This is a genomic window from Muribaculum sp. An289 (assembly GCF_002159555.1).
Lineage (GTDB): Bacteria > Bacteroidota > Bacteroidia > Bacteroidales > UBA932 > Merdivivens > Merdivivens faecigallinarum.
In genome coordinates this window covers 1-57,671 of record NZ_NFIV01000010.1, presented here as the reverse complement: position 1 = coordinate 57,671, position 57,671 = coordinate 1, and the positions used below count along the sequence as shown (strand labels likewise).

The window sequence follows — 57,671 nt, the reverse complement described above, 5'->3', positions numbered from 1 at the left end:
CCAGGCCTCCGCTATGCTCCGGCATGTCGTAGCGCTGTCGGTCCGATATTCCAGTGTGTCGCTGTGGAAAACGTTGTCTTCCATGATTTTCAGTTACCCCTTTTCGCTTTGTAACCCGCTGCGGTCAGCAATTCTGTCACCTTGTCCCGGAAGTCTCCCTGGATGAGGATTTCCCCGTCTTTGACGCTTCCCCCGACGCCGCACTTGGTCTTCAGCATTTTCCCGAGGGCGGCAAGGTCTTCCTCCCTGCCGACAAAACCCGTTATCAGCGTGACCTGTTTTCCTGAACGGTTTCTGCGGTCTATGCCCACGGTCAGTTTCTGTTTTCCCGGTTCGAGGGTTTCCGGCTCCTCCTCCGCGTATTCGGTATATTTGAAATCAGGGTCGGTCGAATAGACAACCCCTGTCCTTTTTTTCCAACTGTTGTCTGACATCGCTTCGTATCTTTCTTGCAAAATTAAGAAAAATCCGTCAAGTTTTCCGGAAAATCGGAAACAGTTGTTATATTTGCATATTTGTGGAATATTGGAATAAACAAAATACGCATCAGTACATGGATAATAAGAGATTTACTCTTGTCAACAGGATTATCGCCGCTGTCGTTCTTGCGGCTTCCTCATTGGTATACTTGCTGACGATAGAGCCGACGGCCAGTTTCTGGGATTGCGGCGAGTTCATAGCCTCATCATACAAACTCGAAGTCGGGCACCCGCCGGGAAACCCTGTCTTCCAGCTTTTTGCGAGATTCTTTACCATGTTCGCCTCTCCGGAGAACGCCGCCATGGCGGTGAATGCGATGAGCGCGATTTGCTCCGGACTTACGATATTTTTCCTCTATCTTACGATTGTACACCTTGCGAGGAGGATTATCGTCCGTGAACAGAACGGCACCTATTCGGTGGCATCGGCCATAGCTGTATTCGGTGCCGGTGTCGTGGGTGCGATGGCCTACTGTTTTTCGGATACTTTCTGGTTTTCGGCGGTGGAGGCCGAGGTCTATGCGATGTCGTCCCTCCTTACCGCGATGGTCTTCTGGGCGATGTTTGCCTGGTACGACCAGGCGGACGAGCCTTATGCCAACAGGTGGATCGTGCTGATTTCGCTTCTGATGGGACTTTCGATAGGGGTGCATCTGCTGAACCTGCTTACCATCCCGGCCCTTGTTTTCATTTATATTTACAGGAAAAGGGACAGAATCACTTTCTGGCAGGGAGTGAAATATTTCGTCGTTTCCGTAATCCTGCTCGCGGTAATACTATACGGTGTCATACCGTTGCTGCCTAAGCTGGCGGCCTATGTCGACTTGCTGTTTGTCAACTCCTTCTCTCTTCCGTTCAATACCGGGGCCGTTTTCTTCATGGTCGTGCTGCTCGCCCTCTGTTTCTGGGGACTTTTCAGGACGATGAGAAGCGGAAAGGCGATGGCGAACCTGGTGCTTCTCTGTTTTACCGCCATCACCATAGGCTTTTCCCTGTTTTCGATAGTAATCATAAGGTCTTCTGCAAATACCCCTACGAACGAGTACCAGCCTGACAATCCGTTTACTCTGATAAGGTATCTCGCGCGTGAGCAATACGGGAGCCAGCCGTTGGTTTACGGGCAGTATTTCGGGGCACCTTCGGATGAATACAAGGTGAAGAAGTACTACACTCCTCTGGACGGCAAGTATGTCAAGACAGATGCTCCGGCCGAGCCGGTATACACTTCGTCCGGCAAGATGCTTTTCCCGAGGATGTGGAGTTGGGAAGACCGTCATGTGAACGTGTATCTGGCATATATGGGAGACAGGGGCAAGACCGTTCCCGGTGCAAAATACAAGAAGCCTACGTTCATGGACAATCTGAGTTTCTTCTTCGATTACCAGATGAACTGGATGTACTGGAGATATTTCATGTGGAACTTTGCCGGAAGGCAGAACGACCTGCACGGAGAGATGTCGGGAGACCCGTTTGCCGGCAACTGGGAATCGGGCATAGGCTTCATCGACAGGCTCAGGCTCGGCGACCAGAGCGAGGGCCCGGATTACATAGTGGACAGCAAGGCGAAGAACCACTATTTCATGCTTCCTCTGATTCTCGGAATAGCCGGATTGCTTTACCAGTTCTACCGCGACAGGAGGGGCTGCTGGGTTACTTTCCTCCTGTTCATAATGACGGGAATCGCGATAGTGATTTACCTCAACCAGCCTCCTTTGCAGGTAAGGGAGAGGGACTATGCATACGCGGGCTCGTTCTATGCCTTTTCGATATGGATAGGTCTCGGAGTACTCGCCCTGTATGCCCTTTTCAATAGATGGCTCAAGAAACGCAGGGAGATTTCGGCAGGGGCGGCCGTGGCGCTTTCGCTTTCGGTGCCGATTATCATGGGATGCGAGAACTGGGACGACCATGACCGCAGCAACCGCAGGACGGCGGTGGAGATGGCGGCCAACCTGCTTGAGTCGGTCGGGGAGAACGGCATCCTCATAACCCACGGGGACAATGATACCTTCCCTCTCTGGTATGCCCAGGAGGTAGAGGAAATAAGGAACGATGTGCGCATAGTCAATACGTCCCTGCTCGGTACGGACTGGTACATAGACCAGATGCGTTCCAAGATAAACAACTCGGATGCAATCAAGCTGACGACTCCGCGTAAGGAGTATCTGTACGGTACGAACGATGTCGTGTATGTCGAGGACATGGCCGGAGGCCCGGTTTCCGCAAAAGACGTCATGCGGCTTTTCAATCATCCGGACATGAAGATAAAGCTGACGAGCGGCAAGCCTGTGAGCTGTATCGTGGCGAAAGAGATAGTCGTGCCTGTCAATAAGGAAAACGCGCTGAAATACGGAATTGTGGATGAAAAATACGCGGATCTGATAGAGGACTCAATCGTATTGAAAATCCCTGAAAACGATGTGTTCATAACGAAACAGGACTTCATCATCATCGATTTGCTTTCCAATTATGAATGGGACAGGCCGATTCACATGCTGAATCTCGGCGGAACTCTGAAACTGGGACTCCGTTCATATCTGGAATACAACGGCTTTACCCACAAGCTCGTACCTATAAAATCCTCTACCACCTATTCTTCGGACGGCTTCTACGATCCGGACAATCTGTATCATCTGGTAAAGGACGTTTACAGGTGGGATGCGCTGAAGGACGACTATTTCGTGGATTACATGAATCTTTCGACTTTCTCGGGCATGCTTCCTCAGCGCCAGATGTTTGTCAAGGTGGCCGACGCCCTGATCGAGGCCCGAGAGGATGAAAAGGCGGAAGAAGTACTCGATATGAGTTTCGAATGTGTTCCTGTGGACAAATATCCGCTCGACCTGACTTATCTCAGGACGGCGAACGAATTGTCGGTTTTAGATATGATTTCCGCGTACCTGAAGATAGGGGCGGATGAAAAGGCGGACAGGCTCGCTTCCGCATTCTGTACGGAACTTCTCGAATCGGTGAAGCTTTTCGGCAAAAACATAGCCAATTATTCGGCTTCGGAAAACCTCGGTTTCGTAAGGGATTACTATTTTTCCGTGCTCGACCTGCTCTATACGGCCGGGCATGATGAATTGGCTGACAATCTCCAGAATGAGTTCAAGGCGATTCTGGAAGTCCTTATAGGCTCTCCGCAATAAGAAGCCTCCTAAGAAACTGCCGCAGACGGTTATAGACTCTTATAGACTCTTTTTATAGAACCTTTCTATGAAAGAGTCTATATTTTTTTCGCCTTTGAGCAGGAGGTTGAGTTCTTTCTCGGAAACATTGTCCGTGTCCAGAAGGATGAGCCCGTCCACACAGTAGTTGAAAAGAGGGTCTACGTTGAAATCGATGACCTTTACACCTATTTTCAGATATCTCTTTATCAGGGAAGGAATCCTCATCTTGCCGTTGCTCAGGGCCATGATATACCGGTCCGTATGCTCGATGGAGTCGCATTTGTCCAGAAGAAGGTCGTCGATGTTTACCTTTTCGACACGGTTCTTGAAGCGGTGTTCCGGGTCGATGAGTTTCCTCATGGACGGAAGCCCGAAGTTTTCCGAAAGGTATTTTACGAAAATGCTCTTATAAAGGTCGGGATACCAGCTGCTTATGCTTACGGGCCCTATCACGTACCTTACTTCGGGATAGCGCATGGTCGAAAAGAGTATGCCTTTGATGAGGAGCATCAGCGGAAAGATTTCCTTCTGATATTCGGAAACGACGAAGGACCTGCCGAGTTCTATGGACTGTTTCAGCGTTTCCTCCATCCCTTTCCTGTAGTGGAACAGCGTATCCACGTAGAAGCCCGAAAGTCCGAAGTCCCGGACTATCTCGGAGCCTATGCCGATACGGTAAGCACCGGCTATCTTCCTTTTCGCCACATCCCAAAGCACGAGATGCTTGTAATAGACATCGTATTCGTCGGTGTCGCAAGACTTTCCGGTTCCTTCGCCGATTTCCCTGAAGGTGATTTCGCGTAACCGGGCAAGTTCATACATGATTGTATGGTATTCCCTGTATGTGAGCAGGAAGACTTCGTATCCGGCGGTCTCGAAGAGCCTGTTTCCGTTGGCCCTGGCCTTGTCTATGTCCCATTCGATTTCCGCCTGGCTTTTCCCCTTTACTATCGGTTTGAGCGGCCCGTCGTCCAGGAACTCGTTGGTCGCCGGGATATTGGCCTCCAGGGCGTAGCACCGTGCATACAGGTGTCTGGACAGCATCTTCCTGTCGGCGAGCGCGGCTACATCGGCGGCGCTGACGGCTTTCCCTATCTTCAGGACGGCCGTGCGTTTTCTCGCTTTGAGGAATTCCCTCGGCAGGAGGGCCGTGCGGAGATACGGGTTCAGGCGGCCTGCGAGATGGAAGAGCCGGCTGTTCTGCCCGTGGAAGTATACGGGAATTACCGGACATCCGCTTCTTGCAATCAGCTTCATTGAAGAATTTTCCCAAGGGATATCCCTTGCCATGACCCTTCTGGAAAACAGCTTTTTATAAAAATCCTTTTTCGGTATCGTCGATACTTCCCCCGCCGGGAAAATAATCAGCAGCCCTCCGTTTTCAAGATGCCTTATGGCCTGTTTCATTCCCGACGAGCTCCCCGGGGCCCATTTCGCCCCCCTGAACGGATTGACCGGAAGGAAATCGTCAGAAAGCGGACCTATCATCGACAGTATGAAGTTGGTCATGACCTTCACATCGCTTCTGACATGGTGGACGGCTTCGTAAAGCAGCAGGCCGTCGGCTCCCCCGAAAGGATGGTTCGACACTATCACGGCGGCCCCTTCGGCCGGAATATTCTTTATATCGTCTTCGGATATCGTGCATTTCAGCTTGAAACGCTCTATGGCGGCACGCACGAATTCGATTCCTTTCAGTTCGGATATCGGGCGGTAATCCCGGTTGATTTTGGCAAAGCCCATTGCATAGTACAGTATGTTTGATGCAAGGCCTCTTAATGGATTCTTCTGCCCGATAACTTTTCTGATATCGGATTTATTGATTACATTTGTTTCCATTTATGCCCGTAGGTAGGTTTTAGTATTACCTGCAAAGATAATAAAAAAGTGGATATAAGAGAGAGGATAAAACTGTTGCCTAACGCTCCCGGGGTCTACCGTTTCTACGATTCGGCAGGCGAGGTGATATATGTCGGAAAGGCGAAGTCCTTGAAAAACAGGGTGGCCCAATATTTTGTGCCTCCCGACAGGCTTACTCGCAAGACAGCACTGATGGTGTCGAAAATAGCGGATTTGCAGCATACCGTGGTGGACAGCGAGTCCGATGCCCTGCTTTTGGAAAACAATCTGATAAAGCAGTACAAGCCCAAGTACAACATCCTTCTCAAGGATTCCAAGACCTATCCGTGGATTTGCGTGACAGACGAGGATTTTCCGAGGATTTTCCTTACGCGCAGGTTCATAAAGTCCAACGGTACGTATTTCGGGCCGTACAGTTCGGTGCGCCACGCCCGCAGCCTGATAGAGCTGTTCGAAAACCTTTTTCCTCTGCGGGACTGCCGGAACAGGTTCACCCAGGAAAGCGTAAGGTCCAAGCCTTTGCGCCCGTGCCTCAATTACCATACTGGAAAATGCAAGGCCCCGTGTGCGGGCTTGATTTCCAAAGAGGAATATAACGAAGGCATATCCGAATCCGTGCGGCTTCTCAAGGGTGGAGGAAGGGAGATGATAAGGCGTTATACCGAAAGGATGCAGGAGGCTGCCGGGCGGCTGGCCTTCGAGGAAGCAGAAGATTACCGCAAGAAAACGGAACTGCTGAAAAAACACTATGACCGCTCGCTGATAGTGAGTGCGGACATAACGGATTTGGACGTGTTTTCTATGATTTTCGACGGCTATACCGGATACGGGAACTATCTCAGGGTAAGGCAGGGCTGTATCATCCAGTCCATGAATCTTGCGTTAAAAATGAATATCGAGGAAGAACAGGAGGCCATGCTCGAATCTTTCATAGCCGAGATTTCTTTCAAATTCGGAGACTTGTCACGTGAAATACTCGTGTCACAGCCGATAGGCATGGAGATGCCGGGCAAGGAAATCCATGTGCCCCAGCGCGGCGAAAAAGCCGGCCTTGTCGAATTGAGCCGCAAGAATGCGGCCGCTTTCAAGTTCGACCTGATGAAACAGGAGGAGCATGTCAATCCGGACGAATATCATGAGAAGGTAATGGAGCAGCTGCGGAATGCCCTTGGAATGGAGAAGCTCCCGCGCCATATAGAATGTTTCGATAACTCCAATATCCAGGGGACGAATCCCGTGGCATCCTGCGTGGTTTTCAGGGACGGGAAGCCGAGCAAGTCCGATTACCGCCATTTCAATATCAAGACAGTCGTCGGGGCCAACGATTTCGCTTCGATGAAAGAAGTCCTCACCCGCCGTTATTCGAGGATGCTCCGTGAAGGGGAGGAACTGCCGGACCTGATTGTGATAGACGGGGGGAAGGGGCAGCTGTCCTTTGCCTGCGAGGCCCTTGCCGAACTCGGGATTCTGGAAGACGTTACGGTGGTCGGGCTTGCCAAGAGGCTTGAAGAAGTGATAATCCCCGGCGACCCCTATCCGCTCTTTCTTGACAAGAATTCTTCCGCGTTGAAGCTGATGATGCAGATTCGCGATGAAGCCCACCGTTTCGGCATCACCCATCATCGAAACCGCAGGAGCAAGTCCCAGATAGAATCACGTCTGAGGGACATTCCCGGAGTCGGGGAGAAGACCGAGGAGACGTTGTTGAGGCGTTTCGGAAGCGCGTCCCGGGTGGCTAACGCAACGTATGAAGACCTCACGGCCGCCGTAGGCAAAAATCTGGCAACGAAAATTCTTAAATTTTATAATAAGGAAATCCAATAACGGGAATAATGGGAAGATTGGGAAAATTTTTCAAAAGCGGTGTTCTCGCCCCATTCGATTATTTTTTGATAATCGGCATAATTGCGGCGAATCTCATTCACTCGATTGCGGCCGGCCAGGTCGATTTGCTCGGCTCGGTAGCCGGGATTGCCGGGGTAGTCTGTGTTGTACTTGTCGCCAAGGGCAATATATGGAATTATTTTTTCGGGGTGATAAATGTTTCGCTGTATGCCTGGATATCCTTCAAGTCGGATTTGTACGGAGATGCCGCCCTGAATGCCCTGTACTATTTTCCGATGCAGTTCATCGGCCTGTGGCAGTGGCGCAGGCGGGGTGCGACGGATGACGTAAAGGCGGTAAGGGCCAGGAGGATGACTACGGTGCAGAGGGTGTTGCTTGCCATCGGCTGCATAGTTCTGACGGCCGTTGTCGGGCTTATCCTTGACAAGGTAGGGGACCCTCAGCCGTACAAGGATGCCGCGACTACCGTTCTCTCGGTAATAGCCCAGGCCCTTATGGTGGCGGCCTTTGCCGAGCAGTGGGCGCTTTGGATTATAAACAATGTCATAAGCATAGCCATGTGGGTGGTCTGCACGGTCGAAGGCGACAGCCATGCTTCGCTGATGGTGCTGATGTGGGTGTTCTATCTGATGAACTCCGTAAACGGCTGCCGGGTATGGCTCAAATCCGCGCGTGAAGCGGAATCAGTCGAATGATGCGCTGAACAGGAAGCCGGCATAGAACCTGTCCGTCCCGGGAAGCCGGGCAAGCAGGCTCCCCCCGTTGTATGCGAGCCTTGTCCCTACTGAAAAACTGTAAGGGAGATTTAATATGTGTACTTCGAAGGTTATGTCGCCTCCTGCGGAAAAACATTCCCCGCTATTTCCTCTGTCGTGGCTGAAGGCGATATCAAAAAACGGGGTCAGTACCGCACGTTTGAAATAAAGTATTCCCGGAATGGAGATGTCCCCGAGATAAACCGGGACTGCATAATCGGCCGTTGCCAGGGTTCCGCATGACGGATTGAACAGGTCCTGTGCGTTCCCGGAAAGTCCCCGCGGTGCGAGTGAAATATTCCTCGTTGCAAGAGGCTTTTTCTGCAAGTCCCTTACGTGCAGCACGCTCAGTTTTATGCCCTGGTTCGCGATTCCCGGCAGATAGCCGTAAACATATCCGTAAACCCTGTCCCCTATATAACGTCTCATGTTTCCGGTCCCTGCCAGTCCGGCCTCGATTCCGAATCCGTATTCCGGATAGACGGCCGCCACCGGTGTCTGTCTCATCTGGTAATATCTCAGCGATGCCGTAAAATTTACGGCATACCGGTAGCGCTCGTACATTTTCCCGCCGTCTATGGCGGTGATTATTTCATATCTGTCATTGCTGAACCCCGCCGAAACCTGCGGTATGAGCCCCCTTGACCATCCCCCGTAGTTGAAAGCGAAGGGAACGTATGCGCTGAGGCTTATCTGTAGCGAAGGGTCCCTGTAAGGGGATTCGCTCATTGTCGACGACGTTTCTTTCTCGATTAAATCCACAGTGTTGCGGATGAAGGCGCGGGGGTTGAATTTCGCATTGAGCTCTATCACCGGGTACAGCCCCGAGTAAGTAAACCGGAAGGCTCCCCCGTGCCTTTTGTTTTTATAAAAATATCCCAACATGGCCTGTGCGGTTCCGAGGTGGTTTTGCGACCATACGGCGGCTCCTATCGATGCGGTCTCGTTGAGGGCGTCGAAACTCAAGGTACGGAGATTGTCGGTGTCGAAATAGAACGGGGCCCAGGAATGGATGTTGAAAATATGTCCGGCCTTGCCGTATCTTTTCTTTACGAATGAGGAAGTGTCGGGCTCCCTTGCGAAAAGGCTGTCCGGAATCTGTGAACGAGCTGTCCGGGTTATTTCTTCCGTTATCGGGTTGCGCCAGATGCTGTCCGTTACCGGCAGGGTTTTCCCGTCCCCGAGGCTTACGTGCGGCAGATAACCTTTCGTTCCCAATTTTGAAAAATACAGTTTCCCGCCGGCGGTGTCGAATACATACGATTCCATTCCGTAAGGGGTGGAGAGGAACCTCCTCGTTTCCCCGGTCGCGATATCCGTTCCATACAGGTCGTTCACCCCGTCGCGGTCGGAGACATACATGATATTGTTTTCGTATTTTCCTATTTCTGAAAAATTTACATACTCTTCCGCCAGGAATCCCCGGGTTTCCCCGAGCACGATAATCTCCGCTTTGCACGAGTCTGTCCTGTATACGGGCGTTTCCCATATTCCCATCCCCCTGTCGGTAATTCCGAGCGAATAGATGCCATCCTCCGCCCATACGCTTTCCGTGAACCTTATTCCCCGAGGCAACCGGAGACGGCAGGCGGTTTTCCCGTCATCGGCATTTAAGACAACGAGAAAATATTTTCCGTCCGCGGCATATTCCGTCGTCGCGAGATATTTTCCGTCGTCCGAAACCGCGACATTCCAGAACCTTTCCCCTCTTGTCAGGCGGTGTTTGCGTTTTTCCTTCAAATCATAGGAAAATATGTCCGAACTTTCCTTCAGGCTCCATCTTTCGTCGCTCACCGCCTCTGTCCAATAGAGCGTTGTCCCGTCCGGCGCGGATGAAAGCCAGCTTGCATTGTATGAAAACGGGATGATTTTCCGTTCTTTCCCGCAGCTGTCTACCGATACGAGGACGTATGGCTGGTGCAGCGAATGCTTGACATAATATATTTTACCGTCATATCCTTGGGTACCCCCGGAATATTCCGTATATCTCCGCGGTTCTTTGACTGCCATCCTGCTTGCGGTGGCTTCGGGACGTCCGGCGGCGGCTTCCTTCCAGATTTTCGTATAAAGTGCGACGGCTTCCCGGTGGAGTTCCCTCTTGGTTTTCCCCGTGACCTTTTTATAGGCGTAATTGTTTACCCACGGGATATAGGGGCGGCGGCGTATGGTTTCAAGGATTTTTCCGTAATAACCGTAATCCCCTGTAAGATAGATGATATAACTGTTCAGCAGGTAGCCGTAGGCATAGTTGTCCGGTGTGTAATGCCTGTAAGAGCCGACTATCCATCTGTCCCTGTTGCGGAAATCCCCGTTGTCGAAAGCGGCCATGTAGTAGCTCATGAACCGGGCCTCGCGCCCTCTGCCTCCTTCGGACAGCACGGTCTCGGTCACTACTGCATCCCCTTCATACATGAATGTGTTCTGGTAGAGTCCGAAAAACAGCCCTGCCGCCTGTTGGCCGAACAGCCAGTTGAACGGTTTGAAAACGCTTCCCGTAAAATTGTTGATGTGCCCTATGTGCCGGCTTTCGTGCATGGCGAGATGCCTGCTCCACGGCACTGCCGATGGGGAGTATCCGTCCGGGGTCGTGAGCATTTCGATTCTTTTTGGGGCCCACATCACCATTCCGTTGGGAGTCGCGTTGTACGGATGGAGTATTACCGGCATGCGTTTTCCTACAGCGGACATTCCCCAGAGCGAGAGAGGACGGTATTTTTCGAGATTGAAGGCATAGTCGTATGCGAGGGAATCCATTCCGCGCGGGTATATCACATCATAGTAGGGAGTGCTGAGCTGCTGCCATCTTGTTCCTCCAGGGTCGTCTCCGAGGGAAAAATACTGGGCGGCTGCCGTTCCGGCCGACAGCGCGAGCCAGGCCGCTACGGCAATAATTGCGCGGAAGTATTTCAGAAACGTGCCCATACCGGTGCAAAGCTAACAAAATAATGGTATATTTGCACTCGCAAAGCAATAATACCACTGGCTAATGGCTATAGTTTTACAAATCCTGACACTGTTCGGAGCTCTGGGAATGTTCCTTTACGGAATGACCCTCATGAGCGAAGGCCTCCAGAAGGCTGCCGGAGACAAGATGCGCTCCATACTCGCATCCATGACATCCAACCCTTTCAAAAGCGTACTTACCGGACTTCTGATTACATCTCTGATCCAATCTTCGAGTGCGACTACCGTAATGGTGGTGAGTTTCGTGAATGCCGGGCTCCTTTCGCTTGCGCAGGCCGTGGGGGTCATAATGGGAGCCAACATAGGAACGACGGTGACCGCATGGCTCATATCACTTCTCGGGTTCAAGGCCGACATATCGGTACTGTCCATTCCGCTCATGGCAGTGGGCTTCATCCTGTCGGTTTCCAAAAAAAGTTCGAGGAAGAATTACGGCGAATTCGTGGTGGGCTTTGCGCTGCTCTTCCTCGGCCTGACTTTCCTGAAGGATTCGGTTCCGGATTTGAGCGGGAGTCCGCAGGCCTTGGAGTTCCTTAAACAATGGACAGGTTACGGGTTCTGGTCAGTCCTGCTCTTCCTCGGCATCGGTACTGTCCTGACGATATTGCTGCAATCGTCTTCGGCCACCATGGCCCTGACCCTTGTCATGGTCAATTTCGGCTGGATACCTTTCCCTATGGCCGCCGCCCTGGTGCTCGGAGAGAACATAGGGACTACAATTACCGCCAATATAGCGGCGGCAGTGGCAAATGTTTCGGCAAAGAGGGCCGCACGTGCGCATACCGTATTCAATGTGTTCGGTGTCATCTGGGCGATAGCCCTTTTCAATCCTTTCCTGTCGATTATCTCCTCGATAGTGACCGCCTTGGGATTGCCTGATCCGCTTTCCGTAGATATGGTTTCGTTGCAGAACTCGTCGGATGCGGCAGCAATAGCGGCCGGCAGCACTTCCGTGCTTTACGGCGTGTCTTTCGTGCATACCTTGTTCAATGTCATCAATACGGCGCTCCTGATATGGTTCATCCCTCTGATTGTCAAGTTCGTGACATGGTTGGTGAAGGACAAGGAGACTGTTCCGGAGGACAATATGAAGTTGAAATACATACATGCAGGCCCTTGGGGAGCTCCTGAGCTTTCCCTCGAAGAGGCCAAGCAGGAGATAGTCCATTTCTCCCAGATATGCAAGGAGGATTTCATGAATGTCCGTGAAGCCATACATGAAACCGACCCGGTAAAACTGGACGAGCTTCTGAAAAAACTCGGAAAATACGAGGAGACTACCGACAGGCTCGAATACGAGATAGCCGCCTATCTGAACAAGGTGGCCGAGACCGGGGAAATGAGCGAGGAAAGCAGCCGCCGGATAAGGGCCATGTATAAGATAATAGGTGAACTGGAGAGCCTCGGGGATTCCGCGGAAGCGATCGGGCGCATCCTCAAAAGGAAGCAGACCCACAAAAAGGAATTCGATTCCGTCATGCTCGCGGATATCGACGAGATGCTTACGCTTGTGGACAATGCGATTGACAGCATGACCGAGAACATCCAGGCCGGCTATATGGTAATCAAGAATATCGAGAATGCCTTCTATGCAGAGCAGGCGATTAACGAGTGCCGCAACAAGCTGCGCGAAAAGCATATTGCCAGCATAGAGACAAGCGGTTACGATTATCTGTGCGGTACATATTTCATGGACATAATTTCCGAACTCGAAAGGGTCGGTGATTTCATCATAAACGTCTCCGAAGCGATACTGGAGATAAGGCGTAAATAAAATCCAACCGGATACGGAGGAAAAATGGCCCCGAAAAAAATACAGGTTTTTGCCGTTTTGCTGTCGGCCGCAGTCCTGCTTTCATTCCTGCCCTCCTGCTCATGCGGCAGCGGAAGCACTACGGAGTCTGTCAGTCCGGCTGTTGCGGATCAGCCTGTCCCTTTCCCTTTTCCCGAGGCTCCGCTTCTGGTCCGGAACCAGGGGACGGTGGCCATGGCCGGGTACCTTTGCGAACATTTCTGGAACGGTTTTCTCGATACTTCGAGGGTATTTCCCCTGTCCGATACGCTTCTGCTCGGGGTGACCGAAGGGGATTTCAAAAAGGCCGTCGAGAATTATGCTTATCTCGTGGATGTGCTTTCGAGCGACCCGGAGGCTTTCATTCTACAGTCGGGCGCACTGTTTTCCGGACTCGACAGGTTGCTGGAACGGGCTTCCGCACTGCGTGCGGCTGATTCTTCTTCGGTAATGCTCGACCGGCTCGCCGAATACATGTCACTGTATTTTTATGACCCAAATTCTCCTTTCAGGAACGAGAACATATACGGCCATCTGGCTTCGGCCCTGGCTTCTTCGCCCTTTGTCGACGAGGTCATAAGGGGCCGTTACCGTTTCGAGGCGGGACTGTGCGCATTGAATCCGGTGGGAAGTACGGCTTCGGATTTCGCTTTTTCCGACAGGGCCGGCAGGGTGTCGAATCTGCACGGCATGGATGCCGACTATGTGATAATGTTTTTCTCCAACCCGGGTTGCGAGGCCTGCCGCCAGATTATGGACCGGCTCGTCTCATCTCCGATGGATGCTTCCGGGCACAGTCTCACGGAACTCATCGCCGCCGGACGTATAGCCGTCCTCAACATCTATATCGATTCCGATATCGAGGCCTGGAAGGATTACAGCAGTTCTTATCCGTCCGACTGGCACAACGGTTACGACCCGTATGGCATACTCCGCGACAATTCCCTGTATGCTGTCAGGGCAATACCTTCCCTTTATCTTCTCGATTCGGAAAAACGTGTCCTTTTCAAGGATGCCGTTCCCGAAAAAGTAATCGCATACTTGCAGGGAGTGCTGTAAGAAGCTGTTTAAAATTTTTTCAAAAGTTCTTTGTGGCACCATTCCGGCATCTTCCTGCCATTTTTATCGTAAAATAGCGCGGCTTTTTCAGAACGTCAGTCCGTCTTAAAACGTCAGTCCCAAAACGACACCGATTCCGCTCTCCCAGCTGCCTTTTTCAACTGTTATTCCAGGAATAATCAGGGTCCGGATACTTATTTCGAAGGTGACTTTCTTGAAACAATTTGCAATACCAACGGATGGAACGGCATAGAAATATGCTTTCCGCTCTTCGGCATAGGCATCCTGCCGCTGTTCTTTCAGCGCTGAAAACTCGGAGAACCCTCCTATCTCGACCCCTATGAATGGCCTGGCAATTTTCTTCGACTTGAAGTAATATTTGGTGTGCGACGCATATCCTATCCCGTAGTTGAAGTTTATCAGCTCCAGACTGATTCCGGTGTAAACGCCTGCTTCCCGAAAATAAATGCCGTGCGATGTGAAGACCGATACTGCCGTAGGCCCGAAGTATGGTCCCAGAAAAGGGATTGCAAGCCAACCGTATGTTCCGACTGATACTGAACCCATGTATTCCGGAGCCGGCTTGGCATGTCCATCATCCGGCATTTCATGCGTACTGCCGGTCTGCGGGTACAGCAGCATCGCGGCAAAACACAGTGTTGCAAACAGTTTTTTCATGGCATTTTGTTGAGATACCAGGATTCGAACCTGGACAGACAGAACCAAAATCTGTAGTGCTACCGTTACACCATATCTCAATCACAGTGAATTGGCCGCAAATGTACATCATTTTTGCGAAACCGTCAAATTATCTTTTCCCCTTGAAGAAATCGCTCATAAGGCGGGCGCATTCTTCGGCAAGTACTCCGGAAACGACCGAGGTTTTGGGATGGAGCAGCGACGGAGAGTAGAGCGTGAAGCCTTTTTTAGGATCCGGGGCCCCGTAGACGACCTTGCGGATTTGTGCCCATCCGAGGGCGGCGGCGCACATCGGACAAGGTTCCACGGTCACGTATAACTCGCATTCCGTCAGGTATTTTCCTCCCAAATGTTCCGTGGCCATGGTGATTGCCTGCATTTCCGCATGGGCGGTAGGGTCCTTGAGCCGTTCTGTCATATTGTAGGCACGCGCGATTATCCTTCCGTTACAGACGATTACCGCCCCGACCGGGACCTCGTCGTCTTCGTATGCCAGCGCGGCCTGCCCGAGTGCCGCCCGCATGTATTTTTCTTCCGTATTTTCCATCATTTTCCCGAATTTTCCCGAAATCTCCCGATTTTCCAAGGCATGGGCCTTTCCGTGCCTTGCCGCCTGCAAAACACGGCAAATATAGCAAATAAAGGTGACAAATTGTCAGCAAAGGCGGCATGGCATCCAATTTGCCCGAAGAATGCCGTCCTGTCAGAAATGCCGGGGCGGATTCCGGAAGGAAAAGAGACTCGAAAACAAGTAAATGTTAAATATTTAAAAATTTTTGATTATGAATATCAAACCATTAGCAGACAGAGTTCTGGTTGAACCGAAAGAAGCGGAAATGAAAACCGCCGGCGGACTTTATATTCCTGATACTGCAAAGGAAAAACCTTCACAGGGTACGGTAGTGGCAGTAGGCCCGGGCAAGCAAGACGAGCCGATGGAAGTAAAATGCGGAGATACTGTCCTCTTCGGCAAATATGCCGGCAACGAGGTACACTTGGATGACAAGAAATATCTCATAATGAAGCAGTCGGACATAATGGCTATCATAGGTTAATTCTATTATTAGGTTAATTATCATAGGTTAATTAAATATTCAGGAGGAATAAAATATGGCAAAAGATATAAAATTCAACATCGAGGCACGCAACAAGATGAAGGAAGGTGCCGACGCACTTGCTAACGCAGTTAAGGTAACTCTCGGCCCTAAAGGACGTAATGTGGTCATCGACAAGAAATTCGGTGCTCCTCACGTGACAAAGGACGGCGTTACGGTAGCAAAGGAAATAGAGCTTGAAGACCGTATTGCCAACATGGGTGCGCAGATGGTCAAGGAAGTCGCTTCCAAGACCAATGAGCAGGCCGGCGACGGTACTACTACGGCTACCGTCCTTGCACAGGCAATCATCAATGTGGGCCTGAAGAACGTTACCGCAGGTGCCAACCCGATGGACTTGAAGCGCGGTATCGACAAGGCGGTTGCCAAGGTTGTCGAGGATTTGAAGGCGCAGAGCCGCGAAGTGGGTGACGATTATTCGAAAATCGAGCAGGTGGGTACCGTATCTGCCAACAATGACAATTATATAGGAAAACTAATCGCGGATGCGATGTCGAAGGTCAAGAAGGACGGCGTGATAACCGTCGAGGAAGCGAAAGGTACCGAGACCGAGGTGAAGGTAGTCGAAGGAATGCAGTTCGACCGCGGTTACATCTCTCCTTACTTCATGACCAACGGAGACAAGATGGAAGCCGTTCTCGACGCCCCTCAGGTGCTTATCACAGATAAGAAGATTTCTACGATGAAAGACCTTCTTCCTATCCTCGAGCCTATTGCAAGGGAAGGAAAATCACTGCTCATCATCGCAGAGGATGTCGATGGGGAAGCCCTCACCACATTGGTAGTGAACAGGCTCCGCGGTACATTGAAGATTGCTGCCGTAAAGGCTCCGGGCTTCGGTGACCGTCGTAAGGAAATGCTTCAGGATATAGCTACCCTTACCGGTGCTGTCGTGGTTTCCGAGGAAAGAGGCTTTACTCTTGAGAACACTACTCCTGACATGCTCGGAAGTGCCGAGAAGATTGTCATCACCAAGGAAAATACGACTATCGTGAACGGTGCGGGCGACAAGAAAGCCATCGAGGAAAGGGCGGATCTCATCCGCAAGCAGATTGCTTCCACTACTTCCGACTATGACAGGGAGAAACTCCAGGAGCGTCTCGGCAAACTCGCCGGCGGTGTGGCAGTCCTTTATGTAGGTGCGGCTTCCGAGGTCGAGATGAAAGAGAAGAAAGACAGGGTAGAGGATGCATTGAACGCAACCCGTGCAGCAGTCGAGGAAGGTATCATCCCTGGTGGCGGCGTGGCTTACATCCGTGCTGCCGAGGCATTGAAAGACCTCAAAGGCGATAACGAAGACGAGCTTACAGGTATCCACATCGTTGCACGCGCAATCGAGGAACCTCTCCGTCAGATTGCGGCAAATGCCGGTGTCGAAGGCAGCGTTATTATACAGAAAATCCGCGAAAGCAAGGGCGACTTCGGTTATGATGCACGTACCGAGCAGTTCGTACACATGTTTGACGCAGGCGTAATCGACCCGACCAAGGTAGTGCGTATCGCATTGGAAAATGCAGCTTCCGTAGCAGGAATGTTCCTTACGACCGAATGCGTGCTTGCCGACATACCTGAAAAAGAACCGGCTCCTGCAATGCCTGCCGGCGGAATGGGCGGCATGATGTAATAACTCCAACCAGGAGGATTGTCGATTGAGAGGCGGTCTCGCAGGAGATCGTCTCTTTTTTGTGTTTGCAGGATGATGCGATTTGAAAAATTTTCCTATCTTTGACTTCGTTGCAAAAAAACACAACGAGTTGAATTAAAAACCATTTATTAACTATTATTGCTGTATTAAATTTATGAAAAAAACATTTTTATTTTTTGCATGCCTGTGCGTGTTGCCTTTTTCCATGGTTCTTTCCTGCGACCCGGTGGAACCCGATCCGAATGACGGAGAGGACCCTGTGGCACTGGCCAAACCTGAAGGACTAAGGGGGGAGAGTACTGACAATTCGATTGTTTTCATGTGGAGTGCCGTGGAAAACGCAAAATGCTATTCATATATTTTCGAAGACGGCGATGAAGTATATGTAAACGAGCCGACCGTCACGATGGAAAATCTTCAGTCAGAAACGACATATACGTTCAAGGTGAAGGCGGTATCCGGCGACCTCGAAAAATGGCTCGATTCGCAGTGGGCGGAGGTTACCGTGACTACGGGGGAAGAGCCGGTGAGGCCGTTTGCCATAGATATAACCGGTGTCACTTTCCATAGTGTAGAAATGAAGATAAGCCCGCTCGATGCGGAAATGACGTATTTTACCAATCCGTGGAAACTTGCGGACTTCGAGAGCTACGCTTCTACTGAAGAATTTGCCAAGGCCAGAGTCGATGGTTTTAAGGAGGCCGCGGAGCTCAGCAACTTGACTATGGAGCAGTATCTCAATGCGATTGGTCTTTCAGTCGGCGAGGAAATATACATATATCTAAATCTTGAAAGCGATACGGACTACGTGGTCTATGTTTTCGGTCTGGATTATCAGGGCAATATCACTTCGGAAGTGGTTTACGAGCCGTTCAGGACCGAGCCGGAGCCTCAGGTGCAGCCTTCTTCCATGACTTTCGAGTTGAGCGTTACGGATATTACGGACATCAGTGCGAAGATGACCATGAAACCTTCCGTCGATGACGAGTATTATTACGCATTTTTCGTGAATAAGGAAAACTATGATTATTTGGGCGACGAGTATATCATCCAGACATGTATAGACGATTTGAACGAATACATTTCGAGTTCCGACTGGGCAGAAACGGTGGCAGAGCAGTGCTTCATGGGAGAGGATACGTTCTCATACGCTGAATTGGACGCCAATACTGAATATGTGGGCTTTACCTTCGGCGTGGGACAGCAGGGCCTTTATGCCGCTGCATCGACTGATCTTTTCGTCTCCGATGTCTTTATGACCAAGTCCCCGTCCGGGAGCGACGGCCCTATCCGCATCGAAGTAATAAATTTTGAGATAGATGACGTCCAGATCAAATTCATACCTTCTCCGGAGGTCGAATCCTACAGGTGCGAACTCCTTCCGCTTTCCGATTTCGGCGATGTGGGCGATGCGGAAATCATTGCCAAGGACATGGAGAATTTGTGGAACGATTATGCGGATTATTATGTGATGCTGCTTCTGTATGAGGAATATACCTATACCAGAGTAAATCCTCTTGAGCCGGACACTGAGTACATAGCATTTGCATACGGGTTGAGCGACAGCGAATTCGTCGCTACTACCGATCTGTGCAAGGTCGTATTGAGGACTCCTTCTGAAAATTAGATTTTCCGGAGCGGTTTTCGAACGGTTTCATGATGTCCGGTAGCGGTCCTGATGATTGTCTCTGTATATCAATGATATTTTAAACGACAGCTTCTAAAAAACATTTGTGGCCCGGGTGCGTTTTATAGCCTCGGGCCACATTGTGACATTATGCCTATCGCGCATTTATTTCGTCAGTGGCGCGATATGAGATGTAAAATTTCCGGATAATATGTAACGGGAGCGGTGAATGTTACTTTTTTGCCCGTGCTCTTTGTTCCTGTGTCCGTCGTCTTTGCCCCTTTCAGATATTCTTCGGGGATTTCCAAATCAAAAAAGTTATGATTAACAATCACAAATATATGAAAATTTGCGTAAGTTTGTAATCGGATTCAAATTTTGAAATTATGAAAAAGGCTTTTGTTTTTCTTGCCGACGGTTTTGAAATCGTCGAAGCGATGGCTACCGTGGACATGCTTGTAAGGGGAGGGGCGGATTTGAAGCTCGTTTCGGTTTCCGGTGACAATGTGGTGGACAGTGCACAGGGCATCCCTGTCATAGCCGAATATCTTCTGAAAGAAGTCCCTGTCGAGGATAAGCTGTTTGCCGGGGATGAATTCGTTTCGGTGTCGGATATCGGCAAGGAGGATATCATGATATTCCCGGGAGGAATGCCCGGAACGAAGAACCTTGCGGAGTGCAAGCCTCTTATGGACAAGATGAAATCGCATTATGCGGAAGGCGGTTGCGTGGCAGCCATCTGTGCCGCTCCCGGCCTCGTGCTTTCGCAGCTCCCTCTCGATGAGACGGTACGCCGGAACGGTTCTTTGAAGATGACCTGCTATGAGGGTTTCGAACCGGCCCTGGAGGCCAAAGGAGTTACCGTCATAGACCAGAGGCAGGGAGTTGTCGTGGATGGGAATATCGTTACGGCCAGCGGTCCGGGGCATGCCGTGGATTTCGGTCTGGAGATTTTAAGGTTGATTAAAGGCGAAACCGTGGCCCAAGAGACGAGAAGGCAGTTGATGCTTTAGGCGCATATAAGTATTGATTGTCTTTGAAATGCGAAGATTTTTAGTTTTCATAAAGGATTGGACATTGCCTATCGCCATGATAGTCGGTGTCCTTTCTTATTTTGCCTTCAGGGACATACGGGCGCTGGAACCTCTGCTGCCGGAAGCCCGTTGGGTATCTTCGCATTTTCCGCCCTGGCTGATTTTCCTGATGCTCCTCTTTACTTTTACCAAGGTGCATCCGAAAGACCTGTGGCCACGCAGGGCGCATTTGTGGCTGTTGCTCATACAGGTTTTCGGCTCGGTGGGCGTATACCTGCTTCTGCATCCTTTCAATGAGGTGGTGGCACAGTCGGCCATGATATGTATCATTTGCCCTACGGCTACCGCCGCCGCTATCATTACCGAAAAATTGGGAGGGAAGGTGGATGCGCTTATTACGTATGTGATTGAAATCAACCTCGTGGTATCGGTCTTCGTCCCTGCTGTCTTCCCTTTGATTGAGCCGCATGAAGGACTTACTTTCTTCCAGGCTTTCCTGACGATACTGAAGAGGGTGGTGCCTTTGCTGGTTTTTCCTTTGGTTACCGCATGGTTTCTGCGTTTTTGCATCCCTAAGCTGCACAAGTGGCTGTATGACAACCGTGGCGCGGCCTTTTATCTTTGGGCCCTGTCGTTGGTGCTCGTCATGGCACAGACAACCAAGTCGTTGGTGGAGAGCGAATACTCTCTCGGCGTGGAACTTTCGATAGCTCTGGTCGGGCTTGTCACCTGTGTGCTCCAGTTTGTCATAGGGAAGAAAATCGGCAGCCGCTACGGAGACCGTGTAAGCTGCGGTCAGGGGCTCGGACAGAAAAATACCGTGCTCGCCATCTGGATGGCCTATACTTATCTCAATCCGGTAACGGCGGTCGCTCCCGGCTGCTATGTGGTATGGCAGAACATCATAAACAGCTGGCAGCTTTACCGTAAACGCAAGAGGGAAGGCAAGCGATGAACGGGGTCGTCGATATATTTTAAGGTATGTGCGGCCTGCCTTGCACTTGCGATGTGCGCGGCGCTCCTTTCCTGTTCGGGAGGAGCAGGTTCGGCCTATGAAAAATATAGCATAAGTACCGATGCCGGTCTGGATTCGGCCCTGCTTTCCCTGAAGACGAATCCTTCCGATTACCTTCTCGGTGACGCGATTCTCAGATATTGTACGGAGAAAGGCAATTTCGATGTCATCATAGACGGTTTTCCTTCGGTTTTCCGTCATGCAGAGGCTGAAGGTGATGGCAGGATGGCCCTCAATTGCGGTCTGTATCTTTCGCAGGCTTACCTGTTCAAGGACAGGCTGGATTCATGCTACTACTATCTCGACCGCGTTTCCCCTCTGGTCGACAGCACGGGTTTCCAGGCTGCCATGATGCACAATATATCGGCAATCTATGCCGTCAAGGCGTATACCGGCTATGCGGATGCTCTCGACCATTTCCGTAAAGCTTACGAGATTTCGCAGGGGGACACCCTCAACATGGGGGTGATGCTGATGAACATTACCACAATCTACCTGACACGCAGGGACACTTCGGGGCTGCCCATTGTGCGGCTGCCCCGTGTTTTTTCCGTTTCTCAGACTGCCATCGTGACGGCGAGCGTAGCGAGGGAAATGATTATCCACAGCGATATTCCGAGGGCGAACGGCCTGATTCCGGTGTTCCGGATGCTTTGTACGGATATTCCGCAGCCGATAAGGAAGAGGGTCGCGCTCAGGGCGTGTTTGGAGCAGGTGACTATGCCGGACGAAACCGCTGCCGGAATGTCGAGCCAGGTGTTGGCGAGCATCGCGAGGATGAAGAACAGGATGAACCACGGAATGGAGATTTTCTTTCCCTTCTTTCTGAAAATAAAGGTGGTGGCTATGGCCATCGGGATTATCCAGAGTGCCCGGGTGAGTTTTACCGTAGTGGCGACTTTAAGGGCTTCTTCGCCGTATGCGGCTCCGGCCCCTACGACCGAGCTTGTATCATGGATTGCGATGGCCGCCCAGGTTCCGAATTGCTCCTGGCTCATTCCGAGCCAATGTCCTATTGCCGGGAAAATCAGAAGCGCGGCGGCGTTCAGCGTGAAAACCGTAGCCATGGAGAGCGTGGTTTCGTCATCCTCGGCATCTATGATAGGGGCTATTGCCGCGATTGCGCTTCCTCCGCAGATTGCCGTGCCGGAAGATATGAGGTATGAGTTGTTGCGGGAAAGCCTGAAAGCCTTGCCGAGCAGGACCCCGAGGCACATCACTCCGATTACGGATACTATCGTAAACAGCATGCCGTCCTTTCCGGCTTCGATTGCCGAATGCAGGTTCATCCCGAAACCGAGACCTATTACTGAAAGTTGGAGCATGTACTTGGAGGCTTTTTTTGTGAATTTTTTGAACGGTGCGCCCAAAGTTATCGCCAGCAGTATCCCGGCGAGGAGCGACAAGGCTGTCGGAAGGAAGAATGATGCTGCAAACAGCCCGATAAAAAGGATTTTTGTGATATTGTCTTTCATTTGCCCTGTTGGATTTATGCGGCAAAATTAAAGACAGTTTTCCTGCTTGTCCCAACGATAATTTTTATAACCTATAACCGCCGGTTATTTCTGTGCCGGTATTTTAAACAGATTTTAATCTCTGGCGAAATGTTTTGCGAACAAATGGAATTTTTCACGCAGTCCGGTCATTTCACCCGGTCTGAAAACGCTTGCGAATTCCCTTTCCATTTCCATGTCCCCGATATCGACGATTTTCAGTTTCCCGTCACGGATTTCGTCGCGGATGGCGATTACCGACACGATGGCCGCGCAGTCGCTTTCCATTATGAACGATTTTATCGCTTCGGTACTGTCCAGTTCGATGATTACGTCCAGGTCCTGGATGCCGATGCCTTGCCCGGAGAGGTATGCCGCGATTATTTCCCTCGTCCCTGAACCGCTCTCTCTCAACGCCATAGGCAGCTCTTTCAGTCGTTCCGCGGTGATGCTTTCGAGGTTTCTGAATCTTCCGTCCGGTTTTACGGTCAATACGAGTTCGTCCGACAGCAGATGCTCATAATGGAGGCCTGCCTTGCGGGTGGTGTTTTCGACAATGCCGAGGTCGATCGCCCCGTCCGACAGCCATTTTTCTATGTTTTCGCTGTTTCCCGATTTCATCGATACGGCGACACCGTCGAAACGTCCGATAAATCCTGCAAGGATGCGTGGCATAAGGTATTGCGCGGCTGTCGTGCTTGCCCCGATGCGCAGGTTCCCCTTGACGGCATTGGCCATGAGCCCCATCTCGTATTCCAGTTCACGGTAGCCCTGGAGCAGCCTTTCCGCATGCGTAAGCAGAATTTCCCCGGCCTTCGTGAGGCTCACGCCGTTGTAGCTCCTGTTGAAGAGCGATACTCCGAAACCGTTTTCGAGTTCGTTGATGTGTTTGCTTACGGCCGGTTGGGATATGTTCATCTCTTCGGCGCATTTTGAAAAATTCAGGTTTTTTGCGGCCGATACGAAAACCTTTAGTCTGAAATCGTCCATCGGAACTTTCTTTTTGTCGGATAAAGATAGTAATTTTGTATGGGTTTTAGCATGAAAATATGGATAGGAAAAATTTTAAAATAGAAATCTGTGCCAATTCGGCCGAAAGTTGCGTTGCCGCCCAGGCTGGCGGGGCGGACCGTGTTGAACTCTGTGCTTCCATACCCGAGGGCGGGACGACCCCTTCATACGGGGAGATTGTGATGGCGCGTGAGGCGATTACGATAGGTCTGAATGTGATTATCAGACCGCGCGGAGGTGATTTCCTGTATTCGCCCCGTGAGATAGGGGCGATGCTCAAGGATATAGAGATGTGCCGCAAGGTCGGGGCGGACGGCCTTGTTTTCGGTGTGCTCAGTCCGGACGGGACTGTGGACAAGGCGGCGATGCGGGAGTTGATGCAGGCTGCCGGAGGGCTTCCTGTGACCTTCCACCGGGCTTTCGACCATACGGCGGACCCTTTTGCCGCCCTTGAGGATATCATCTCCCTCGGATGTGCCCGCATACTTACTTCGGGCCAGCAGCCTTCCGCCGAAAAAGGCATCCCGTTGCTTGCGGAGCTTGTGCGGCGGGCGGCCGGGCGCATCATCATAATGCCCGGTTGCGGGATTCGTGAAAACAACATAGCCGGCATAGCTGTACGGACCGGTGCGCACGAGTTCCATTTTTCCGCCCGCGAACAGGTCATAAGCGGCATGGTTTACAGGAACGGGGATGTCTGCATGGGAGCCGACTGCGATGAATTCGTCCGGGATGTGACGACCGCTTCCAAAGTACGCCGCACCATCGGGCAATTGACTGGAAAATGATTTTTGAGAAACATTCTGAAACATACTGTTATGAAAGGAGATGTCAGTGATTCCGTTGCCGTAAAGAAACGGTACTGGTTCAAGACGGTGATATCCGTTCTTGTCGTGCTTTGTTTTATGCCTCTGGGGCATGCAATGATGATTATGATGGAGCATTTGCTCCCGCCGTCCGCCCTGCACTATTGTGCCTTTGCGTTGGGCGCCGTGGGCCTTGCCATCGTGATTGCCGGGGTTTTCGTGAAAGGCGACACCAGGCAGACCCTTCTGGGGCTCATCGGAGGCCTGCTTTTCTGGACGGGCTGGGTAGAATTCCTTTTCCAGTATTATGCAAACCGTTACGGTGTCCAGCCCGAAATAGTCAACGGGGAGATTGTCACAAAACCCGAGTATCTCATTCTGCCGGCTACTTTCGGTATGTGGATGCTGATAATGACGGTTTATGTTTTCAGTGTGAAGACCGGATGCTATTGCATAAACTGGCTTCAGAAGCTGTTTTTCGGGAGACGCAAGGATGAGATTGTCACCCGTCCGCTTTCACGGCACACTTCCATAACCACTTTCATGGAACTGAACATGATGATGTGGGCATGCTACCTGTTGCTGATGTTCTGCTACGATTCCCGGTTCCTCGGCGACAGCCACCCAGTGACCTTCCTTGTCGGGATAGGCTGTCTTGTCGGAGCCGTGTTCATGTTCATAAAGGAGTTGAAGCTCGGCTCGTGGGGAGCCAATATCCGCATGGCGATTGCTACCGTAATAGTGTTCTGGACTCCTGTGGAAATCATGGGCAGGAACGACCTGTTCAACGAGATATGGGTGGCCCCTCAGGAGCACGTTGCCGAAATGGTTATCATACTTGCCGTCTTCATCATTCTCGCGGCCGTCCTTGTCTGGAATGCCCTGAAGAAGAAAAAATGACCTGTGCCGGTGTTGGTGGATTGATGTTGGCGGGTTGATGTCGGAGGACCGGTATTGGTGTATCGGTGTTGGCGGATTGATGTCGGCGAACCGGTGTTGGTGTATCAGTGTTGGTGTATCGATGCCGGCGAACCGATGTTGGTGTATCGGTGTTGGTTGGTTTGAAGCGAGTTGATTTTTAATAAAATACTGATTTTTAATGATTTAGCAAAATTCAACTCGCTCCGAACTTTCGTTTTCTGAGGCCTGAGAAATAATGTCCTAATAATGTCCTAACAATGTCCTGACGAAGGATTGATGGGCGAGGTAACAAAGGAATGAAAATTTGATTTTGCCTGCCGATTTTTCACCGCATTCCCGTTTTCGTGACCGAAAAGCAATTTCCCGACAAATTTTCCACCCCATAGCCATCGCTCTATTTTGGAGCGCTTGATAATCAATAAGTTGCAAAAATGGGACTGTCTTTGGGTACTTTCTGAGGTACCCAAGCGCAGGGTGTGTTTTGGTAGTTTGTTGATTATCAATAATTTGCAAAATATCTGGCTGGACGTGGGATGCGTTTCTGGCGGCCTAAGAGCCAGTAAGAGCCTGTATCTTCGCGCCAGAAAGACCTGCATCTCCGGTGAAGGAACAGGGGCGTGGTGTACATTCTGGGTCATTCTGGGCAGCACCTTCGGGGAAAGTGCCCGGGATTCGCGGGAATTTGGTGCACTTTCCCGCTGGAAATGTTGATTTTACCGTCATTTTCGCCATTTTCCCCCGGAAAGTGAACCGTATTTCAACAAATTCACGGCACTTTCCCGGGCACAAGCAACGCAGCAGTTCTTCTTCGACTTCAAGACAAAGGTTCAGGTGGCGGAATGTGCAATAATTGGCGGAATGTGCAATAATGAATAATAGATGAATAGAATAAGGGCAGCCCCGAAGTCAATGACTTGAAGGACTGCCCTTGATTGTTTTGTGCCTTTGCAGGGTTGCAATGGATCCTATGATTGCAATGAATCGCATGGCTACGATGAGCCCCACAGTTGCAATGAATCCTCGATTGCAAGGAGGCAACAATGCAAGGAGGCAACAATGCAAGGAGGCAACAATGCAAGGACGCAAGGATTCAATGGAACTCCTGCCGTTGCTGCCGTTATTCCTGGATACCCTTGACGACTTTCATGAGCTGGTCGCCGAGCCCGATTGTGTAGCCCTGGGAGAAGAATACGACTCTGTTGAAGGTATCGGCAAGGACGAACATCGGAAGCCTTCCGCCGTTTTCGGCCTTCATGTTTTCAGCCATCATGGCCCTTACGGAGCCATCGGCATCGATTCCGAAATGTACTGTCGAAGGAAGTCCTTTGAAGTTTTCCTTGTTGAACCTTTCGTAATCGCTCTGCGAAGCGAAGAGCAGGACTATCGGCCGGCCCCATTCTTCAAGGCCTTCGGCTGCCGCTATGATGTCCTTGAGAGCATGGTTGGTAGGCTCATGTCCGTAATCTATCACACCGACAATGAAATAGCCCCTTCCGGTAGTCAGCAGTACCGATGTCTCTTCACCTTCAAGTGTCTTGTATTTTGCTTCCGAATTGAAACTTCCTATGACCCTGAACTGATTCGGGTCTTCGCGTACCTTGAGTTCGGTTTCGGTCGTTTCGCCTTCATTTATAGTGAAAAATTCGACATCCGTAAGAACATTGCCCTGGGCCATTCTTGAGCCGCTTACCAACATGTAATAACCGCATTCCAGTTCAGCTCCGTCCTTGAAGTCCGCCCATGTCGCGCTTTCCGGGTAGCTGAGCAGTCTGAATGAGCCATTGTCATATTTTGAAATGGTAAAATGCGTATAGTATTTAGGGTTGTCGAGCATCGGGATAGGGGAGAAATCAAGTTTCAGGGTTCCCGTAGGCAGAACGGTCTGTTCCTGAGCATCGAAATCCACATCCATTACGGTGCTGTCGGAAAGCATGTATTTTACTCCCCCGGTCACTTCATCCACCCAGGCCGGAATGCCGAGGCTTCTTGCCGCCGAAACGAAAAATACCTTTCTCGATTCTTTGTCGGCTATCCTGTAGTCCCAAACCCTTTCAGGATTTACCTGTACATAACGCATCGATATGGTATCGAGCAGTTTGAGACTGTCGCGGCACCATTCGACGAGTTTTGACGGATCTTTCCTGAAGATAGAAGCGTCCGAAACCGAAATATTGTCCTGCAAATATTCGCGGTAAGGGTAGAGGAGTTCCGTAGTGACCCTCGGATTGAGCACCGTACGGGCATCGGCATTCTTGTCCGTATTGTAAAGATGGTCGGCCAGAACTTCGTAAGGAGTGTCCCTGAGGTCCTTTTCCGCTATGACTTCGAGAAGTTCCAGCGCCCTTGTTCCGAGTCCGTTCTTGGTGGCATCACCGAGGAAACGTGAAACGGCTTCGAAATTGCCCCTTGCCCCGATAAGCAGCGGAACGGTCCTTTCCGGGGAGAGCACGTATTTTGCCGCGAAGTCCTCGGCGCTCTTCTTTGTAAAGAAAGTTGCCGTATAAGCGTTCCTGATGGAGTCTTCGTATGCCATCCTCCTGTCGTTTTCGGCCCTTTGTTCCGGAGTGACTTCAGGGATGTTGGCATTCTCTGCCGGAGGCACTATTTCGAAAGACATGTGTTCAATCCTGTCCCCTTCGGCCTTGTCGAGTGTGATTGTCACCGTAGAGTCTTTCCCGAATGACACTTTCGTAAGCCCGAACCTTCCGTCCTTGGAGGCGAGCACCATCAGGTCCCCTCTTCCGGCCGTAAGTGATGAGTGTCCCTCGTCGTCGGCGGTCTTGGACGCTACCGTGTAGAACTCGGCATAGTTGTACAGTTTGTATTCAACCCTGGCTCCTGAAGCAGGTGTCCCGTCCGTTTCCACTACGTTTACTTTAACTTCGGCAGGTGCCGGGGCATAATTCTCTATGACATTGATTTCCGTATACATAGGAGTGCGCCTCATCACGTCTTCCGGTCCGTCATAACGTCCGAAAACATTGGTGTGCATGAGCATTCCGCGGCTTGCAGGGGCGTTGAACCATCCGAGGTCGAGAACCGGCTCCGGTTCGCATGCTCCGAGGAAGTACCATTCTCCGTCGACCCATGCTTCCACCCATGCGTGGTTGTCATCGGTATGCGCCCATCTTGGAGTGTATACCTGCCTTGCCGGTATGGCAACGGATCTCAGAGCGGCTACAAGCAGGGTGGATTCTTCCCCGCAACGGCCGTAAGCCGTCATTACTGTTGCTAAAGGAGAACTTGTGCGCGAGTCGGAAGGCATGTATATCGCCTTCTCGTGGCACCAGTGGTTGACTTCGAGTACGGCATCATACATCGACATGCCTTTCACTCTGTCTTTCAATTCGTTGAAGAAGACGGCCCTGGATGTGTCGAGATTCTCGTTGTTCACGCGCACCGGAAGTATGAAGTGCCTTATTTCCCTTTCCGGAATCGTTTTTCCCCACGGCATCTCGGCGAGGGCTTCCTTTGTGAGCCTGTAGTTTTCAAGATAATATTTTCCGTCATGGTTGAGGATGTCTCCTATAGGCATGTACGCATAAAGGAATTTGAGGGCTTCGCGTTCGTCCGTTGCGAGCGGAGTCCTGAAGATACCGAAGGCCTCCTGACAGTCGAGGGCCTCCCTCTTTGCTGTAAAATCCTTTTCGACTTGTTTTCGATAATCCGTGTCGTTTATAAAATGGTCCCCGCATGAAACCATTGCGGTCAGAGACACGAAAATCATTGCCGATACTAAAAAATTTTTCATATTATTTTATTGTTGTCTGTTTCAAAACAAGTTCCACGATAAAATCCGTTTCGTCCGGAACGGTCCCGAGTTTCAGCAGTACCCCGTCCTTGTCCTGGATGAATTTGAGACGTTTTCCGTCATTTACGCACTGCGCCGCCGTTATCTTGCAATCCTTGAGGGGAAGGAAGAGCGAATCGTCCTGAAGGTCGAGGATGTGTATGTAAAGTCTGTTCCCTTTCCTCGTCGTCGCTCCCCAATCGCGGGGCGGGATGTCTCCGCGCTGTGTCCTGTATATGGTGAAACCGAATTCGTCCATCCATTTTCCTATGCTTTCGAGCCTGTCCACGGCCTGCTCCGGCAGTTTCCCGTCGGGCCCCGGGCCTATGTTCAGCAGCAGATTTCCTCCGCGCCCGGCCGCATTCACAAGGTAATGTATCAGTTCTTCGGCGGATTTGTATTCATCATCGTGAATGTCGTACCCCCAGCTCGCACCCATTGTCTGGCAGGTTTCGAGAGGCAGGCTGGTGCTTACGTCCTGTGCTCCGGAATAGCCCGCAAGGTTTTCCCCAGGGAGGTCCCTTTCGAAAATCTGGATGTCTTCGCCTTCGATTGGGTTCCTGTGGTGGTTGTTCCCTATGAGGCAGCCCGGCTGTAAGCCGTGTATCAGAGGATAAAGTTCGTCGTACCTCCAGTCGTACCCTTCCGGCATGTCCCAGTCCCCGTCGAACCAGATTGCGCCTATTTCCCCGTAATTGCCGAGCAATTCGGTCAGCTGCCCTTTCATGAACTTGAAGTAGGCCGTCGTGTCCGTGCTTCCTTCAGGCCTTCCCGTACCCCTTCCGGTCCGTCCTCTCGGGGCGTCCTCCCGGCCCCAGTCGATGAGCGAGTAGTAAAGGTGCAGTCTGAGACCTTCTTTATGGCAGGCTTCGGCAAGTTCTTTTACGATGTCCCTTCCGAAAGGAGCCGCATCCGTAATATCATAATCTGTATACTCCGAGCCGAACATGGAGAATCCGTCATGGTGCCTTGCGGTGAAGCAGATATACTTTGCGCCAGAGCCTTTTATGGCCTTCACCCATTCTTCCGCATCGAATCCTGCCGGGCAGAACCCTCCCGCTAATTTTGCATACTCCTTATAATCGATATCCTGATTGTTGAGCACCCATTCCCCGTCTCCGAGCATCGAATAAACACCCCAGTGGATGAAAATGCCGAGCCCTGCTTCCCGGAACTCCTGCCTTGAAGCGAGATTGGCCTCCGTGGGAACATAACGGGCCTCTTCATGGCCGGAATATGCCTGTCCTGCCGCATTCCCTGCCGTAAGAGCTGAAAAAATCAGCAAAATGTTTATCGCGAAAAATATTTTTCCCATTAAAAACAGCCCGTTTGCTCAAATTATCGCAAAATTAAGAAAATATGCCGGAAATCCACCCAAGAAGCCGTTTAAAATTTTTCACGGATACCCGATACTGTCCGGGCTTGCGTTCGGTTACGGCAAGAATGGTGTTAGACCGGGAACGCCTTGACTTAATCATATTGTTTGTAAACTGCTGCATATCAGTGTATTGTCAAAGGTTTTCCAAAAAATCCTTGTTCCCGGCGAAGTCCACGTGGATGTCGTCAAAAGTATAGGGACGGGAGATGTCATAATGGTCGGGACGGATTATGCTGCTGCCGCCGCTTCACAGGTGTGGGTCGGTGGCGGCATGCTGGATGGCGTGTCTGAGTGTATGTCCGATGGCGTGCTTGGTGGTGTGCTTGATGGCGTGTCTGGCGCACGCCTTGTTTTGGGCTTGTATTTTATAATACATTATTAATCAATGTATTATAGGATATCTCCTTAAAAATGGCTGTGGATTCCGAGGGGTTTGAAACATGCTGGAATCCACAGTTGAAAAATTTTATCGTTGTGCTAATTGGTTGTATATCAATTGTTAATGTGGTGATAGGGCTGGGCCTGGGTGTGCTTTGCGATACAGCCCCGACAGACATGAATCCGTCTGCAATCCTGTCAAAGCCAAATCATCACCGCTACAACAAACAGCCCCTCCATACACGAAAAAAGTACCTGCATCCGTCCTGCAAGTGCTTCATCTCCAATGTTTTCAATCAGTAGCGGGGCCCAGGATTGAACTGGGGACCTCATGATTATGAATCGAATTTAACAGCTTCTAAGGTGTTCCCATCCAGTTTCCGCCCTTCGATGGCTTGTCATAAGTGCTTATATTACAAGGTCGAAGATAATAATTCCTTTTCAATCCGTATTATTATCACCCGTTTCTCTGCGTTTTGTGTAATTTTCGTGCAAATGCCCGCTTTGTCTGCCGTGAAATCATACGCCTAAGACGATGCTTGCATCAATATTGAGCTTGCGACTGATGTCACGGGCCACCTTCAATGTCGGTTCACTCCTTCCGGTCAGATAATCGCTGACACGCGACGGGCTTACCCCGAGAAGTTCGGACAATTTAGCCTGATTCAGTCCCATTTCATACATACGGAGCTTGATTGCATCCACAAGCGAGGGGGATTTTATCGGGTAGTGCTCATCTTCATAATCAGCCACAAGAGCCGACAACAAATCCAGTTCCACCAGATTTTTGTCATCCATAGGCGTATTGTCGTCCACCAACGGCAGAAGTTCCTCTATCCGTTCCATTGCCATCTTATAAGTTGTTTCGTTCTGTATCTTTACCATCTGTCTATATGTTTTTTGCATCTATTAAATCATATTCCGCATGAGTGCCGATAAAACGGACAAGCACCAGTTTTATGGTAAACTTGACTACCACTATCAATCTGTGATTGTTCCCCCTTATGTTGAACACATAATGCTGGTTTCCTATACTGTCAACACTGCCGAATATCTGTTTCATGTCAGCAAAGCAAGTCCACTCTGCCTTTTTCACTTTCTGGTACCAGTCTTCAAGGGCAGTTTCCGCATCTGGATGCCGCGTATAATATTCAATAATTTTATTCCTTGCTATGATTCTCATGTCAGCCTTGTCTGTCAGTGCAAAGATAATAATTTATATTGAAATGCAAAAGAATGTTTTGAAATACAATATAATATTTAATATTTTTAGCCGTCCCGCTATGTAGTCTCTTGAAGTGGATTCTATTTTCCTTTGAAGTATCTGCAGGGGTACTTTGGATAGATATTATGGGTGCGTACTTGACCTCTGCTAAATCCATATACAAGAAACCCTCCGACATTGCTGCAAGAGGGCGTATCTGTAAGTATGTATGCTGTCACTGTTCCTTGAATACTGGAGTAAAGTCGCTCCAGTCTTCGACCTTGAAAGCACGGATGTCTCTGACCGAATCTCGAAACCATGTCGTTTTCTTCAGGGCTTCTATCGCTCTGTAAAGATTCGCCATATCGTTCCTCTCGGTAAGATAGACACTACCTTGGGTATTGTAGAAATCGTATTTACGCAAGATTACACCTATCTCGAAATAGGCGTTGTTGTATGGCTCTCCATAATTCTTTTTAAGGTCCGACACGACCATGTCAAATGCTATCGCAAACATATCTTCCCCTACAGTTTAACTGGCTGGAAATATCTCTCCTCGCCAAAGAATATCCTCCCCACTTTGTCCTTAATGGCAATAACAATACCCTTGAACGGATTCTGTTCAATGTCTATAACCTCTCCCTCCACCCAGTCGGATTCTCCAGTGAGTTGAGGGGACACTTTCGCTTTATCTCCTACTTTCATGGCTTCCCGTGTTTATGTTATTCGCAAATATAGTCTTTTTATCTGGATTTTGAATAGGTGTAGTTAAAAGGTGTAGAATAAATCACAACTGAAATTTTATTCGGGGATTTAAAGCCACATCATCACCGCTCCAACAACCACATCCATACACGAAAAAAAGCACCTGCATCCGTCCTGCAAGTGCTTCATCTCCAATGTCTTCAATCAGTAGCGGGACCCAGGATTGAACTGGGGACCTCATGATTATGAATCATGCGCTCTAACCAGCTGAGCTATCCCGCCATCATGTTCCGTCAGGTTTCGGAGAGCCGCGACCGTGTTGCCGGCTGCTCAGGCTGCTTAATAATGAAACCTTATCTTGTTGAGATAGAAGGACTCGAACCCTCACTGACAGAGCCAGAATCTGTAGTGCTACCATTACACCATATCTCAATTTTCCCGTTTTGGGACTGCAAAGGTAAGAAGGTTTTTTAAAATAGCAATGAGTTTTTCAAAAAAATGCTCCTATCTTTGTCTTTTCATGAAAAACGTTTGGCAAATGAAGACCTTGATAACTTGCATGCTTGCGGCCTCTCTGGCCTTACTGTCCGGCGGACTTTCCGCCCAGACAATCAATCCGACACCTCATTATGTGGTTTTCGACCCGGAAGGAATGGCACTCGACATATCTTCCGGAATCCGTCTTGATGACGTCAAGGGAAAATTTTCCGAAGATCTCGGTTTCCTTGAAGCCGCCGGTATAAATCTGTGCGCGGAATCCGAGGGCGGTAAGAGGGGCCGGACAAAAGTCGCCGTGAATATGTATGTCGATTACGGAAAAAAATTTTCTTCCTCATCCGGATCGGGCCGTGCCTCGGTAAAACCGGTTTCGGGGGCATATTCCCTGACAATCGGGGGTGACGGGATTTCGATAACCGGCCATGATGAACGCGGGGCGTTTTACGGGATACAGACCCTCAGGCAGTTGGTTGAAAATGCCGAAGAGCCGGGAAAACTGCCGTATCTGACAATCGCGGACTGGCCCGACCTGCCGAACAGGGGAGTGGTGGAAGGTTTTTACGGAACCCCATGGTCGCATGAGACAAGGCTTTCATTGATAGATTTTTATGGAAAATTCAAAATGAACGTATATGTTTACGGACCGAAGGACGACCCTTATCACAGCAGCCCGAACTGGAGGCTTCCGTATCCGGAGGACGAGGCGGAGGACATATCCGAGCTTATCGATGCGTGCCGGCGGAACAGGATTGATTTCGTGTGGGCGATTCATCCGGGCCAGGACATAAAATGGAACGAAGAGGATTATGCCAACCTCCTCAATAAATTCGAAATGATGTATGCGCTCGGGGTCAGGAATTTCGCGATTTTCTTCGATGACATTTCCGGCGAAGGAACGAATCCGGTAAAACAGGCCGGGCTCCTGAACCGTCTGACCGCGGATTTTGTCGAGGTGAAAGGCGATGTCTCCCCGCTGACCGTATGCCCTACCGATTATTCGAAACTGTGGGCCAATCCCGGACCTGACGGCAATCTCGCGATTTACGGGAATGAACTCAATGAAAGGATAAAGGTTTTCTGGACAGGGGATTATGTTTGCAGCGACCTGACGAGGGAGACCCTCGACTGGGTGAACTCGAGAATCAAACGTCCTGCCTATTATTGGTGGAATTATCCGGTTACCGACTATGTGCGCAATATCATATTGCAGGGCCCCGTATATGGCCTTGACACTACATTGACCGACAAGGAACTTTGCGGGATGCTCAGCAATCCGATGGAGCATGGGGAGGCCTCGAAGCTGGCCCTTTACGGGGTGGCGGATTATACATGGAACATATCCGCTTACAGGCCACAGGAAAATTGGGAGCGGGCCCTGAAAGAGCTTGTCCCTGATGCTGCCGAGGCGTACCGTACCTTCGCCATACATTCCTGCGACACGGAAACCGGATACCGCCGTTATGAATCCTGGGAGACAGAAACCTTCAGGCTCGACCAGTGGACACAGGCTGCCGCAGATGCCTTGTGGGCGGAATTCGACAGGGTGGAAAAAGCTCCCGGAGAGTTGGAGGCCGCCTGTGCCAACCGTGCGCTCCTTGACGAGTTGCGCCCGTGGCTGACGGAATCCGCAAAACTCGGGACACGAGGAAAACGTGCCGTGGAATTGATGGGAATCTATCGCTCGGGAATGCCGGATACCGCCCTTTTCTGGGAAAAATATTCGCAGAACATCATGTCGGCCGAAGACAGAAAGTCATACGAAGCGCACAAGTCCGGCACCATGAAACTGCAACCTTTTTATGAAAATGCAATGTCCGACATGGGATTCGGTTTTCTTGCCTCGTTGTCTGGAAAAACTCCTAAGGAATACAGTGGAATAGGTTCGTTTTCCAACAGCGGCGGCATGACGGCCTCCCTTATGTTCGACGGCGATTCGACGACATATTACACTTCCGGGGTGTCTCAGAAAGACGGCTCATGGGTAGGTGTCGACCTTAGAACGGTCCGTGACATCCGCGGCGTTTCCATACTTCAGGGCCGCAATTCGACCGACGATGTGGATTATTTCGACCATGCCGTAGTGGAATATTCCGTAGACGGCAAGGACTGGAAGCCTTTGACCGGAGAGCTTGAAGGGCAGTATGTCATAAACTGGAGCGGGGAAGGTGTCGAGGCCCGTTATGTAAGACTGAAAAGACTCGCCTCTGACAGGAAAAATTATATCGCCATACGTTCTTTCGATATAATTACAGGCGATGAAAATACCATGAGCGGCGAAACGGCTGCCGCACCGGCTTTCGACGGCCGTATTTCCACATCCTACAGTCCCGACGGGGAGATTTCCTGGAAGGTCCCGGAGGGAATATCCGAATACGTAATATTGTCCCGTTTTCCGGATGATTGCGGAGCACGCCTTAAACTTATCCAATATGCCTCCGACGGCAGTGTGATAAGTGAGACCGATATTGATAAAGCATATTTTAAAGTACAGCCCGTACGGAGGACGGCAGCATTCGGCTTGTCTGGCAATGCCGTGATAGTGGAAATCGTAGGAAGATAAGGGTTGGAGTATTTGACTTTACTCCCTTGCCACTAACACGACGGCGTATGCCTCGCAGCCTTCGCCCCTGCCGACGAAGCCCAGGTGCTCCGTAGTCGTGGCCTTGACGGAAACATCTTCCACGCCGATTCCCATGACGGAAGCAAGCGTTTCGCGCATTTTCCCTATGTGTGGGGCGAGTTTCGGGGCCTGCATGGCTATGGTTATGTCGGCATTGACCACTCCGTAGCCTTTCCCGCGCAAGATGCCTACAGTGCGTGAGAGCAGTATTTTGCTGTCGATTCCTTTGAATTCCGGGGAAGAGTCCGGAAAATGTTTTCCTATGTCCCCTGCTGCGATTGCTCCGAGCAGCGCATCGCACAAGGCATGTATCGCGACATCGCCGTCAGAGTGGGCCACGCACCCGAACGGCGATTCGATTCTTACTCCTCCGAGCACAAGCGGCAGCCCCTGGGCAAGGGCATGCACGTCGTATCCGTTACCAATCCTGAAATTTGCCATTCATTTTTCTGTTTGAATGCAAATATAGTGTTTTCCCGTCATTTAAGGAAAATCCGGTTATCCGGTTACAGCCGGATTGTTGCACTTTCTCCCCATCTGATTCCCGGGCGTTTTTCTGCATTCCAGAAGCATTCCCTCGCTGTAAGCAGGCGTTTCCCGGTATCTATGGTAACGATGATGAACGAGAGCAGGGTCTCGTCGGTCGCGGAATATTCGCCTTTCATCGGGGAATCCACCCTGAATACCGGAAGCGAAATCTTCCCTTCGGGCCCTTGCCAGACGTAAAATTCATTGTAATTGCAGTCGCCGTGGAAATATGCTTTGATTTCGGGGTGCGAGAGGAAAAATTTTTCGAGTTCCCCCCAGTTGCCTTTCGGCTTGCGGTCCGTATATTTTACAGCGCAAATGTCCGTCAGCAGATTCTGGAATCCGTCCCGGACATTGATATTATGGGGCTTCCATGGATTGGTAAAATGTTTTGCTTCCGCTTCGGGAGGGTCATGGGTGAAAATAATCGTCGGAATGTCTTCGGTGACGTTGTCTTTGGTGATGTTTTCTTCGTACCATCCCCTCATGGACGAATCGGGCCACATTCCCATGAAAACGAACCTGATGCTGTCCGTAGTGAACGAATAATGTGTCCTGTCTGTCCGGTAGTCGAAGGTCCCGGCAGTCAGAAGCGTGTCGGGTTTCATCATCAGGTTGTATATTCCTGCCGCACTTGCCGCATCGCGTGCGGGAAACAGAGGTTTGGTATACCCGATTGCGTTGGAAATATCGTGGTTCCCCGGTACTATATAAAGCGGGCAGCGATATTCACCGATTGCCATAGTGGCATCGTTGTTCCCGTCCGGAGCGAGTACTGACCAGTCCCGGCAGAACTGTTCCCACGAGGCGGTCGCGGACTGTACCCCGTCCTCCATCCTGTTGGCTATGTCTCCGGTACAGATTACGAAGTCCGGTTTTCCGAAAACCTCGCCTCCGCTTGTCCCGCCGTCTTCCGGAAGGAGTGTGCTGTCGAGCATGCGGAAAGCGGCCATCATCGCCCTGCTGACGGAATCCGCCGTAACCGTATCCCCGCGGAACTCCCGCTCAAGGCCGTAATGGACGTCCGAGCAATAGATAAAATGAATTTTCCTGTCTTCGGCCTTCGACAGGCACAAGGACAGGAAAACACAAAGTATAACTGAACTGAATTTTCTTACCATTCTATTTTTTCACTTAAAACTTCGGAGCCTGCATTCGTTTTGCCTTCGGTCGGTACCATTATGTACCAATCTCCGGTGCCGTCTGTGTTACGGGCAAACGAGCCGAGGTCTTTGCTGTCGTATTTGCCGTCATCCTCGCCCCAGGTCTCTCCGAGTGCCGTGCTGAGGTTCTTGAAAACATCCAAGGCCTTTCCGTCAGGGGCGAAAAGCTCTATTTTCACGGATTTGTCGGCTGAAAGTCCGAAATCGAAGATGAGTTCATGGTCGCCGTCCGCTTTCTCGGACCATACCGTAAGGAAGCCTTTGGCAGGAATTACAGTGCCTTCGGGAGCCGTGAAAGTGTCTTCGTCATCTTTGGTAAAATAAACGCCTGTGATGTCCACGTCTTCGTCGGAGATGTTGTAAAGTTCTATGAACTTGTCGTTTCCGTTGAGTTCATTGAGCCTGATTGCCGCATGGCCGGACGGAGTTTCAGGGTCTTCGGAACCACCGCCCTGTCCGTTGCTTTCACCGGGAGTAGGCTCGGTAACTACCTGCCAATTGTCAGAGCCGTCAGGGATACGTGCGTATGAAGAGCCGTCTTCCATTGCCGGATATTCGATGGTATCCACTATTTTGCCCTCTGCATCAAGCACGGTAACCACGTCTCCGTCGCCGCCAAGTCCGAATGTAAATGTTTCATCCTTGTAGAAGGCCATGATTTCTCCGGCTTCTATCGTGGTGCCTTCCGGAATGACATATTCTTCTTCTGCGCCCTTGTCGTCCTGAAGCCTGTAACCGCTGATGTCCACGGATGAGGATGAAGGATTGTAAAGTTCTATGAAGTCTGTCTGTTCACCGTCGATAGTGGCTCCCTGTACCTCATTGACCAATATAGGAGATTCCGATTCGCCGGGATTCACCGGTTCGTCAGGATTGTCATCAGGGTTGTCATCGGGAGTGCCGCTGTTGCTGCGCCCTTTTGTCCCGCCTTCGACTATTTCCCATGACGAGCCTCCGTCTTCAATCCTCGAATATGTGAAGCCGTCTTCCATTGCCGGGATTGTCACCTCGTCGATTTTCGCGTATTTTTCATCAAGGAGGGTAATCGAATCTCCGTCGCCCGAAATGCCGAATTCGAAAGTGCCTTCTTCAATCACGAGAAAACTTTTGGCCCCAATCGAGCTTCCTTCCGGGAATGTATATTCCTCATCTGTGCCCTTGTTGTCCTGTACATGATAACCCGAAAGGTTGATGTCGGTGTCCGTAGCATTATGGAACTCTATCCAATCCGTGCCTCCGGAACATACTTCATTGACAAACAGTCCCTGTACATCGGACGGTTCGTCCACCGGTTCCCTGTCTTCCTTGCAGCCTGTCGTCAGAGCTGCTCCCGCAATCAAAGCGGCTGTAAAAAACAATTTTGCGTATTTCATAATATCAATAAATGTTTATAGTCGATTTTAAACGTTTAAAAACGGATAATCGGCTCAGAACGATACCATTACTCTCAACTGAAGGATATGGAAGTCGATACCCTCCGGCCTTGCCTGGCTGAGAGGCTGGTTGCCTGCGGTAATCTGTCCTTTCGAGTCGGCGTATTTGTCGTTGTCCATGAAAACATAGTTCAGTCCGACAAGTATGTTGCTGACAGGATACCAGTTCAGGCTTGCGCTGTACGAGTAGGCCATACCGCCTGTAATAGGGGAGGACATGTCATGAAAATCGTTGAGGTTCAAATGGCTTACCCTTGCTGTCAATTCGAGGCTTCCCCCTTTTTTACGCGCTTTCACTCCTCCGAATTCGGCATCTTCCTGGACATACCGCCTCTGTTCTCCGAGTATCATCCATGAAGCGGTCGCGTACCAGCCCATGAATTCGGCATTTTTAAGCGGTTCACGTACTTCCCCGGCCTTTTTGTAGCGGCTCAGGTCTGTGAAAATATATTCTCCGTAAGCGAGGAACTTGTTCCATCTGAATGCTATTTCGGCACCGTAAGTCGTATAATGGTTTACATTGCCCACTTCGGCCTGGACGAATCTTCTGCGGTCGGTGCGGCTTTCCGGGAAAGTCCTGAACAGGGCTATGCGGTCTTCCTGGCCTCCGGCATCCGGGGTGCGATAACTTGCATAACCTCCTATGTGCAGTGTCATGTCATCATTGTTGATTATCGGCACAGCCACCCTTCCGGTAAAACCGTATCCGTCGCTTCCCCTGTTCCTCTCTTTCTGGATGATATCGACCTGTTGTCCGAATACTCCTCCCGATATCCACCAGTATTTGCCCCACCAGGTGGCGGCGATTCCGAGCCTCCGGCCCCCGGTAAGTGCTTCTACGGGCATCGGCCTTTCGTTGGCCATGATGTAACGGGAACTCGTTACTCTTTCAATGCTCATAGGCTCTTTGAAATGTCCGGCCTGGATCGAGAGGTGGTCGTTGAATTTGTATCCGAGATACATATCCTTGAGTTCCACTTCGTTATATGCGAAATCTATATCAAACTCCGCGAACCATTTTTCATACAGTTCCGCCTTGAAGGCCAGCCTTGCCCTGCGCACGCTGACCCCGTTGTTGAATCTGAAGATTCCGTCATCGTCTTCAAGGTCCTTATTCACCTTCGATGTAAGCCCTTCAACCGATTCCGTAGGGATGTAAATGGAAGCGTCGGTATAGATGCGGTTGTCGAACCAGAGCCTGAATTTTCCATCGGTCGTGGCGATGTTGAATTTTCCGTCTTTATAATAGACTTTCGCCTTCAGTTCTTTACCCTCTTCTTGTTTTTTGTCCTCGTTTTCCGCTGCTGCCGGCACGGTTGCGAAGATACAAAACAGTGCCGATGCCGTCAGAAATGTGTTTCTTAAAGTCCGATTCATCTTTTTATTTTAAAACGGCGCAAAATTATGTCACCGATGTTTCACGGTTATTAAGATTGTTTTACAGAAATATTACGTATATTAGCGGATGAACCAAAATCATTTATACTATGAAGACAAAATTAATCTTATCTGTGCTTGTCTGCACGGTATTGTCATTGGCGATGTCATGTAAGAAAGAATCCAAACTTGCATCCCCGGTGCCTCAGGTTACATCCTTGACTTCGGACGGTTTTATCGTGGAATGGGCCCCTGTTGAAGGAGCTGCGGAATATGTTTATGTACTTGATGAAGGAACCGATCAGAGTACCGCCGAATGTTCCGTGACCTTTGTTGGCCTGACTCAGGGAGAACATACGGTAAAAGTGAAGGCTGTTGCCGCCGGATATGTTGACTCGGATTGGGGAGATGTTGTGGCCGATATTGAAGATGTCTCTCTTTTAATGTCTCTTGAGTATGTAGGCAACGGGGCTTTCAATATAGACTTTGTGCCTTCCGAGGATGTTGAGACAATTCGTTATGCAGTGGTGTCTGCCGTATCCATGCCTTTGCCGGAGTCCCGGCAGGCGTTTGAGGACGGTACACTTGAAGGCATTGAGGTCACAGATGCCGTCAGTGTTCCTGTCGTCCGCGATTCAATAGGTCCGTATGCCGTATATGCCAGAGGAATCACGGCTACAGGACTGGAGTCCGAGACACAGTATTCTCAGATAATGGCGTTCGGCGCAGGACTTACAGTTGATCATTTTGATTTGGTGGCGATGGATCTTACCGCGACTATCCATGATGAATCGGTAGCTTCGTCCGGCCTGCTGGTAGTGTCAAAGTCCGTGCTTGCCGAATTGGGTATGAGCATAGAAGAGATTACTGAGACCTATGCTTCTTTCGGGATGATTACGCCTATACCGGATGGAGAAACGGGCATAGTCGCCCTGAACGGTTATGAAGATTATGATTACGTAATGGGCGTTGCCGGTTTTGACGCTTCCGGTAATTTTGTGGCATGCGGAAGTTTTTCATTCCATAGCGATTTTGCGGATGAATCCCTGCCCCTTCCGGGCAATATGACAATCGAAGTTTCGGAGATTACGGAAACTACGGCCCGTGTGAAATATGTGATGGGTGAAAACACGAGGGCGTATTATCAGGCAGTGATGACTGTCGCCGATTACAATGATCTTGTCGACTATGGTGCGAGCCTGCCTGAATATGATAATCCTGAAGACTATGTGCGCGATTATGTTGCGGTTTATGGCGCCACCTTGTTCGCCGATGACGATTACGTGTGGCCAAACCTGCTTCCGGGGACTGACTATGTCGCTGTCGGTTTCCCGATGAATGGCAATGGTACCTTCGGCTACGGAGCATCGGCAAAGAAAGAGTTTGCTACAGCCGGTACTGCGGCTGCATCCGTATCCGGTTATGGTCTTATTTCAAGAGGTGCAGAGACAATTGCGGTAATCCGTCCGCTTGGCGCTGAGGAAATCAAGGCGGTCATGGGAAGGTGACCCCTGGATTTCAGAGTTTCCGAGGGTAGGCTTGTTTATTGATGCAATAAAGGCTGGCTGCAAAGTCTTTTGACTTTCAGGCCAGCCTTATGGTTAAAATACTTCTGATATCATTCCGCCGTTCTTGTCGCGGTGTGCGCCGCTTTTCCTTACTTGTCTGACGAAAAAAATCAATTTTATCTATGCTAACCGCCGGGAAAGTGAACCAAATTTCCACGAATCAGTGGCACTTTCCTGCCGGAAATGTTGATTCTACCGCCATTTCGCCGTTTTTCCCGGGGAAAGTGAACCGTTTTGCCGCGAATCCGAGGCACTTTCCCTGGGGAATATTGGCTTTACCGCTATTTCCATTCGTTTTTCGGGGGAAAGTGAACCATTTTCTCGCTTTTTTGGTGCACTTTCCCGCCGAAAATATTGATTCTACCGCCATTTTCGCCGTTTTTCCCGGGAAAGTGAACCAAATTCCCACGAATTCAGGGCACTTTCCCCCTGAGGTGAATTTATGAATTTATAAAATACAGATAGCATCCATGAAGTACCCCTCCTTCCCCAACACACAACTATATTCCAGTACAATTACCATGGATTGCTGCGGTAGAAATACGGTTCACGCCTCCCGAGGCTCTCTTGCCCCTGTTCGCATCATCAACTTTGAGCTGGTTAAAGGTTCTCTAACGCCTTCCGAGGCTCTCTGCTCCTCCGGAAACAGGCAAATGACACATCGGCAAGTCTCGGCAAATATTATTTCCAAATGTTAAAAGCCGTTTAAAATTTTTCAAAAGTTCTTTGTGACGTCATTCCGCCATCATTCCGCCATTTTTCCGACACCATTCCGCCATTTATATTGTAAAATAATACTGCTATTCTCCTAAAAAAATGGCAGAAATCAAAAAACGGCAGGATCAAAAAAACGGCAGGATCAAAAAAACGGCAGGAATCTGCACGGAAGCATGTCTCGAATTTTCTGGAATTTTCTGATAAAAATTTTTAAACAGCTTCTTACTCCCCGGAACTTTTTGAGAAATTGAAAACAGTTTATTATCTTTGCAGGATATAGATTTTGTTTTATGGCATTCAGATTCAATTTGTTTTCAACCCCTCAGCACCACAGGGTGTTCAATTATCAGCCGGTCTTTTACGATCCGGAGAAGGAGCGCCGCAGGGAAAAACTGAGGAAGGTGTCGGCCGAAAGGGAACTTAAGGAGCTTCAGGAAGGAAAGATTCCCGAGCAGAGCAAGGATTATGTTCCCGGGTCGCTTATTTACGGCAGCCTGAGGGACGGCGCTTACCAGAAAACGAAGAGCGAAGGCAATTTTCTGGTCAGGCTGGCGAAATATGCCATGTTTGTCGCACTTGCCGTACTGCTGTATTTCTTTGCAAAATATTTTGCATATCTGTTCATATAAGGCGGGCAGGAGATGAAGATAGAGATACTTCCGGCGAATGTGGCCAATATGATAGCCGCGGGGGAGGTGGTCCAGGGCCCCTCCTCTGTCGTTAAGGAGATGATGGAAAACAGTGCGGATGCCGGAGCTTCTTCCATAACTGTGATACTGTCCGATGCGGGCCGTACCCTCATAAGGGTATTGGACGACGGTTGCGGAATGTCTCCGGAAGATGCTGTAAAATGCTTTGAAAGGCATGCGACTTCCAAGATTTCGTGTCCGGAAGATCTCGAATCGATACTTACATACGGGTTCAGGGGTGAGGCGCTTGCCTCCATTGCCGCAGTAGCCGAGGTTTCGCTCAAGACAAGGCGCAGGGAAGACGAAACGGGTGTCTGTGTGGAATATGCGGATTCAAAACTTGTTTCAGTTACGGAAACGGCCTGTCCGGCGGGAACGGATTTTTCTGTAATGAACCTCTTTTACAATGTCCCTGCAAGAAGGAAATTCCTGAAATCGGATGCTTCCGAATTCCGCAAGGTACTTTCGGAGTTCAACAGGATAGCCCTTACTCATCCGGAACTTTCTTTGAGGCTTGTCCACAATGACAAGGACGTGCAGGATCTGCCCCCGGCCTCCAGTCTGAAAATCCGTGTGGCGGATTTGCTGGGGAAGGACATATCCAGGGAAATCGTGGAGGCATCGGCGGATACGTCGGTCGTGAACATCCGTGGTTTTATCGGAAGGCCTGAAGATTCGCGGAAAACCCAGCCCAACCAGTATTTTTTCGTAAACGGCAGGTTCTTCCGCAGCCCTTATCTGCACAAGGCGGTCATGAAGGCTTACGAAGGCCTCATAGCTCCGGGAACATCCCCTTCGTATTTCCTTTATCTGACGATAGACCCGCACAATGTGGATGTAAACATCCATCCTTCCAAGGCGGAGGTCAAATTCGAGGAAGAACAGGTGGTCTTCCAGATAGTGTATGCCTGTGTCAAGGAATCCCTGGGCAAGAATTCATTTGTCCAGAGCATAGATTTTGATGTGGATGGAGTGCCGGAAATCCCGGTTTTCAATCCACTGGACCCTTCCCCTGTAAAGGCTCCGCAGGTGCGCGTGAATCCGGATTACAATCCTTTCGAAAACGACGGCTATCAGGAAAACGGGTATGATTCTCCTGAAAACGCGTATGATTTTTCCAAAACCGGGAGCGATTTTCCTGCAAGGACGTACAATCCGGCCCCTGCCGTGGATTATGGCAGGCTTTTCGATGACAGGCAGGCTTTGTCTGCCGACGATACGATGGTGGTCGGAGAAAAATATATAATATATAAAGTGAAAGAGGGCATACGCATAGTGGACATTGTCCGTGCCCGTGAGAGGATAATGTACAGCCGGATGATTCAGAGCATAGCTATGGGCGAGATACTGTCCCAGTCCCTCCTTTATCCGGTTGAAATAGAGGTGGGCAGGCATGCGGTTTCCCTTGTAGGGGAGCATTCCGGGATATTGTCCGAAGCCGGTTTCGACATAAGGCCGGCCGGGGATACTTCCATTGCCGTGTACGGGATGCCTTCCGGTTTCAGTTCCGACAGACAGTCTGTTTCCGATATTGCGGCCGGGCTGATAGCCTCCCTGGATGAAACGGCGGGAGAACTCCGAAGCAGCATCATTTCGGATATGGCGGTGAGGCTTGCACATATTTCAGCCATGTCGGACAGGAGCGTGCCGAATAAATCCGAGGCCCGTTCTTTGATTGAACAGCTTATGGGATGCGAGGATTCGTCCACTTCCCCGTATTTAGGAAAGCGGTGCAATGCTACGGTGTCGCTTTCGGATATAGATAAAATAATAACTAAATGGTAAAAGAAAATTTTTAAAATGGGATATTATGAATATGGGAGAGGCGGTTTTCTCTCGAATATACCGGTGGCGGTAAAAAATATCATCCTGATAAACATTCTGGTGTATTTGCTTACGCTTCTGACGGGTGATTTCATGTATGAAAAATTCGCATTGTTTTATATAGAGTCGCCGTATTTCCACTGGTGGCAGCCGATTACCCACATGTTCGTACACGGGGGATTTTTCCACATATTCTTCAATATGTACACGCTGCTGATTTTCGGTTGTGCGCTGGAAAGGATATGGGGTCCTAAAAAATTCCTGCTGTTCTATTTCGTGACAGGAATAGGCGCGGCCCTCCTGCATACCGGGGTGACGGCATTTCAGGTGGAGCATTTCAAAGGGCTTGCGGAAGCCGGGGACATGGCGGCCATAGGCGGTTATCGCAGGCTTATGATCACTCCGACCGTAGGAGCCTCCGGGGCCATCTACGGCGTGCTTCTCGGTTACGGAATGCTGTTCCCGAACAACGTGCTGCAACTGCTTTTCCCTCCGGTGGCCCTGAAAGCCAAGTGGTTCGTGCTGATATTCGCTGTCATCGAGCTGGCTACCGGGGTTTTGGGTACACGTGACGGGATTGCTCACTTCGCGCATCTCGGCGGAATGATTTTCGGTCTGATAATGATTTTAATCTGGAAGAAAAAGAACAGGCTTTACTATGAGGGATAGTTCCCGCAGGTTTACATTTTCATCGGCAGTGTGGCTGATAGTGCTGGTTGTCCCGGCGCTTCTGCTCTTGCTGTGCTATCTTTCAATGTATGTGAATCCTGCCCGTTTCTGGCCGGCAGGTGTCCTTGCCGTGATGGAATTTCCCGTTGCCATTATCAATTTGCTGCTCCTCGTCATGGCCGTCATACGGCGTTCGAGGTTTTTCTGGATTCCGCTTCTGGCTCTCGTGCCTTTCGTTTTCATCGCCGACAAGCAGATACGGTTTTCCGGTGGAGGCGATACGGTCGTGGGTGAGGGGGAGAATACTTTGAAAATCATAACGTATAATGTTGGAGGTTTCCGTCTTCCGCAATCGGACGAGTGGGGGAGTGTGCCCGATGTCAGGGAGGCCGCCCTGGACAGCATAAGCAAATGTTCTCCGGATTTGGTGTGCATGCAGGAGTTCTATGCTGGCTCTCCGGATACCCTTTCGGTGCTTATGGAAAAATATTTCAGCGGGTATTGTTACAAATATTATTTCAAACATGAACCGGGAAAATATTCGGGCAACCTGACTGTCAGCCGTTTTCCGATAATATCATCCGGGGTTGAAAAATTCAGCCAGAGCAGCAATCTCGCGCTGTATAATGACATAGACCTGGGAAACCGCATCCTTCGTGTATATAATTGCCATTTGCAGTCTTACAGCATTTCCACGGCCGGGCTTGTCAAGTCGATGGTAGAGGATAAGGAAGTGGCCCGGGAAACAGGGGTGAAGGTACGCGGAGCCCTGCTGAAACGGCCCAAACAGGCGGGGCAGATTCTGGACAATGTGAAAAATTCCCCTAATGAGGCGCTGATATGCGGGGATTTCAACGATACTCCCATGTCATATACTTACAATGCTTTAGTGAAAGGGAGAAAGGACACTTTTTCGGAAGCCGGGTCGGGTTTTGCCGCGACATACTCGAAACTCTGGCCCCTTTTGCGAATAGATTATATTTTTGTTCCGGAGTCTTTCGGCGTTATTTCGCACAGGACCCCGCATTGGAAATTTTCCGACCATTATCCTGTAATTTCGGTTTTGAATTATTGACAAAAATGGAAGAGAACAGATTGAAGGAAACGATAGATGCCGCCGTAAAGGTTCTTAGAAGCGGCGGTGTAATCCTTTATCCCACCGATACGGTATGGGGAATAGGCTGCGATGCATCCGATGCAGCGGCCGTGGCAAGAATATATGAAATAAAAAAACGTTCCGACAGCAAAAGCCTTGTGCTCCTTGCCTCGGATATGGATATGATATGCCGTTATGTCAGGCAGATGCCCGAGATGGCTGTCTCTCTGATTGAAGTGAACGACAGGCCCATGACGATAGTTTATCCCGATGCGGTAGTTGCTCCGGGCTACGGGCTTGCACCCAACTGTGTGGCGGAGGACGGTTCCGTCGGAATCCGCATACCGCTTTCGGATTATTGCAGAAGGATGACCGCCCGTCTCGGCAAACCTTTGGTTTCCACTTCGGCAAATATTTCAGGAGAGCCTACTCCAAAATCGTTTGACGATATTTCCCCGGCAATAAAGGATGCCGTGGATTATATAGTCTGTCCGGAACTTGAAAAAGAGTCGACAGGGTTTTCGTCTTCGGTGATAAAGGTCGGTCTGGACGGGGAAATCCGGATTATCAGGCCTTGATACGGTGCCGTGAAGCTGCACCGTATGCCGCGGCCGCAGCCATAAGTGCGGCTGTTTCCGTCCTCAGCCGTGAATCCCCCATGGATACGGGAATGAATCCGCTGGAGATGGCGAGCGAGGCTTCGCTGTCGCTGAAATCCCCTTCAGGGCCTATCATTACCAGTATTTCAGGATTAGGGTTGTCGCGGAAATGTTTTTCCATTTCCTCGAACATGTCCTTCCTCGCATCCTGTCCGTCTCCGTGAAAGCAGTAGGCAATCAGTTTTAGACATCGCTTTCCGTCCCTGCCCGCTCCCTTGTCCGCTTCCTTGTCCACTTCCGATTTTATGAAGTCGGTTACTAAAATACAGTCTTCAAGGACGGGAATCCTTCCTTTGAGGGACTGTTTTGCGGCCGAGAGCAGCAGTTTTTCGGCACGCTCGCGTTTAATCGTTTTCCTTTCGGAATGTTCTCCGATTATGGGTATTACCGTATCTATGCCTATTTCGGTGGCTTTTTCCATGAACCATTCGAACCGGTCCGAGTTTTTTGTGGGGCAGCAGGCTATGTGCAGAGTATAGCCGTGCCCTCCCCAGTTCCCGTGGAAATCCTCTATCCTCAGGCCGCAACGTTTGGGCGAAGGCTCCGTTATGATGCATTCGTACATCCCGCCTTTCCCGTCGATTACGTTTATCCTGTCTCCGGCGCGGTGCCTCAATACCCGTATGCAGTGGGCGGATTCGTCCTCTCCGAGGAAAGCGGCGGCACCTTTGACGGCCATCCCGGTTCCGGCGGCCTCGTTCAGCGTTTCAGAGTAGAAAATTTCCATGTCCAGAAAATATTTTTTTGTCTCCCGGGTACAAAAATACCGATTTTTTATAACTTGCCGTGCAATTTGAATAGTTTGAACGGGTTTAAAATAGCATACGTATCAATCAGGATGGCATATATAGGTCTCATATCGGACACCCACGGTGTTTTTGATGACAAACTCCGCTCGTTTCTCGACCCTGTCGATGAAATCTGGCATGCGGGGGATTTCGGAACCATCGAGTGCGCGGACAGCATAGCGGCATTCAAACCTCTCAAAGGGGTTTACGGCAATTGCGACGGTTATGACATCAGGGCGGACCATCCGCATCACCGTTTTTTCGAGACAGGGGGGATGTCCGTGCTTATGGTGCACATAGGCGGCTATCCGGGGCATTATGACCCCAAAGCACGTGAGCTGATAGACAAGTACCGGCCGCAGATTTTCGTATGCGGGCACTCCCATATACTTCGGGTCATGAACGATTCCCGGAGGGACATGCTTGTAATCAATCCCGGAGCGGCCGGAATCTTCGGCTTCCACAATGTGCGTACCGCCCTGCGTTTCCGCATATGCTCCTCGGACATATACGACATGGAGGTCTGCGAGTGGGACAAGGCCCTGTGATATCTTCTCAGATATCGAACCTCAGAGTCCTGCTTCCGTCATCATGGGCATCGATGTAGACACGGAGCGTTTCTTCGGGAAGAAGTTCCTCGATGTTTTCGGGCCATTCTATATAGCAGGGAAAACCGCTGTCGAAATATTCGCCGATTCCGATGTCTTCGGCTTCGGAAAGCCTTTCTATCCTGTAAAAATCGAAATGGTATATCGGCAGGTCCTTTTCCGTGCGGTATTCGTTGGCTATCGTGAATGTCGGAGAGCATACGGTGTCCTCTACGCCCTGTTGCCGGCATAACTCCGTAATGAAGGTTGTTTTACCTCCTCCCATTTTTGCATAAAAAGCTATGATGTTGTGTCCTGCCGTTTCCCTGAGGAATTCTTCGGCCGCCGCCGGCAGACAGGACAGGTCTTTCATTGTAATAATATGAGTGTCCATTATGGTCTTTATGATGTAGTATAACTTTCTTCAATCGTTTCCTATTGTAAATTTATTTTAGATTTTCAACGGTTTGACACAATCGTTTGAAGAATAAACTTTTAGCAAATTATTTGAGAAGTAGCGGTAACGACTAAGAGACCGTGCAGTTTTCAACGTTTCGCTATGTTTGACTGTCAAATAACTCTTTATGCAAAAATACGCAAAATCCTTAAACGAACACAAGGATTTACTATTTATTATTCTCTTCTATTAAGTTCCACAAACCGACAATTGAATCAAAAATCAACAATAGAAAGTATATAAAAGTGAATACAGTGACACTATTTGATAAAATAGTTATCCATTGCATGCATTCTGTAGATATAACACTACTGATTGCACCGCGAACAGTATAGCAAAGAAAAGCAACAAAAATTAATGACATTTCTATTATCAAATCTTTTTTCATGCTATGTAATACGTCTTTTATATTGCCGCCTTTTTGATTTTTGAAAACTACAAGTTCTTTCAAAATTAGTGCAAGAATTGTTACATAAAAAGCTAATATGGTAACTAACAAAGGTATTATATTATGGCTGATTTGCAAAATAAAATCTGTTTTATCACCACTATAATTAGAAAACCAGCCAATTAGAAGTGATAATGAAAAATATCCGATATATCTAAAAATTTGATTTACTCGATTCATCATTTTGCAGCATTAAGTAGCTCTACAATTTTCTCAAATCTATTTTGAAATAAATTATCGCTTTGCATTTGTACTTCAAGATCGTCAATTTCAATTTTCTTTGTCGTTTCTCCTGTTTTTACATATCTACGTAAACCTTTTACTTTCAAAGTAATGACATTTCCACTATCAGCAGACGCATTAACTAAACCATTCAACTCTTCATTATCATTTGATAATGACAGTTGTTCAGAATCTGACGACTTTAGCTCAAATGTCGTACTTTTACTATTCGTAATTTTGCTTTGATTACTAATTAATGCATTGATACTTTCGGAAACTCGCGGTAAATTAGGATATGAGAAGTGAAATCTAACCATAGATACCCCTTTGGGATATTGCTCTAGGAGCTGCCAAAATTCTGTTTTCTGATATTCTTTTTTTATTGATATTGTTAGTCCATAAGTTTTTAATGCTTTTTTCAAAGAGTATTCCATTATGTTACGGACGACATCCGTTGTAGAAAAGGCAGTAGGATCATCTTCTATAGCTATATGTTGTACATCTTGACGATTATCAATAATAACAAAACAACTCGGAGAATAATGATGTTTTTTCTTTTTAAAATTTTCTTCGAGACTAAGTTGCTTATTATTTGCAAGTTTCAATATAATAATTCCATTACCGTTATAACGTAATTGATGCTCAAAGACACCTTCTCTTTTGCTATTAAATTTGAAGTTTGCATTTAATAGTATTTCTTGCAAATAGGTTTGTTTTGATTCCATACGTTGTTCAACCTCGGGCATAGGTTGGAACAAATTAGCTCCATCATTTATAATTGGTGCGAATTGATATGTATATAATATGTAGCTTGCCATAATCGTTTCTTACAACATTATGTTTATTCACTAAAGGTTTAATCCTTTATCAAAATCTGCTTGATATTGAACTGGGATTGTTTGTCTTATTTTTATTATATCCTGATTCTTACCATAGTTAAAACCATGATTAGTACAAATATTCTCAACAAACTCATTACAATTTATTCTACTTATTACATCGCCTCCATTTCCTGCAGTTATGGCGAGTTGTCCAATATTAGGCATATTGGATATATGTACTTGAATGCGACCTTCACTTCCCCAAGCACCTTGATTTTCATTATGTTCCCAAACGATTGATGTACTGCCATCAGATTTGGCAAGATATCCTAAGAAAGTGTAGTATTCATGTTCATTGGCAAATTGTATTTGTCCTTTTGAACCAAAACTTGATTTATACATAGTTATGCTGCGTTATAAATTTGAACTAGTTTTGTTTTTATCTCTTCGAAAGTCAGACTTGTACTAAAATCAGTCGTTAATCCAGTGTTTATCACATATACAAATGATTCTTTCCTATAATATTTATCTCCGACAAGTCGCAAGGAATTTTCAATTGTATCAGCTTTTGCTAATAAGCACACTAATTGATAGTCCCTGTTTATTTGTTGAGTTTTATTATTTGGATGCGCTTTTGTATTATGTTGTGTTGCAGTCAATAATATCAGATTTTCAACATAATGAGCAATCTGCGGAAACTGTGATTTGGGAAAAATGTGATGCACTTGTGTAGCCTCTCCATTACCCCAACTATCATGAACTTCGCTCTCTGTTTGGATTTTGCGAATTAAGGCAATTGCTTTCTGTACATAATATGTATTTATAGCCTCTTGCCTTTCTTTCTTTTCAGGTGTCAATGCCTCCTGGCGTGTTATGGTTTTATCTTTGTCCATATCGCGCCAATTCTTTTTGTTATACATCAAATCTGAGTAGTATGTAATCTTTCCATTACTTCCATGCAAATGATGTTCAGCCGCATACACGTTGAATACCTTATGAAACATACGTCTTATGTCTAATCTTGAATGCGACGGAGTATTTCCATTTATCAATTTGAAATATCTGTCATAAATTTCATCTCTTGCCGTAATAGGATTATCTATGCTATCTTTTGCATATTCTTCAAAATACTTCATAAAGCCACTATCAGTCATAACTTTCATAAAGTAGCAATATAAGAAATTATATGCGTTGCGATCTTTTCTTGAAATATAATCCAACAAATCTTCATTAGCGACAGAGAATGTAAGAGAACCATCTACTATTTCAACATTCAAGATGTGTGCATATGCTAACAATTTTAGTGGTTGTGAAAGCACTTTGTTATATTCATTATATGCTTTCTTGTCATTTGCCCATGGTTTATTAAATATCACTCTTGAATTTTGAATAAAATATTGTGATCCCCATATATCATTAATGACAAAGACAGGCTTTGTTGCAACCATATTCATAACGCAATCGGCCATAAAACATACAATGTCAGGAGTACATTTCTGGTCAACAAACCTAGCGTCATGAGACTTGCGTATATCTAAATCAAATTGACTAAGATATTCATTTATAGTATCTCTCATACCTGTTGAGATTTAAGTTTCCCAAAAAAGAAAACGGAGTTATTATCTATATTAAGAGAACGTGTCCCTAAATTTCTAGCAATTGCATAAAACCTTGTAAAGCTATCTGTTGCATAAAAAGCCAAATCTGCTTTAGAAACAGAATCAGCATCATTCACTAATGTCAAGATTGCAACAGAGCCATCTGCGATACAACCCTTGGGCAAGAAACACGCCCGTGGATTATATGTAAGATTTGGCAATAGAATACAATTTGACTGATTCAGATATTTTGCGACATCTAAACCAGTTACATCATCAATATAGCTGTCATATTCAGGAATGTTGATAATTTCATTGTTTCCTATGTTTCTTGATTTCAAGACCCTTATTTTTCCATTACTCTTTGTTATTGATTTGGTAATGACTCTGTCTCTATATGCTTTGAACACGTTGAAATCCATCTTATCGGCAACTTCGTCAAACTCATTGTTGCGATAAATTATCCAATATGGAAATTTGTCATCCATTAAATATTCCTGTTTATGTTCCAATACCGTATTTGTTATATAAGATTCGACAATTGTATTGCTTGGCTTTTTCTGTGTATCAAGAATGAAGCATATTGTTTCAATCTTAACTCCCTTAAATCCTTTTTCTCCAAAATCTATAATATGAGTCACTCTCTTTTCTTTCATCAATGAACGAGTCAAATTGAATTCAGGAGCATTAATCAAGCTTTTGGGCACAATCAATGAAACGACGTTTCCTATTTTCATTGCTTTTTCAATGAAAAATGAAAATATATTATTAGTATCTTTATTATAGATGTTTGATTTATACTTAGACAATAATTCTTTTTCTTTTGTCAATTTCTTATACGGAGGATTACCTACTACAATATCGTATCTTTTATCAAACTCATACAATAAGAAATCTGCATTGATGTAATTAATATGCACATTAGCAGGAATATTTATTTTATCTACTAATTCTTTTAAAATTTCAATGCTTACGGCATCAATATCCACAACATCAATGTTTATCGCAGGGACACTTGAATATTTTTGAATCAAGGTCGGCAAGAAATTACCAACTCCAACTGATGGCTCCAGAATATTCAGTTCAGAATAATTTTTCGCATCTGGCAAATTTTTAACAATTGAAAAGCAAATATCCTGCCTTGTGTAATAGGCGGCATTGTCTTCTCTTTGTGCGTTTGCCAATTCTGCAATTTTAGACAAATCAGCAAAACTACGGTGGTCTGCAGTTTTTATATATTCCAATAAGCAAGATGGTGTGGTCAAACTTTTCACTTCAATAAGTGATTTGATGTCTTGTTCAGACATTGTCGGTTTGCATAAAGCAGCACGTATTTTGTGTGCAATCTGCTGAAAAATAATAGTTGGAACCGCTTCCCCTAGATTTTGTCTAATATTCATTTCTTCTTTTTTCAGAAAATCATGCTTCTGCTTTTCTGAAAAAGCGTTCAACTCCTTAAATGGGATATCAGTCCATACAAAAGAGGAGGGAACAGACATCATCAGCATCAATTCACGGATACTAAAAACTCTGTTGTCGGTAGGATGTACTGTGTTTTGGCTTGCCATAATATCATTTCGAGTATGAATGCAAGGAGCAACCTTATCCCAACACTGACGAGTATATTTGTCACCATTTTTTTGAGCATTATATACCACAATCCCATTTTTAATAGTATGTGGAATTTTTGATATGTCAGTATTATCAAATGCTGATTGTCCCTCCTTAATATCCGCAATCCACGCCTCCATATGAGGTGAATACTTTCTGAAATTATGATAAATATCATCAGCAGATATTTCTCCCATTTTTTTCAAGGACGGAAGGTGACCTATAACTTGGCGCAATGTCCTTTCTGGTTGCCTGTCTGGATATAAATCAAAAGGCGTAATTTCTTTCATATCTTTTCTTACGCCAATAACGAGTGTACGAGTACGGCTAGACGGATTTCCGTAATCTTTAAAGTTCAGGACTTGATATGATATGTTATAGTCTCCTGAAAGATTTTTGTCTATGGCATTTTTTATGGTTTTATCTTGACCATCAATGTCGGTACATACAGAGTTCAAGAAAGCACGAACATTCTCATAAATAAAGAATTTCGGCTTAATTTGCATCGTCATTTTGATTGATTCAACAACTAAAGAATTTCGCTTTAGCTCATCTTTCTTTTTATGATTTGCAACGGACATTCCTTGACATGGTGGGGTCGCAATGAGAACATCAAGATCAGTAATATTATATCCTCTTTTCCAAAGGGCAAGTTCTTTAAAAACCTTATCTTTAGTCTCTTGCAACGTCATATCTCCACAGATATAACCGCTCTGATATACACACTTGTGATTAAACGACTGTATTTTTAATCTTCGCTCCAACAACTCGACAGTTGCTATGCAGTAAAATCCCTCTTCTTTAAAACCATAACACCCAACACCAGCACTGCTAAACAAACTGATGTAAGTTTTAAGACCATAAGTTGATTTAGCCTCAGACAACATAGCAGAAGCTAAATCAGGATCAATCATTTCATATTTTACTCTAGCCATATTATATATCTCGTTTTAATGCCTCAACAACAAGAGATAATGCTTGAGGTGCAATTTTTTGTTCACTTGATACTACGGCAGACACCTGATCTGCAAGCCATAAAGTCAATAGTTGTTCAGCATTGACATTAAATAATTTAGATAAAATAGATACCTGCTCTTTTTTTGCTCTTCTCTCACCTTTTTCTATTTTGCAATAAGTCGCAGTATCAATATCTAAAGCCGCTGCTAATTGTCTCTGTGGCATCTGATTCTGAACACGAAGCTCTTTAATACGCTCTGAAAACATAAATTTACTCTTTTGTGTCTTGACATTATTTGGCAAAAGTACAAATAATATTTGAGCCATAAGCTATATTCCCAGACCTTTTTTATGCTGACCTTTTCGACTTTGGAGGAAAAAGATTCCAGCAAGTAGTTTTGGAACGCCGAAAACATTTCGGGCGTCCCAAAACACAACTTGCTATGTTCGTTTGAACATAAGATTTAAGTATCGAAATCACGACTAAAAATAGAAGAATAATCTTTGATAAGATGCTTATTTGAGATTGGTCATATTATTTGTTGTTTCCAACAAGTAACGGTCGGTTGGTTGGTTTGCCCAATTATTGGTTAGCATCATGGTCGGTTGGTCTCTAAGCCGTCAAGATAAAAGCGGTCAACAGAATCACAGGAATGAGCAGCACCTTGCTTTATTGGTAAAGCGCGACATTCCGACAAGGTGAAAACGGTATTCCCAAAACACTGCCAAGAGAAAAAGATTATTTTCTGGAGGGAGTGCAGTTTCCCGTTTGCCGCCATTTTATTGTGCCCTATAAAAACGCCTCCCTCTGTTTTGAATGAAATTCTATAAACAGATAATGATAGACATATATGTCTATTCTGTATGTGCTGTTATTTTTTGTATTTGACGATTCTTTTCCGTCAGTCGTTTGTTTCCGTAGCCGTCATCGTCCATTGTACAGACGTGAAAGGAAAAAGGTTTTCTGGCTGAATACTCTCTGAAAGAGGAAGATTCAGCCAGAAACGGCACAGCCGCATGACCTTTTCACTTTCAATAAAGTCTGTACTAACTTAATGGACGAGCGAGGAAACAGGCGACTGGCGGTCTGTAATTCTCATATTGACCTACAAATGCTTTTCTCCATATCTCCCAATTTTTCAGAAAGTTGTTCCATGTCCTGACTTATCTTTTGGGCGGTTATCTTTGCGTAGATTTGGGTCGTCTTTATGTTGGTGTGCCCCAACAGTCTGCTTACGGTTTCAATCGGTACTCCATTGGATAATAAAATGGTGGTCGCCGCTGAATGTCTTGCAACATGATAGGTCAGATGGGCTTTTATACCGCACAATTTGGCAATGGTTTTCAACTTCTTGTTGCAAGTCGTATTGCTCGGCATAGGGAATACCTTGTTGTCTTTTGTCATGCCTTTGTACTTCTCTATGATACGTCTGGGTACATCTAACAGACGGATATTGGATTCCGTGTTGGTCTTCTTTCTTCGGGTGATAATCCAAATGTTTCCGTCAAAGAATGTCTGCAAATTGTCATTGGTCAGGTTCTTGACATCGGAATAAGACAAGCCAGTGAACGTGGAAAACAGGAACAAGTCCCTGACAAGTTCATGTGTCTTGTCGGGCATCTCGGTGTTCATCATTGTGTGTATTTCCTCTTTCGTGACATATCCTCTGTCCACACTTTCGGTAGAGTTGATATACCCAGCAAAGGGATTGAAAGGCAGACGTCCGTCATTCCGCGCTATTGAAACGATGTGTTTCAGCACAATCATGTAGCCCCATATAGTGTTGGTACGGCATTTCTTTTCAGTGCGCAGGAAATACTCGAAGTCGTTAATGAAAGAGAGACTCAACTCTTTCAGCGGAATATCCTCACGCTTGTAAGTATGAGGCAGGAACTCACGGATATGTTTGCAGACGGTCACATAACGTTGGTACGTTCCTTTTGCCCTGCTGTATCCCACTTTCTTGGCAAACTCGCTGTTGTGCTGGTCAAAAAGTTTCAATAGAGTTTCCTGCTTGACACCGATACCGAGATAGGCATCTTTTAACTTGGCGGCAGTGACATACCCATCAGTCTGCATCAGCTCTTGATAACGGCGGTTTACTTCCACCCGGATTTTATCAACGGCAATGTTGATTTTCTGTGCCTCAATGCTTTTGCCCGATGCCCTGTTGTTTTTCACGTCCCACAGACGCAAAGGTACATCCATCTTGCAACTGAACTGCTTGATTCCTCCGTCCACCGTAAGGCGGCACATCAAAGGCAGGTTGCCATTAGGCTTCTCGCTACCTTTCTTTACGTAGAATAATACTTTAAAGGTACTTCGCATAACTCACTTTTTATGGTTACAAAATTAATTTATAGTGAGTTACAGACAGCTATGACGCTTTATGCCAAACGGTGAAATACATCGGTTTTCCAAGAAATTCTCACCATTACTTAGGTAATGATAAAGTAACTGAACTTTTACCCCGTTAGTCTATATTCTAGGGACTGTCGTTTAATTCCGTCATTATGAGTCAATCGGCAGACTGTCCCGGTAATTTTTCCGATCGAACTCATCTTTTTATATTTTCGGCTCCGTTTCGGAGCCCCT

Annotated in this window: 49 protein-coding genes and 3 tRNA genes (1 of these 52 running past the window's edge); 21 read left to right on the top strand and 31 right to left on the bottom strand. The window is 48.1% G+C overall.

The window, feature by feature from the left end:
- Both B5F83_RS08565 and B5F83_RS08560 read right to left on the bottom strand, forming a co-directional pair.
- Positions 1-84, bottom strand: partial view of a DUF4271 domain-containing protein gene (locus B5F83_RS08565; protein ID WP_087279643.1) — the 5' end (the start) only. The gene continues 717 nt to the left of window position 1, outside the view; 84 of the gene's 801 nt are visible here — the first part of the coding sequence; its start codon is at positions 82-84; the stop codon falls past the left edge of the window.
- Between the two features lie 5 nt (positions 85-89).
- On the bottom strand, positions 90-434 hold the full coding sequence (locus B5F83_RS08560; RefSeq protein WP_087279641.1) for a translation initiation factor: 345 nt from the start codon (positions 432-434) through the stop codon (positions 90-92).
- Between the two features lie 119 nt (positions 435-553).
- Between B5F83_RS08560 and B5F83_RS08555 the strand changes: the two genes are divergently transcribed.
- Positions 554-3,628 (top strand): DUF2723 domain-containing protein, encoded by a 3,075-nt coding sequence (locus tag B5F83_RS08555; RefSeq protein WP_087279637.1) that lies wholly within the window; start codon positions 554-556, stop codon positions 3,626-3,628.
- A 39-nt stretch (positions 3,629-3,667) separates the two neighbouring features.
- On the opposite strand, the gene B5F83_RS08550 is transcribed toward B5F83_RS08555, so the two are convergent.
- Positions 3,668-5,488, bottom strand: a complete 1,821-nt coding sequence (locus B5F83_RS08550; RefSeq protein ID WP_087279635.1) for a lysophospholipid acyltransferase family protein — start codon at positions 5,486-5,488, stop codon at positions 3,668-3,670.
- Positions 5,489-5,536: 48 nt separating this feature from the next.
- Between B5F83_RS08550 and uvrC the strand changes: the two genes are divergently transcribed.
- Both uvrC and pnuC read left to right on the top strand, forming a co-directional pair.
- Positions 5,537-7,333, top strand: a complete 1,797-nt coding sequence (gene uvrC, locus B5F83_RS08545) for an excinuclease ABC subunit UvrC (protein ID WP_158094201.1) — start codon at positions 5,537-5,539, stop codon at positions 7,331-7,333.
- Positions 7,334-7,341: 8 nt separating this feature from the next.
- Positions 7,342-8,049, top strand: a complete 708-nt coding sequence (pnuC, locus tag B5F83_RS08540; protein WP_087279630.1) for a nicotinamide riboside transporter PnuC — start codon at positions 7,342-7,344, stop codon at positions 8,047-8,049.
- Here pnuC and B5F83_RS08535 read toward each other — a convergent pair.
- Positions 8,038-11,031 carry a hypothetical protein gene (locus B5F83_RS08535; RefSeq protein WP_087279627.1) on the bottom strand — a complete coding sequence of 998 codons (2,994 nt, stop codon included), beginning with the start codon at positions 11,029-11,031 and terminating at the stop codon, positions 8,038-8,040. The genes pnuC and B5F83_RS08535 overlap by 12 nt on opposite strands.
- 64 nt (positions 11,032-11,095) lie before the next feature.
- Here B5F83_RS08535 and B5F83_RS08530 point away from each other — a divergent pair, with 64 nt between their 5' ends.
- Both B5F83_RS08530 and B5F83_RS08525 read left to right on the top strand, forming a co-directional pair.
- Positions 11,096-12,847, top strand: coding sequence for a Na/Pi cotransporter family protein (locus B5F83_RS08530; RefSeq protein ID WP_087279624.1), 1,752 nt, complete (start codon positions 11,096-11,098; stop codon positions 12,845-12,847).
- Positions 12,848-12,871: 24 nt separating this feature from the next.
- Positions 12,872-13,924 carry a DUF5106 domain-containing protein gene (locus tag B5F83_RS08525; RefSeq protein ID WP_087279621.1) on the top strand — a complete coding sequence of 351 codons (1,053 nt, stop codon included), beginning with the start codon at positions 12,872-12,874 and terminating at the stop codon, positions 13,922-13,924.
- Between the two features lie 105 nt (positions 13,925-14,029).
- Here the strand turns inward: B5F83_RS08525 and B5F83_RS08520 are convergent, their stop codons facing one another.
- From B5F83_RS08520 to B5F83_RS08510, 3 genes are all read right to left on the bottom strand, one after another.
- On the bottom strand, positions 14,030-14,602 hold the full coding sequence (locus B5F83_RS08520) for a hypothetical protein (RefSeq protein ID WP_143822508.1): 573 nt from the start codon (positions 14,600-14,602) through the stop codon (positions 14,030-14,032).
- A 9-nt stretch (positions 14,603-14,611) separates the two neighbouring features.
- Positions 14,612-14,682: transfer RNA gene (locus tag B5F83_RS08515), tRNA-Gln, on the bottom strand.
- Positions 14,683-14,732: 50 nt separating this feature from the next.
- Positions 14,733-15,170: a nucleoside deaminase gene (locus B5F83_RS08510; RefSeq protein WP_087279681.1), complete on the bottom strand. Its 438-nt coding sequence runs from the start codon at positions 15,168-15,170 to the stop codon at positions 14,733-14,735.
- A gap of 235 nt (positions 15,171-15,405) precedes the next feature.
- Between B5F83_RS08510 and B5F83_RS08505 the strand changes: the two genes are divergently transcribed.
- From B5F83_RS08505 to B5F83_RS08485, 5 genes are all read left to right on the top strand, one after another.
- Positions 15,406-15,678, top strand: a complete 273-nt coding sequence (locus tag B5F83_RS08505; RefSeq protein ID WP_087279615.1) for a co-chaperone GroES — start codon at positions 15,406-15,408, stop codon at positions 15,676-15,678.
- 55 nt (positions 15,679-15,733) lie between these two features.
- Positions 15,734-17,362 carry a chaperonin GroEL gene (groL, locus tag B5F83_RS08500; RefSeq protein WP_087279613.1) on the top strand — a complete coding sequence of 543 codons (1,629 nt, stop codon included), beginning with the start codon at positions 15,734-15,736 and terminating at the stop codon, positions 17,360-17,362.
- A gap of 175 nt (positions 17,363-17,537) precedes the next feature.
- Complete coding sequence (locus B5F83_RS08495) at positions 17,538-19,010, top strand: fibronectin type III domain-containing protein (protein ID WP_087325317.1); 1,473 nt, start codon at positions 17,538-17,540, stop codon at positions 19,008-19,010.
- Between the two features lie 386 nt (positions 19,011-19,396).
- Positions 19,397-20,023 (top strand): DJ-1 family glyoxalase III, encoded by a 627-nt coding sequence (locus B5F83_RS08490; RefSeq protein WP_087279606.1) that lies wholly within the window; start codon positions 19,397-19,399, stop codon positions 20,021-20,023.
- Between the two features lie 28 nt (positions 20,024-20,051).
- On the top strand, positions 20,052-20,999 hold the full coding sequence (locus B5F83_RS08485; protein WP_087279603.1) for a transporter: 948 nt from the start codon (positions 20,052-20,054) through the stop codon (positions 20,997-20,999).
- Positions 21,000-21,344: 345 nt separating this feature from the next.
- Here the strand turns inward: B5F83_RS08485 and B5F83_RS10850 are convergent, their stop codons facing one another.
- The 3 genes from B5F83_RS10850 to B5F83_RS08475 form a co-directional block, all read right to left on the bottom strand.
- A complete protein-coding gene (locus B5F83_RS10850) occupies positions 21,345-21,476 on the bottom strand; it encodes a hypothetical protein (protein WP_255376119.1) in 132 nt (43 codons plus the stop codon).
- A gap of 140 nt (positions 21,477-21,616) precedes the next feature.
- Positions 21,617-22,534 (bottom strand): putative sulfate exporter family transporter, encoded by a 918-nt coding sequence (locus tag B5F83_RS08480; protein WP_087279600.1) that lies wholly within the window; start codon positions 22,532-22,534, stop codon positions 21,617-21,619.
- A 114-nt stretch (positions 22,535-22,648) separates the two neighbouring features.
- A complete protein-coding gene (locus tag B5F83_RS08475) occupies positions 22,649-23,542 on the bottom strand; it encodes a LysR substrate-binding domain-containing protein (protein ID WP_087279598.1) in 894 nt (297 codons plus the stop codon).
- Between the two features lie 59 nt (positions 23,543-23,601).
- Between B5F83_RS08475 and B5F83_RS08470 the strand changes: the two genes are divergently transcribed.
- Positions 23,602-24,351, top strand: coding sequence for a copper homeostasis protein CutC (locus B5F83_RS08470; protein ID WP_087279595.1), 750 nt, complete (start codon positions 23,602-23,604; stop codon positions 24,349-24,351).
- Between the two features lie 30 nt (positions 24,352-24,381).
- Positions 24,382-25,269 carry a hypothetical protein gene (locus B5F83_RS08465; protein ID WP_087279590.1) on the top strand — a complete coding sequence of 296 codons (888 nt, stop codon included), beginning with the start codon at positions 24,382-24,384 and terminating at the stop codon, positions 25,267-25,269.
- Positions 25,270-26,407: 1,138 nt separating this feature from the next.
- Here B5F83_RS08465 and B5F83_RS08460 read toward each other — a convergent pair.
- Together B5F83_RS08460 and B5F83_RS08455 are read right to left on the bottom strand one after the other, a co-directional pair.
- A complete protein-coding gene (locus tag B5F83_RS08460) occupies positions 26,408-29,041 on the bottom strand; it encodes a transglutaminase-like domain-containing protein (RefSeq protein WP_087279587.1) in 2,634 nt (877 codons plus the stop codon).
- A gap of 1 nt (position 29,042) precedes the next feature.
- A complete protein-coding gene (locus B5F83_RS08455) occupies positions 29,043-30,395 on the bottom strand; it encodes an alpha-L-fucosidase (protein WP_087279584.1) in 1,353 nt (450 codons plus the stop codon).
- A 193-nt stretch (positions 30,396-30,588) separates the two neighbouring features.
- On the opposite strand from B5F83_RS08455, the gene B5F83_RS08450 reads away from it, so the two are divergent.
- Positions 30,589-30,840, top strand: a complete 252-nt coding sequence (locus tag B5F83_RS08450; RefSeq protein ID WP_087279582.1) for a hypothetical protein — start codon at positions 30,589-30,591, stop codon at positions 30,838-30,840.
- Between the two features lie 515 nt (positions 30,841-31,355).
- On the opposite strand, the gene B5F83_RS08445 is transcribed toward B5F83_RS08450, so the two are convergent.
- The 6 genes from B5F83_RS08445 to B5F83_RS08415 form a co-directional block, all read right to left on the bottom strand.
- Positions 31,356-31,721: a helix-turn-helix domain-containing protein gene (locus B5F83_RS08445; protein WP_087279579.1), complete on the bottom strand. Its 366-nt coding sequence runs from the start codon at positions 31,719-31,721 to the stop codon at positions 31,356-31,358.
- Positions 31,722-31,725: 4 nt separating this feature from the next.
- A complete protein-coding gene (locus tag B5F83_RS08440; protein ID WP_087279576.1) occupies positions 31,726-32,019 on the bottom strand; it encodes a type II toxin-antitoxin system HigB family toxin in 294 nt (97 codons plus the stop codon).
- A gap of 256 nt (positions 32,020-32,275) precedes the next feature.
- Positions 32,276-32,557, bottom strand: a complete 282-nt coding sequence (locus tag B5F83_RS08430) for a virulence protein (protein WP_087279574.1) — start codon at positions 32,555-32,557, stop codon at positions 32,276-32,278.
- A gap of 8 nt (positions 32,558-32,565) precedes the next feature.
- On the bottom strand, positions 32,566-32,745 hold the full coding sequence (locus B5F83_RS08425; RefSeq protein ID WP_087279571.1) for a hypothetical protein: 180 nt from the start codon (positions 32,743-32,745) through the stop codon (positions 32,566-32,568).
- A 208-nt stretch (positions 32,746-32,953) separates the two neighbouring features.
- Positions 32,954-33,027, bottom strand: a tRNA-Met gene (locus B5F83_RS08420).
- A gap of 79 nt (positions 33,028-33,106) precedes the next feature.
- Positions 33,107-33,177 (bottom strand) — tRNA-Gln (locus B5F83_RS08415).
- Positions 33,178-33,304: 127 nt separating this feature from the next.
- Here B5F83_RS08415 and B5F83_RS08410 point away from each other — a divergent pair.
- Complete coding sequence (locus B5F83_RS08410; RefSeq protein WP_087279677.1) at positions 33,305-35,803, top strand: beta-N-acetylglucosaminidase domain-containing protein; 2,499 nt, start codon at positions 33,305-33,307, stop codon at positions 35,801-35,803.
- A gap of 18 nt (positions 35,804-35,821) precedes the next feature.
- Here the strand turns inward: B5F83_RS08410 and ispF are convergent, their stop codons facing one another.
- From ispF to B5F83_RS08390, 4 genes are all read right to left on the bottom strand, one after another.
- The gene (ispF, locus tag B5F83_RS08405; protein ID WP_087279568.1) at positions 35,822-36,304 is read right to left on the bottom strand and encodes a 2-C-methyl-D-erythritol 2,4-cyclodiphosphate synthase; all 483 of its coding nucleotides are present in this window, start codon (positions 36,302-36,304) and stop codon (positions 35,822-35,824) included.
- Between the two features lie 65 nt (positions 36,305-36,369).
- The gene (locus B5F83_RS08400) at positions 36,370-37,512 is read right to left on the bottom strand and encodes a metallophosphoesterase (protein ID WP_087279566.1); all 1,143 of its coding nucleotides are present in this window, start codon (positions 37,510-37,512) and stop codon (positions 36,370-36,372) included.
- On the bottom strand, positions 37,506-38,927 hold the full coding sequence (locus B5F83_RS08395; protein WP_087279563.1) for a lamin tail domain-containing protein: 1,422 nt from the start codon (positions 38,925-38,927) through the stop codon (positions 37,506-37,508). Before B5F83_RS08395 ends, B5F83_RS08400 begins: the two co-directional genes overlap by 7 nt.
- 54 nt (positions 38,928-38,981) lie before the next feature.
- Positions 38,982-40,364, bottom strand: a complete 1,383-nt coding sequence (locus B5F83_RS08390) for a porin (protein ID WP_087279560.1) — start codon at positions 40,362-40,364, stop codon at positions 38,982-38,984.
- Between the two features lie 110 nt (positions 40,365-40,474).
- Here B5F83_RS08390 and B5F83_RS08385 point away from each other — a divergent pair, with 110 nt between their 5' ends.
- The 6 genes from B5F83_RS08385 (at position 40,475) to B5F83_RS08355 (ending at position 47,505) form a co-directional block, all read left to right on the top strand.
- A complete protein-coding gene (locus B5F83_RS08385; RefSeq protein WP_143822507.1) occupies positions 40,475-41,872 on the top strand; it encodes a hypothetical protein in 1,398 nt (465 codons plus the stop codon).
- A gap of 1,067 nt (positions 41,873-42,939) precedes the next feature.
- On the top strand, positions 42,940-43,278 hold the full coding sequence (locus tag B5F83_RS08375; RefSeq protein ID WP_087279550.1) for a hypothetical protein: 339 nt from the start codon (positions 42,940-42,942) through the stop codon (positions 43,276-43,278).
- Positions 43,279-43,290: 12 nt separating this feature from the next.
- Positions 43,291-45,123, top strand: coding sequence for a DNA mismatch repair endonuclease MutL (mutL, locus tag B5F83_RS08370; protein ID WP_087279548.1), 1,833 nt, complete (start codon positions 43,291-43,293; stop codon positions 45,121-45,123).
- Between the two features lie 15 nt (positions 45,124-45,138).
- Positions 45,139-45,831, top strand: a complete 693-nt coding sequence (locus tag B5F83_RS08365; RefSeq protein WP_087279545.1) for a rhomboid family intramembrane serine protease — start codon at positions 45,139-45,141, stop codon at positions 45,829-45,831.
- Complete coding sequence (locus tag B5F83_RS08360; RefSeq protein WP_087279540.1) at positions 45,821-46,906, top strand: endonuclease/exonuclease/phosphatase family protein; 1,086 nt, start codon at positions 45,821-45,823, stop codon at positions 46,904-46,906. Before B5F83_RS08365 ends, B5F83_RS08360 begins: the two co-directional genes overlap by 11 nt.
- A 5-nt stretch (positions 46,907-46,911) precedes the next feature.
- Positions 46,912-47,505: an L-threonylcarbamoyladenylate synthase gene (locus B5F83_RS08355; RefSeq protein ID WP_087279674.1), complete on the top strand. Its 594-nt coding sequence runs from the start codon at positions 46,912-46,914 to the stop codon at positions 47,503-47,505.
- Here the strand turns inward: B5F83_RS08355 and B5F83_RS08350 are convergent.
- Complete coding sequence (locus B5F83_RS08350; RefSeq protein WP_239383847.1) at positions 47,495-48,313, bottom strand: RsmE family RNA methyltransferase; 819 nt, start codon at positions 48,311-48,313, stop codon at positions 47,495-47,497. The genes B5F83_RS08355 and B5F83_RS08350 overlap by 11 nt on opposite strands.
- 75 nt (positions 48,314-48,388) lie before the next feature.
- On the opposite strand from B5F83_RS08350, the gene B5F83_RS08345 reads away from it, so the two are divergent.
- On the top strand, positions 48,389-48,922 hold the full coding sequence (locus tag B5F83_RS08345; RefSeq protein WP_343234009.1) for a metallophosphoesterase family protein: 534 nt from the start codon (positions 48,389-48,391) through the stop codon (positions 48,920-48,922).
- A 7-nt stretch (positions 48,923-48,929) separates the two neighbouring features.
- Here B5F83_RS08345 and tsaE read toward each other — a convergent pair whose 3' ends face one another.
- The 8 genes from tsaE to B5F83_RS08300 form a co-directional block, all read right to left on the bottom strand.
- The gene (tsaE, locus tag B5F83_RS08340; protein WP_087279537.1) at positions 48,930-49,355 is read right to left on the bottom strand and encodes a tRNA (adenosine(37)-N6)-threonylcarbamoyltransferase complex ATPase subunit type 1 TsaE; all 426 of its coding nucleotides are present in this window, start codon (positions 49,353-49,355) and stop codon (positions 48,930-48,932) included.
- Positions 49,356-49,587: 232 nt separating this feature from the next.
- Positions 49,588-50,049: a hypothetical protein gene (locus tag B5F83_RS08335; protein WP_083389230.1), complete on the bottom strand. Its 462-nt coding sequence runs from the start codon at positions 50,047-50,049 to the stop codon at positions 49,588-49,590.
- The gene (locus B5F83_RS08330) at positions 50,046-50,906 is read right to left on the bottom strand and encodes a hypothetical protein (protein WP_087279534.1); all 861 of its coding nucleotides are present in this window, start codon (positions 50,904-50,906) and stop codon (positions 50,046-50,048) included. The genes B5F83_RS08335 and B5F83_RS08330 overlap by 4 nt, the downstream gene beginning before the upstream one ends.
- 30 nt (positions 50,907-50,936) lie before the next feature.
- Entirely contained in the window at positions 50,937-51,311 is a 375-nt protein-coding gene (locus B5F83_RS08325) for a hypothetical protein (protein ID WP_074021968.1), read from the bottom strand.
- Between the two features lie 2 nt (positions 51,312-51,313).
- Entirely contained in the window at positions 51,314-52,486 is a 1,173-nt protein-coding gene (locus B5F83_RS08320) for a hypothetical protein (RefSeq protein WP_071424958.1), read from the bottom strand.
- The gene (gene dcm / locus B5F83_RS08315; protein WP_071424957.1) at positions 52,483-55,053 is read right to left on the bottom strand and encodes a DNA (cytosine-5-)-methyltransferase; all 2,571 of its coding nucleotides are present in this window, start codon (positions 55,051-55,053) and stop codon (positions 52,483-52,485) included. Before dcm ends, B5F83_RS08320 begins: the two co-directional genes overlap by 4 nt.
- Before the next feature lies 1 nt (position 55,054).
- Positions 55,055-55,402, bottom strand: coding sequence for a helix-turn-helix transcriptional regulator (locus B5F83_RS08310; RefSeq protein ID WP_229088635.1), 348 nt, complete (start codon positions 55,400-55,402; stop codon positions 55,055-55,057).
- Between the two features lie 769 nt (positions 55,403-56,171).
- Positions 56,172-57,404 carry a site-specific integrase gene (locus tag B5F83_RS08300; RefSeq protein WP_087279533.1) on the bottom strand — a complete coding sequence of 411 codons (1,233 nt, stop codon included), beginning with the start codon at positions 57,402-57,404 and terminating at the stop codon, positions 56,172-56,174.
- Positions 57,405-57,671 lie beyond the last annotated feature (267 nt).

Coding starts and splice junctions, on each gene's coding strand:
- B5F83_RS08560 (WP_087279641.1), bottom strand. CDS start 434: ATGTCAGACAACAGTTGGAAAAAAAGGACAGGGGTTGTCTATTCGACC.
- B5F83_RS08555 (WP_087279637.1), top strand. CDS start 554: ATGGATAATAAGAGATTTACTCTTGTCAACAGGATTATCGCCGCTGTC.
- B5F83_RS08550 (WP_087279635.1), bottom strand. CDS start 5,488: ATGGAAACAAATGTAATCAATAAATCCGATATCAGAAAAGTTATCGGG.
- pnuC (WP_087279630.1), top strand. CDS start 7,342: ATGGGAAGATTGGGAAAATTTTTCAAAAGCGGTGTTCTCGCCCCATTC.
- B5F83_RS08535 (WP_087279627.1), bottom strand. CDS start 11,031: ATGGGCACGTTTCTGAAATACTTCCGCGCAATTATTGCCGTAGCGGCC.
- B5F83_RS08530 (WP_087279624.1), top strand. CDS start 11,096: ATGGCTATAGTTTTACAAATCCTGACACTGTTCGGAGCTCTGGGAATG.
- B5F83_RS08525 (WP_087279621.1), top strand. CDS start 12,872: ATGGCCCCGAAAAAAATACAGGTTTTTGCCGTTTTGCTGTCGGCCGCA.
- B5F83_RS08520 (WP_143822508.1), bottom strand. CDS start 14,602: ATGAAAAAACTGTTTGCAACACTGTGTTTTGCCGCGATGCTGCTGTAC.
- B5F83_RS08510 (WP_087279681.1), bottom strand. CDS start 15,170: ATGGAAAATACGGAAGAAAAATACATGCGGGCGGCACTCGGGCAGGCC.
- B5F83_RS08505 (WP_087279615.1), top strand. CDS start 15,406: ATGAATATCAAACCATTAGCAGACAGAGTTCTGGTTGAACCGAAAGAA.
- groL (WP_087279613.1), top strand. CDS start 15,734: ATGGCAAAAGATATAAAATTCAACATCGAGGCACGCAACAAGATGAAG.
- B5F83_RS08495 (WP_087325317.1), top strand. CDS start 17,538: ATGAAAAAAACATTTTTATTTTTTGCATGCCTGTGCGTGTTGCCTTTT.
- B5F83_RS08490 (WP_087279606.1), top strand. CDS start 19,397: ATGAAAAAGGCTTTTGTTTTTCTTGCCGACGGTTTTGAAATCGTCGAA.
- B5F83_RS08485 (WP_087279603.1), top strand. CDS start 20,052: ATGCGAAGATTTTTAGTTTTCATAAAGGATTGGACATTGCCTATCGCC.
- B5F83_RS10850 (WP_255376119.1), bottom strand. CDS start 21,476: ATGGTCGAGAGCATCCGCATAGCCGGTATACGCCTTGACGGCATAGAT.
- B5F83_RS08480 (WP_087279600.1), bottom strand. CDS start 22,534: ATGAAAGACAATATCACAAAAATCCTTTTTATCGGGCTGTTTGCAGCA.
- B5F83_RS08475 (WP_087279598.1), bottom strand. CDS start 23,542: ATGGACGATTTCAGACTAAAGGTTTTCGTATCGGCCGCAAAAAACCTG.
- B5F83_RS08470 (WP_087279595.1), top strand. CDS start 23,602: ATGGATAGGAAAAATTTTAAAATAGAAATCTGTGCCAATTCGGCCGAA.
- B5F83_RS08465 (WP_087279590.1), top strand. CDS start 24,382: ATGAAAGGAGATGTCAGTGATTCCGTTGCCGTAAAGAAACGGTACTGG.
- B5F83_RS08460 (WP_087279587.1), bottom strand. CDS start 29,041: ATGAAAAATTTTTTAGTATCGGCAATGATTTTCGTGTCTCTGACCGCA.
- B5F83_RS08455 (WP_087279584.1), bottom strand. CDS start 30,395: ATGGGAAAAATATTTTTCGCGATAAACATTTTGCTGATTTTTTCAGCT.
- B5F83_RS08445 (WP_087279579.1), bottom strand. CDS start 31,721: ATGGTAAAGATACAGAACGAAACAACTTATAAGATGGCAATGGAACGG.
- B5F83_RS08440 (WP_087279576.1), bottom strand. CDS start 32,019: ATGAGAATCATAGCAAGGAATAAAATTATTGAATATTATACGCGGCAT.
- B5F83_RS08430 (WP_087279574.1), bottom strand. CDS start 32,557: ATGTTTGCGATAGCATTTGACATGGTCGTGTCGGACCTTAAAAAGAAT.
- B5F83_RS08425 (WP_087279571.1), bottom strand. CDS start 32,745: ATGAAAGTAGGAGATAAAGCGAAAGTGTCCCCTCAACTCACTGGAGAA.
- B5F83_RS08410 (WP_087279677.1), top strand. CDS start 33,305: ATGCTTGCGGCCTCTCTGGCCTTACTGTCCGGCGGACTTTCCGCCCAG.
- ispF (WP_087279568.1), bottom strand. CDS start 36,304: ATGGCAAATTTCAGGATTGGTAACGGATACGACGTGCATGCCCTTGCC.
- B5F83_RS08400 (WP_087279566.1), bottom strand. CDS start 37,512: ATGGTAAGAAAATTCAGTTCAGTTATACTTTGTGTTTTCCTGTCCTTG.
- B5F83_RS08395 (WP_087279563.1), bottom strand. CDS start 38,927: ATGAAATACGCAAAATTGTTTTTTACAGCCGCTTTGATTGCGGGAGCA.
- B5F83_RS08390 (WP_087279560.1), bottom strand. CDS start 40,364: ATGAATCGGACTTTAAGAAACACATTTCTGACGGCATCGGCACTGTTT.
- B5F83_RS08385 (WP_143822507.1), top strand. CDS start 40,475: ATGAAGACAAAATTAATCTTATCTGTGCTTGTCTGCACGGTATTGTCA.
- B5F83_RS08375 (WP_087279550.1), top strand. CDS start 42,940: ATGGCATTCAGATTCAATTTGTTTTCAACCCCTCAGCACCACAGGGTG.
- mutL (WP_087279548.1), top strand. CDS start 43,291: ATGAAGATAGAGATACTTCCGGCGAATGTGGCCAATATGATAGCCGCG.
- B5F83_RS08365 (WP_087279545.1), top strand. CDS start 45,139: ATGGGATATTATGAATATGGGAGAGGCGGTTTTCTCTCGAATATACCG.
- B5F83_RS08360 (WP_087279540.1), top strand. CDS start 45,821: ATGAGGGATAGTTCCCGCAGGTTTACATTTTCATCGGCAGTGTGGCTG.
- B5F83_RS08355 (WP_087279674.1), top strand. CDS start 46,912: ATGGAAGAGAACAGATTGAAGGAAACGATAGATGCCGCCGTAAAGGTT.
- B5F83_RS08350 (WP_239383847.1), bottom strand. CDS start 48,313: ATGGAAATTTTCTACTCTGAAACGCTGAACGAGGCCGCCGGAACCGGG.
- tsaE (WP_087279537.1), bottom strand. CDS start 49,355: ATGGACACTCATATTATTACAATGAAAGACCTGTCCTGTCTGCCGGCG.
- B5F83_RS08335 (WP_083389230.1), bottom strand. CDS start 50,049: ATGATGAATCGAGTAAATCAAATTTTTAGATATATCGGATATTTTTCA.
- B5F83_RS08330 (WP_087279534.1), bottom strand. CDS start 50,906: ATGGCAAGCTACATATTATATACATATCAATTCGCACCAATTATAAAT.
- B5F83_RS08325 (WP_074021968.1), bottom strand. CDS start 51,311: ATGTATAAATCAAGTTTTGGTTCAAAAGGACAAATACAATTTGCCAAT.
- B5F83_RS08320 (WP_071424958.1), bottom strand. CDS start 52,486: ATGAGAGATACTATAAATGAATATCTTAGTCAATTTGATTTAGATATA.
- dcm (WP_071424957.1), bottom strand. CDS start 55,053: ATGGCTAGAGTAAAATATGAAATGATTGATCCTGATTTAGCTTCTGCT.
- B5F83_RS08310 (WP_229088635.1), bottom strand. CDS start 55,402: ATGGCTCAAATATTATTTGTACTTTTGCCAAATAATGTCAAGACACAA.
- B5F83_RS08300 (WP_087279533.1), bottom strand. CDS start 57,404: ATGCGAAGTACCTTTAAAGTATTATTCTACGTAAAGAAAGGTAGCGAG.